We start from the raw sequence: 57,671 nt of genomic DNA on the forward strand, positions 1-57,671 counted from the left end.
TTCGGAGCGGCGGGCGGAACCTACTCGAAAATCGTTTCAGGTCAATATCTTTTGGCCACAAAATCACACTTTTTTGACAACAAGGCCACAACCCATTGTTTTACAAGGGTTCCAAGAATCCATTTTTTTGAGCCTCCAAGAGGGAATGGTGGTGAATTACGTCTATCTATTCAACTCAGATGCAGTTTTGTGTCGTTTTGGTCATTTGGAATGCCATTTAAGCACTCTCTATTACGCGGACAACTGCCATATGAGCTTCTGAGTCTTACTCCAACGCTTGCAGATAGCGTGCCACTTATTGATTAATATGGGGTTAGCTATATGAAAGTGTGATTGAACGCCTCCACCAAGAGGGAATCGCCCTAGATCCATTGCCACTGGTTTTTCCTAGACAGCAAGCCAGTTCCCGTATGGTTTAAGGGCGGTTTAAGAACCACCTATACTACTACATATGAAACGAGAACGTATCCTCAAAGGTGCCGGTCTGGCATCTCTCATCATCGGCGCAGTGGCATTCAGCAGCTGCGGTAAGACAGAAAACAGCGACAGCTCAGCGGACGAATCCGCCAAGGTGCTGCGCTTTTCAGCCATTCCCGACCAAGACACCACGGCCCAGTCCGAGCGATACGGCCCTGCAGCCAAGTGGCTCGCCGAGCAACTGGACATTGAAGTCGAGTTCGTGCCATCCAGCGATTACGATGCCTCGGTCACCAAATTTGAAAACGGCGACATCCAACTGGCCTGGTTCGGTGGAGTTTCCGGAGTGAAAGCTCGCAATGCGGTCGAAGGATCCCGCGCTCTGGTTTCAGGAGCAAAAGACCTCAAGTTCAAGTCCTACTTTGTTGCCCACCCATCGACTGGACTGACCAAGTCCGACGAATTTCCCACTGCGATGAAAGGCAAGACCTTCACTTTCGGAAGTGCGGGTTCCACTTCCGGCTGCATCATGCCGGCTCACTTCATCGTCAAAAACACCGATACCGGCCCTCTCGACTTCTTCAGCAAGGTCGGTTTCTCCGGCGCACATGACAAAACAGCCCTGCAGGTGCAAGCTGGCACCTTTGAAGTAGGCGCGATGAACTTCAGCACATATGAGCGTATGGTAAAGGAAGGCACCATCGCCCCCGAAAAGTGCCCCGTCATCTGGGAAACGCCCACCTACGCCGACTACAACTTCACCGCCAGTGGTGAACTGGACAAGACCTTTGGCGAAGGCTTCACCGACAAGCTTCAAGAACTGCTTGTGAACTGCAAGGACCCCGCTGTCCTGAAGGCTTTTGATCGCGACGGATTCGTTCAGGTCGACAATGCCACCTTCCAAGGCATCGCCGATGTGATGAAAAGTGTGAAGTTGAAATAACTTCGCGTCTCGAGACTCCAATCAAGACCGAGGTGGCCAGCTGCCTCGGTCTTCCTTTTCTCTTTTAAGCGAACCCAAACGACACTGCAGCATGTCTGTCCACCTTAAACAGCTTGGCCACCGTTACGGCGAGCACCGTGCGCTGCACGACATCTCACTGGATATCAAGGCCGGTGAACAAGTCGCCCTAATCGGCCCTTCCGGCTGCGGCAAAACCACCCTGCTGCGGCTCATCGGCACGCAGATGATTCCAACAGAAGGCAGCGTTGAAGTCCTGTCCCAGCACCCGGCCGAACTGAATACTCACACGCTGCGGCAGCTTCGACACCAAATAGCCACCATCCCCCAACATCTTGGGCTGGTTCCCAATGTGCGAGTAATTCGCAATGTCCTCAACGGAGGACTCGGCAAGCTGGGGCTGATGGATACGGTGCGGCAGAGCCTGACACCGAGTCGACAAGAACGGCAGATGGCTCATGAATTGTTAGACCGCGCCGGTATTGGCGAAAAACTTTACGATCGCACCGACAGCCTGTCCGGAGGCCAGCAGCAGCGGGTAGCCGTGGCTCGCGCACTCTATCAAAAACCATCCATCATTCTCGCCGACGAGCCGGTTTCCGCCGTCGATCCCATGAGGGCACGTGACATGATCCGCCTGCTGATCGATCTCTCGAAGCAGGAAGAGATCACCTTAATTGTCTCCATTCACAATCTTGAGCTCGCACGTGAATTCTTCCCTCGATTGATCGGGCTCCGTGCCGGACAGCTCGCTTTTGACTCCGCTGTGAGTGAACTCAGCGATGAACAATGCAGGGCCCTCTATCAACTCGACCATGACGCCTGAGCCTCATCGACCACTCGGCAGTTCGTTCAGTGGGCGCAAGCTCACGGTTCTAGGTCTGTTAGTCACACTGCTTCTCTCCAGCTGGTGGCTCGGCCCGCTGCATGAAGATTTGAGCACAGGAAAAAGCGACGGTCTTCTCGAGGCCGCTTTGCACCCGGGCTTCAGCGACCAGAGCCGGAGCCTACCAGACGATGCCACTCCCTTCATGGAGCGCATCCTCGGAGAGCTCGGCAGCACGATTCGCTACGCCATCATCGCGATGAGCATGGCAGTGCCGACAGGTATTCTGTTAGGACTAGCAGCATCGACATCCTGGTGGCCAGACCGCGGACGCATCCGGCTTATACTCCGCCCGATCTACCTCTTCACCCGAACCTTCATCACGCTGATGCGTTCGATTCACGAGTTGATCTGGGCCTTGCTTTTTGTCTCCGCCATCGGCAGTGAACCGATCACCGCCTGTGTGGCTTTGACGCTCCCCTTCGGTGGCACACTCGCCAAAGTTTTTTCAGAAATCATCGACGAGCAACACAAAGCTGCGCGCGAGCAGCTAGTCACTTCTGGTGCCAGACCTATGCAGGCGTTTTTTGCCAGCATCCTGCCCCAAGCCGTGCCGGACATGACCACTTACACACTTTATCGCTTCGAGTGTGCATTGCGATCCTCAGCCGTGTTAGGCTTCATCGGTATCGAAACGATTGGCCTCTCCATCAAGCGATCTTTTGAAAACAACTTTTACAACGAGCTATGGACCGAGCTCTACCTTTTGATCATCGTGATCATTGCAGTCGATCTGTTAGGTTCCTTGCTACGTTATCGTCTCAACACCATCCCCTCACGCACGAAGGCACTCAGCCAATCGCCCGACATCGATGAACTGAAGAAAAAAGCTCCCCGCTGGCAGCTCACGCGCATCCTTGGCTGGGCCACCATTCTACTGATTACCCTCTCCTGGTTTCCCAACTTGGCCGGGATTCAAGCGGAAGAGCTGACCAAGGCCCCAATTGGAAAGTCCCGCTCCGAACGAATGGAGACCTTTGGCAAGCGTCTCACTCCAGCTCCGGTGCGTGAGAGTGGCGACTGGGCAGATGCGATCCCCTGGGCGCAAGAACTTTGGACAACCAGTGGCAAGGCCGCTCTGCTGAATACCGTCGCGATGGCAACAGCCGCCATCATCCTCTCAGGCTTCGCGGCCTGGATCATGATCCCCTGGGCTAGCAGAGCTCTGGCCACCGCTCATCCTCTCGGCCTTTTCAATGGAAAGTTCAGTTGGCTCAAATCCACGGTGTGGAAATCCACAGGTTTTCTAACAAGGTCGCTATTCATCATCAGCCGAGCCATTCCGGAATACATTTATGCCTACCTGCTGATTGGCATTCTCGGTATCAGCGCGTGGCCACTGGTCATTGCGCTCGCCTTACACAACTTTGGCATCCTTGGCCGACTTTGGGGTGAGGTGATGGAAAACCAGCCAGCAGCCAGGGCGCAGCATGTGATCTTACACGGTGGCAGTCGCTGGCAGAGCTACCTCGCGAGCTACATGCCGGAAAGTTTCAACCGCTTCCTCATGTATCTCTTCTACCGCTGGGAAACCTGTGTGCGAGAAGCCACCATCCTCGGCATGTTAGGGGTGGCCTCACTCGGCTATGAAATTCAAATTGCACGCAACTTCTCACGCGCTTACGACGAGATGTTCTTCTTCGTCCTGTTAGGAGCGGCGATCGTCTTTGTTGGCGACCTTGTGTCCCTCGCACTGCGATACAAACTCCGCAATGACTAGCCCCCTGCCCCAAATGAACGGCTCAGCGCCAGTCGGGGTTATCCTCTTTCTCAAGGTCAATCCGGTCGGCGAGATTGCGGGCTTTCACACGGTGATCGCGCTTGGCACGTCGTTCGGATAGCTGGCGCAACTTTTTCTGACGCTTCTCCAGCTTTTCAATTTCCTCATCGAGTTTGAGATAGCTTTCGTAGCGACCTTCATCCAGTTCGCCCGATTCCACGGCGGCGCGGATGGCGCAGCCTTTGTCGTTGCCATGTTTACAATCGTGAAACTTGCACTGGGCGGTCAGTGCCTCGACATCGGCAAAGCTTTCTCGCAGCGTTTGCTCATCGGTCCACATCTGGATCTCGCGCATCCCAGGGTTATCGATCAAAATCCCACCGTCATCCAACAAGATCAACTCGCGTGCGGTGGTAGTGTGGCGCCCTTTGCCGGTGGCTTCATTGACATCACCAGTCCACTGAAACTCTTCACCTAACAACTGGTTCACCAAGGTTGATTTGCCCACTCCACTGGATCCGACCATCGTGATTGAGACTCCGGGTTGGAGGTAATTCTTAAGCACTTCCAAGCCCTCATCCCTGACGGCGGAAGTGACAAAAACATCGGCCTCATCGTCGAGCTCGCGAATGATCTCGGCGGCCTCCTCGCTTTGCTCCGCAGGGAACATATCCGATTTATTGACCAGAACCACGGCCTTGGAGCCACTGCGGCGAATGAGCATGAAGTAGCGTTCCATGCGGCGCGGGTTAAAATCCGATCCGGCATCGGTGACCACCACCACCACGTTGACATTGGCGGCAATCACCTGCTCCATGGTGCTTTTCCCAGGGAGTTTCCGGGAAAAGCAGGTTTGCCGCGGCAGGCGCGCGCGGATCATGTTCTCGCCATCTTCGTTTTTGGCAAGCTCCAGGGCCACCCAGTCTCCGACGGCCGGCAGTTCGGCATCGGACGAGGCATCATGATACACCTTACCGCTCATCACCACTTCACGTTCGCAAACGTCCTCCTCATCATCGATGAAGAGTGCCCCGTAGGTGATTTTATTATCGCGGATGAGGCGTGCCGGCACGCATTTCTTCAGAGAAAGCTTATCAAAGTCTTTCTGAAATTCTGTGTTCCAGCCGAGGTCGTTGAGAGTCACTCGAGTTTTTTAGACAGGATTCACACGATTGGGCAGGCTTTTTTTACTGCCGTCCTTCATCGACGTCGATGAAATCGAAGAAGGTGATGATATCGTCTCGGTCGTTCCACCCGGCCTCGTCCTTGCGGAATGCGAGGCGATCGGTCATGTCGTCACGATAGCCACGGCTCTGCATGTAGCTGTTCCACCAAGTGAGTTCGAGCTCGCCGCGCGGGTTTCCATTTTCCCGGCACCATGCCAGAGCCTCTTCATCAGAGGCTCCGCCTAACACCTTGTCCCGAAGGTCGGTGTAGTCCACGCCCAGGAACTGACAGGTCCACAGGTCCATGCCCCCGCCCAGATTCTCGATGTAATCACTTTCGAGCTTTCCTTCCGAGTGCAGACGGATCTTGTCACACAATCGGGGGAAATAGAGCATTCCATTGATTTCATCGCGCGGGCTTCTTGGGGCTTGGTAGTCAGACATGTCAGATCTCCGGTGTTCGGGTGGATGGTGATGACCGAGGGATGACTACTCGGAGTAGGCTTCCATGCCTGCGCAGGAGCAGACCAGGTTGCGGTCGCCGTGCACATTATCAATCCGACCGACTGCTGGCCAGAATTTATGATCGCGCTGAGCGGGCATTGGATAGGCGGCTTGCTCACGACCGTAGGAGTGCGTCCAGCTATCGCTGATGACCATCTCGGCGGTGTGCGGTGCATTTTTCAGCACGTTGTCCTCTTTATCGCTGCGACCATCGATCACGGCCTGGATTTCATCGCGGATGGAAATCATCGCATCGCAGAACTTATCAAGCTCGGCTTTAGACTCGGACTCGGTGGGCTCAATCATCAGAGTGCCGCCGACCGGCCAACTCATGGTGGGTGAATGGTAGCCGTAATCCATCAGACGCTTGGCGACATCCTCCACCGTGATTCCGCTCGCATCGGAGACAGGGCGAAGATCGATAATGCACTCGTGCGCGACCAGGCCTTTGTTGCCGGTGTAGAGCACAGGGAAGGAATCGTCCAGACGCTTGGCCACGTAGTTCGCATTGAGAATGGCCATCTTGGTGGCTTCGGTGAGGCCATCGGCACCCATCATGGCGATGTACATCCACGAAATGGTGTTGATACTCGCACTACCATAAGCGGCGGAGCAAACCGGATCGGCTTCATTTTCCATCATCTGGTGCCCGGGAAGATAAGGAACCAGCTGCTCGGCCACACCAATCGGGCCAACGCCTGGTCCACCACCGCCGTGAGGGATGCAGAAGGTTTTATGCAAATTCAAGTGGCACACATCCGCGCCGATTTGGCCGGGGCTGGTGAGTCCCACCTGCGCATTCATGTTTGCGCCATCCATGTAAACCTGACCGCCGTTCGCGTGGATCGCCTCGCAGATTTCCACGATCGTTTCCTCGTAAACTCCGTGAGTCGAAGGATAGGTAATCATCAGGGCTCCCAAGTTATCTGCGTATTTTTCCGCCTTGGCCTTCAGATCGGTAACATCGATGTTGCCGGCTTCGTCACAGGCAACGGGAACCACCTTGAAGCCCACCATCACCGCTGAGGCCGGGTTGGTTCCGTGTGCGGATGTTGGGATGATGCAGATGTTCCGTTCTTCATCACCATTGGCCATGTGGTAACGGCGGATAGCTAACAGACCTGCGTATTCCCCTTGAGATCCAGCATTTGGCTGGAGGGAAACGGCGGCAAATCCGGTGATCCGAGCCAACCAGTCAGAAAGTTCATCAAGCATCGCGCGGTAGCCCACGGTCTGGTCGTCTGGAGCGAAGGGGTGAATGTTCCCCACCTCAGGCCAGCTCAGCGGCATCATTTCAGCTGTGGCGTTGAGTTTCATGGTGCAGGAACCAAGCGCGATCATGGATTCGTTCAGCGCCAGATCCTTTTTCTCAAGCCGTGCCACGTAGCGCAGCATTTCGGTCTCGGAGTGGTAAAGGTTGAACACGGGAGCGGTGCAGAAATCCGATTCACGGTTGTGAACTTCATTCCAGTTAGGTCCGTCCGCCAGTTCACTGTCGGCTTTCTCAATGCCAAAGACCTGCAGCAGGCTCTTGCCGTCTTCGCAAGTGAAGGTTTCATCGCAGGCGATGCTGACGTGATCAGCATCGACACGGCGCAGGTTGTATCCCAGCTCCACAGCTGCAGCCAAATACTCATCAGCTTTAGCTGGCACCTTGATAGTGATGGTATCGAAGAATTGATCGCTCACGAGTTCGAAGCCACCTTGGGTCAACGAAGCAGCGAGAATACGTGCGCAGGTGTTGGCTTTGTTAGCGATGCGCTTCAGTCCGTCAGGTCCGTGATAAACGGCATACATAGAAGCCATCACTGCCAACAGAACTTGAGCGGTGCAGATGTTAGAGGTCGCTTTATCGCGGCGGATATGCTGCTCACGAGTCTGCAATGCCAGACGGTATCCCGGTTTCCCTTGGGCATCGACCGAGACACCAATGAGGCGGCCGGGCATCTTACGTTTCAGTTTGTCCGTGCAGGACATGAACGCAGCGTGTGGACCGCCAAAGCCGAATGGCACGCCGAAGCGCTGGCTGTTACCCACGCAGATATCGGCACCAAATTCGCCAGGAGCGCGCAGGACGGTGAGAGCTAACAGATCAGCAGCCACAATGGCCAAGGCCCCGGCAGCGTGTGCTTTCTCGACAAACTCACTGTAGTCCTCGATGGTTCCGAGGGTGTCTGGGTATTGCACCAGAACGGCAAAAAGTCCCTCACAAGCTGCGGGGTCGAAGCTTTTCCAATCGCCCACCTCGATTTGAATTCCCAAAGGCTCTGCCCGGGTTTTTACCACATCGATGGTTTGCGGATGACAGCTATCAGCCACAAACATCGTGGTGCCTTTACGATTACCTGACTTGGCCAGTGCCATGGCTTCGGCAGCGGCGGTGCCTTCGTCTAACAAAGAAGCTCCGGCAACATCAAGACCTGTGAGATCCGAGATCAATGTCTGGAAATTCAGCAGAGCTTCGAGACGACCTTGGGCAATCTCGGCCTGATAAGGGGTGTAGGCGGTGTACCAACCTGGATTTTCCAGAATGTTCCGCTGGATCACGGGAGGCACGATGGTGCCGCTGTATCCTTGACCGATGAAACTCTTGAGAACTTTATTTTCCCCCATGATCCCGCGCAAGCGATCGAGTGCTCCAGTTTCACTGAGTGCGTCAGGAAGTTCGAGAGGTGCCCCGCCGCGGATGTTGGCCGGCACAGCGTCTTCGATCAGATCGACGATGCGATCATAACCGAGTTCTTTAATCATCGACTCACGGGTGTCACCTACGCTGCCTACATGGCGGCTACAGAAATTATTATACATGGGAAATTAGTTAGATTGAGAAAGTGTTAAATGAATACAGGCGTGCCGAAGCACGCCTGATAGTAAATATTTAGTGGGACATGGCAGAAATCAGCCAATAAGACCTTTGTAGCCTTCGGCATCCATTAGAGCCTCGACGGTGGCGACATCGTTGACACGCACTTTGAAGATCCAGCCGGCACCATAAGGATCGGTGTTCACCAGAGCTGGGTCAGCTTCCAGATCGGCGTTGCCTCCGACGATTTCACCGGCGATTGGGCAGTAGATATCACTGGCAGCTTTCACGGACTCGACCACAGCGACCGGGTCTCCCGCATCGCAGCTACGGCCATCATCAGGGAGTTCGACAAAAACAACATCGGTCAGTTCCTCTTGGGCGTGATCGGTAATGCCGACTGTGGCGATACCGTCTTCAAGGAGGATCCACTCGTGATCGGAGGTGTAGCGAAGATTATCTGGGACGTTCATAATATAAAAGGTGTCTGATTGTTTGGTTATTTATTTCTGCACTGGATTAGCCCTTCTTGTAAAAGGGTTTTTTTACGACTTTAGCTTCAAATTTTCGGCCTCGGACATCGATATCGACCAAGGTTCCCAGCTTGGCGCTGGCGACGGGGAGATAGGCCATACCGATCCCCTCGCGCAGGCTTGGGGAGAGCACCCCACTGGTGAGTTCGGACAGCAGCTCGCCGTCCTTAGAGTAGACCTCGTAATGGGCACGAGGTGGCGCCCCCTTGCCGGTGTATTTGAGAGCGACCAAGCGCTCTTTCAAGCCATCCTCCTTCTGTTTCACCAGGACATCGCGACCAATGAAGTCTCCTTTTTCCAAGGCGCAAAAGAAGCCGAGGCCGGCTTCGATCGGGGTGCGGGTCGGCGCGAGATCCGAGCCATTGAGTGGGTAACAAACCTCCAGACGCAGGGAATCGCGAGCGCCCAGGCCACAGGGTTTGGCACCAGCGTCGATGTATTTCTGGAACCAGGCGCTACCATTGGCAGCCGAGCTGAAAAATTCATAGCCGTCCTCGCCGGTGTAGCCGGTGCGGCAAACGACGAGTGACTCGCCATCCTGCTCCCAGATGTCCATGCCATTGCGGGCCGGCAGTTCACGTCCGGGGAAGAGCTTGGCAAATAGTGCGGTCGAGTTCGGTCCCTGCACCGCCATCCCTGCCCAAGCATCACTCTCGTTGGTGAGCGTCAAGCCACCTGCGAGGTGCTTATCGAGCCATGCGTAATCGACATCGATCATGGAGGCATTCACCACTAGGAAGATTTTGCCTTCGGCCTGGCGGTAGATGATCAAGTCATCGATCACACCACCGTCTTCATTCAACATGAAAGTGTATTGCCCCTGACCGACTTCGAGTTTTGAAACGTCGTTGGCCAGAATGGTATTGAGCCATGCCTCGGCGCCTTCGCCTTCGAGGAAAAACTGACCCATGTGGGAAATATCGAAAATTCCGACATCCTCTCGCACCGCGGTGTGTTCATCAATGATGCTGGTGTATTGAACGGGCATATTCCAGCCAGCGAAAGGAATCATTTTCCCACCCAGTTCAACGTGAAGGGCGGCCAATGGTGTCTCTTGGATATTTTCACTCACGCGGCGGAGAATGTGTGTCATACCTTCACTTGTCAAATCAAGATAGCTGGCTAATTTCGACTTATGCCAAATCCAAAGCAATCTCTAAGAGAGCTACCCGCCGTAGAAATCTTGGTTAAAGCCCTCTGTTTGCAATGCCCCCTGCCCCGCGCCCTAGTCACGACCTTCGTCCAACGGGAGCTCTATCAGTGGCGACAAAAAATTCTATCAGGCGCCACACCGAGTCGGGTGGAGATTGAAAAAGAGATCGCAGCATCGTTAAAAACCTTTGCCGCGAGCCGACTGCAACCCGTCATCAATGCCACAGGCGTTATCATTCACACCAACTTGGGCCGATCCCCTTTGGGCCGTGAAGCTGCGAACACCCTCACGGAGATAGCAACCGGCTACTGCAACCTCGAATTCAACCTGCCAGACGGAGCTCGGGGGAAGAGGGCCGGCTATTTGGAAACCGCCCTGGCATCATTGTTAGAAGCCGAAGCAGCCACCGCAGTGAACAACTGTGCAGCTGCCTTGGTGCTAACACTGCGGCACCTCTGCGTGGGTGATAAAAACGAAGTGATCGTCTCGCGCAGTGAGCTGGTGGAAATTGGTGGAGGGTTCCGAATCCCTGAAATTCTGGAAACATCGGGAGCCAAACTCGTGGAAGTGGGAGCCACCAACAAAACCAACCTCAACGACTACGCCAAAGCGATCACAGCGAACACCGCGATGATCCTCAAGGTTCACCGATCCAACTTCTACATCGGTGGCTTTACCGAAGAACCCGAGGTCAGTGATCTCGCCAAGCTCGCGCATGAGCACCAATTACCACTGGTCGAAGACATCGGCTCCGGAGCCATGATGAATACGGATGAGCTAGCCCCCATCGATCATGAACCGACCCCACAACAAGCACTCCGTAATGGCATCGACCTCGTCTGTTTCTCCGGTGACAAATTGTTAGGCGGCCCTCAATCCGGCATTATTGCAGGCAACAAAGAACTGGTGGCCGGCATCAAAAAAGAGCCCTTTTTCCGCGCTGTCCGCTGTGACAAACTGATCCTCACCGTGCTGCAGGAATGCATCGATACCTACTTGGCAAACAAATCCTCCGGAGGAACCTTCGGAGTGCCCGCCTTGGAATTCATCTCGGAAAATGTGGCAACACTTCGCGAACGGGCCGAGCAAATCATCTCCCGCCTGCCGGGCAGCGCACAGAGCTGCTGCGAAGTGGTCGAAACCATCGCCCGCACCGGTGGAGGCACCATGCCGAAATCGGAAATCCCATCTGTAGCGATCGCGATCTCCCCAACTAAGATTTCAGTCAACCGACTGGCTACCCTCCTGCGAACCGGCGATCGCGCCATCGTTGGTGTGGTCGTCGAAAGCCAACTGCGTCTGGACCTACGCACTGTCTTCGCCCATCAAGATGATTGCTTAGTCGAAGCCCTGGAACAAGTCCTCTAAGCCCTACCCTCTTTTCTATTCCATCACCCAAGAAAAAAGCGGAGCAGTCGATGACTGCTCCGCTGGATTGATCTTGATACGTGATGAAGTTGCCTAAGCTTAACCCTCCTTACGCTCAGGAGCGTATTTGGTGAACTTCTTGTGATCGGCATTCAGTGGCTTCACTTTATCGAAGCCAGCTTGCAGATAGAGCTGCACCAGAGCACCCGCTTCAGTGAGGCGCTGATAGCCCACACCGTTCTGGTTTTCATCATCGGTGCCCCAGTTCCGGATAGCGAGCTGCACCTCCGGGTCTTTGTGGTAAATACCGAGACAGTTACTCGCGGCTGCGACCACCAACTCCACCGAAGCGGTGAAATCAGCGGTGAGGGTGACGTTGTATGAATTCAGAGCATCGGTGATCAGCTTGGGATTCTTCTTAGCGAGGTTCTCGAGAGCGAGACCGTGGCAGTAGGCGATCTGAGCGCGTTGGCTACCAGTCACCTTGCGCTCGCGCCAATCTTTGGCGAGACGATCCAAACGATCCCAGTCCTTCAGGCGGACGGCTTCCCAGAAAGCATTCACTTCCAGCTGCTGCAAGTGATGCTCGCGAGTCAGACCCTCTTTGCGGAACTTCTCCATCGCGGAGCTCAGGCCGCTGAGATCGAAGGTTCTGCGCATGCACTCCATGGCATAGAAACCAGAGAGAGTTGCGAAGTTGTTCGGTGCTGTATCGACGTTCTTATACGCCTCTTGGCACTCGAGGAACTTGGCCTTGGCCTCATCATATTTCCGTCCCTCGTAGAGAGCCATTGCCTCTTCGAAAAGTGGCACTTTGTAGAAGTAGATGGAGGTCACCGCGTCCGGTCCTTTACGAGCGCGGTTCAAATCGCGCTCGTTGAGTTTGTAGGTGACGTATCCACGTTTGTAATCGACGACCAATACATCGTCGTGTGAGCCGTCTTTATACATAAGACGGGCGGGCGCTTCCAGGGCGGAGGCGATGGGCGCGACTGCGAGCAGCAGCGCTGAGGTGATCATAGAGCGAATATTCATAGCTAGTTTGATTAGTTCGACGTTAATTGATTAATGAGTATGAAATAGCAGACGCTGCGATTAGTCGTTACTGCGACCACGGCGACGGTTTTCCGCCTGCTCTTTCTTGATTTCCTCCATGGTTTTCACCTGGCCGGTTGACTCAAACTCCTTGACCAAAGCAGCCATATCATCCCAGACAGCCTTCTCGGCGTCGGTCATGTTTTTGTTCGTCTCGCGGATGCGACGGGTGGAGTTGATGTATTTGCTACCGATGGTTTCGTAGGCGGACTGACGATCTGATTTTGTCAGGGTGATCGCTTTCGCACCATCGCCCACAGTGGCACCGACTTCCAAGTTCCGTTCCCACATCAGTTCCATCACACGCTTAACAGCAGGTGCAGAGATGGCGATGAAGCCTGTGTAGCGGGAATAAACCATCCCATACTGGAACAGAGCGTCGTTGACCATGTTACGCTTATCGAATGACTGAGCGTAAAGGAAACTAACCTCGGCCACTTTCTTGGTGTGTTTCTCATCGAGATACTGACGGGCCGTTTTACCCACAGCCTCCCAATCGTCCAACTTGGCATTGATCTCGACCATGCGGAAGAGTGCCTTTTCTTGAGTTGTTGGATCATCGTTGGCTGAGGAGTGCACACGCTCGAGGCTCACCAAGGCCTTCTTATTATCCGATGGAGCATCGGAAGCGCCCATGACATCGGCGATACCCAAGAGGGCTTTGAACTCCATGCCGGTCTTGTCCTTACGACCCAGAAGCTCTTCGTAGTATGGCAGCGACTGCTTGGGCGCGGATGTTTTCTCACGCAGGTAGTCGCCCACACGGATGAGCACGAAGTTGGTCAGGTCTTTAGGTTGGAACTGGCTGCGCAGATCGGTGAAGAGAGCTTTGATACCGGCTTCATAGCGCAGCAGCTGATCTTCCTTCTTATCCTTGGCGGCTGTCTTCAGCTGCTCTTCGAAGACGCCGATGAGGGCGATACGAAGCAAGGCCAAAGTCCGCTTGTCACTGAGGTCAATGCCAGGGAAGTTGTAGTATTTTTCCTTCAGCTTCTCGGGAGTATTGCCTTTAACAGCGAGGAAAGCATCGGAGTAAGCGTTAACAACCTCTTCGAGGAAGGCTTGGCGTTTCTTGCCAGCCAACTCGGTGATCATTGCCTGAAGGTTATCGAGACCTTCTTGTTCACGACCAGCAGCGCGCAGTGCGGGCATTCCGTAAACCACAACCTGTGGTTTGTAAGGAGAGTCGCTGTATTCCTTGATGAATTTATCGTAGAACGGAATCGCGTCCTTGATGCGTGGATTCGGCTTCTTGTCGATCTTCTCAGTGCCGAGCATACCAACGAGGTAGCTGAGTGCCTCACCAGCGACGATTTCATTGTCGCGTTTCTCGGCTGTTTCCAGAGCGAGATTGTAGTATTTCTCAGCTTCGTCACGATTGCCGGTGCTCTCGAAAATGTTGCCTTTCATGTTGTAGGCCATGTCGATCACAACACTTTGTGAGAACTCACTCTCCAGGCGGTTCAACAGCGCCATGGCTGGATCATACTCGCTTTCGGAGAAGTGGCAGTTGGCGCGATCGTAGAGCGCGTTGGGCATGTAGATGTTTTTGTTCGGGTCCTTATATTTGGCCAAGAACTCGTCCAGCAACTTCGCCGCCTTGTCCCAGTATTGCAGGCGAGTCAGGTTCGAACCTTGGAAATACTCGGAGTGCATGATGAAGTTACTCTTTGGATAGTCCTTCACATGCTGCTCAAGGAACGGCTGAGCTTTTTCAAAGTTGCCGAGGTAGAAGTGGCTACCACCGAGGACGAAAAGACAGATGTCGTGCTGCTCGGAAGGCTTGGGAACCTTGTCGATCAGGACTTCTGCCACTTCGAGACTCTTCTTATACTCACCGCCGAAGAAGAGGCTGGAAAGCATCAGCTGGCGGACGGCTTCCACCTTGTCGCTGTCAGGGAAGTCTCTGAGGAAAATGCTGCCGTAGTGCTCCGTGGTGAGGTTCTCACCGATGAGGGAGGACACGCGCACCAGGTTAAACAGGTTTTGCTCACGCTTGCTGCTTTTCTTGTAGTAAAGCTCAAGCTGCTCGAGCGATCCGAAGACACCGCGTTGGTTGCTGGCTTGATCGTGCAGATAGGTCATGGCGGAGAGCACCTTGACGTCGTCAGGATCGCCGGAGCGAAGTTTCTCACGCAGTTTTTCGAGTCCCTTGCTCAGGCGGTCGGCATCGATGATGGCCTGACCGTCGACAATGCCGCGGCGCTCACCCAACTGGTCGAGACGCACCTTGATGTCCTGGATGGCTTCCTCGGTTCCGGGAACCAGAGCGTAGAGGTTGAAGGCGGCGACAAACATGTCGGCTTCGAGTGCGTTGCCCGCCAGCTTCAGGAAGACTGGGGTGAACTCATACATTTGGTAGGGTGACAGAGTGATGTCGGCGCGGTTTTTGTTGAGGAAATCAACCATCGCAGCCTCGTCTTTCTCCTTGATCACGGCTTGGGAAAGCGAGAGGAATCCGGCGACGATGCCTGCATCCTGAGTTCTCATCTTCTCCTTGTTCTTCAGTGCCGTCTCAAAGTGGCGGATCCCCTGGGGAATCTGAGGTTTTTCCATCAGGAAGTGGCAGATTGCCAGGTTGATGTAGAAACCTCCGGGAGTAGGAAGGATTTTATCGCGCCCCTTGTCGCGCTCGTTGAGGAACTTCTGGTAGAGCTTGATGGCCTCTTTGTATTCCTGTTTTCCCATGCTGGCCTCAGCCCAACGCTGCAGAGCGGCTTTGTGCGAGGTGTTGGTGGTTTTCGGCATACCGGACGCACCGTTAGGGTATTTCTTGTAGCAAGTTTCGAAAGATTTGGCGGCTGCATCGAACCATTTTTTCGCCTCTTCCTTCTTATTGCCCCGCTTGGCGATGTCCGCGAGCTTCAGCTCACAGAGGCCCTTGCGGTAGTAGATGACACCAAATTTCGGCCCGTAAAGTAAGGGAGCGCGTGCCGCGTAGCTGGTGACGATACGCGTGAAGATGGCTTGGCATTTGTCGTATTGCTTTTCTTTCCACGCCTGGTTTGCCTGGGTCATCTGAGTGTTCAGATCCTGAGCCTTGGCGGTGGAGAAACTAGCAACCCACGCGACCGCGCACATTACCAGTAATCGGCTGATAGAACTATGGCTAAACTTCGTATTCATGAGTGATTCGTTGTGTGTAATTTAGATGGGAGGGAGAGATAGGATAAAAATGGGAGAAGTAAGTGAGGGTAAGATAGAAATAAAAATACTCCAGCGGATATTCAGCGAAAGCCCGCCGGAAGATTCTTTTTTTGTAATGAACAGACACGCTTCACCTTGATGCGCGATCGTCAGAGTGACGCCCGACGCTTGAGGAAAAGCGATTATCTGTGACGTTGATTACAACGCAGACCCTCGAATGTTTCTTAGATTAAACGGAAGAACTCCCCACTGCCGTGAGGCAAGTGGAGAGTTCGAAATTCAACCTAAGGGGTGTCGACGAGGTCGGTGAATGTAACACTCTGCACCTTCGCACTTGCGAGGCAGTTGAGCACATCGACCACCCGTTGCTGCATCGCTTCCGGGTCAGCCCAGATTTGCACCATAGGCTGCTTACCGCCCGCCTTGGCAGCTCCGGCATAAGTGTCCAGACGCTCCTTGAGCATGGGCAACTTGCGCACATTAGGGTCAGAGTCCAGAGCTTCTTGGGATGGACCGGTGTTGATGTAGATGGTTCCGCTTTTGTCCACCTTGATGAACATTGGCTGAAGTTCCGGTGTATCAGTCGATGGAGCCGCAGCAGGAAGCTGCATTTTCAAATCCTGTTCACGCGGTTGAATGGTAGTGGTCACCAAGAAGTAAATCAGGAGCAGGAAACAAACATCAATCAATGATGAAATGTCCAAGCCTGGTTCATCTTCTTCGAGATTATCAGATGTCTTTTTACGAGCCATGGGAAATTATGTGTTAAATGAGCGGTTGAATGGGTTAGTTTTTCTCAAATCCGTAGACTGAGAAGACCACGTTATCGACACCGGCGTTGGCGGATGCACGGATGACGGTGCGAACGTATTTGAAGGAAACTCCCTGGTCACCACGAAGGTGGATGATCGGTTTGAGTCCTTTCCCCTCTTCAACCAGTTTCTTTTCCTTCACATACTCGGTGATTGCCTCCTCGTCGTCAAACTTCGTGGTGGCGGTCTCGGCATAGAACGAGCCGTCCTTACGAACGTTGATAACGATGCGGCCTTTGCCGTCCTTGGGTTTTTTAGAGCTGTCTGCGACCGGTGGGTCGACGTTCGGGTCCTGCTTCACCACGATCACCGTAGAGGCGACAATGAAGAAAATCAGGAGCAAGAACACCATATCGATCATTGGCGACATGTCCACCTGCAGCTCATCGTCTGAGCCGTTGGCGCTGTTGCGTAATTTACTAGATGCCATAGTTTGATTCCTTTCGTATTGGGCTGTTTGGTTCTTCGCCAGTCAATCAGGAGGATCGACTCTGAAGGCGAAGAGGTTTAAAAATCGCGCAACATGTCTCCATTTTGCGCGATGAGATCAGATGGGAGACGGCAATTGCCACCTCCCTATCCGGATTAAACGGCAATACCTTCAGGAATCTTAGCCAGATGTGCGTCTCCGTTGACGGTCTGGATGGATGCGTTAAGCAGTTCCTCGGCAGTGTGGTGACACTCGGCGACGAGGTTGTTGAGTTTGTTTTTGAAGAAGAAGTAAGCAGTCAGGGATGGGATGGCAGTCACCAGGCCCCAAAGGGTGGTCAACAGAGCCACGGAGATGTCACCGGCCAGTGAGGCTGGGTCAGCAGATCCGTCACCGCTAGCCAGTGTGCCGAACGCACCCACCATACCAAGAACGGTTCCGAACAGTCCCATCATCGGAGCTGCCTGAGCGATCAGGGAGATGTAGTTGATCAGAGTCATGCTCTTGCGGTTTTCGTTGATGGTGAAATCAGCGATGGCATCTTCGACGTAGTCGCGGCCGAGATCTTCAGGGCGGCGGGCATCGACGTTAGGGAGAGCGTAAGCCATCATGCGACCGAGGTAGCTTGGGTGGGAAGCACCCAGCTCAATGGCGGAACGAACACGGCAGTTCAGCATGTGATCCATCAGACCAGCCTTCAGGTCTTCCGGGCAGAACTTGGCCTTGGTCAGGTTCATGAAGTTGAACACGCAAAGAGCGATCAGAGCGAGGATCAACAGACCAATCAAAATCATTGGCCAACCACCATCGGTCACATACTTCGTTAACAAACTGGTTTCCTCAGCTGCAAACAGAGAGGAAGAGGATAGCAGCACGGTAGCTGCAGTGATAGCCACAGATTTGATAGGGCGGGATGGTGTGTTCATTCTAATGGTTTATAGGTTGTATTTGTAGGAGCTTGGAGGCTACCAATTTGGTAACCGTTGATTAAGACGATTCTGCGAATCTTATACTTAGAGTAAAGGAGGAAATTGAGAAATTAAGTAATCGCTTTTCTTTTCAAACTGACGGCTTGACTCCCCTAGTATCGGGCATTAGTGATCTTTCGCGCTGGTGCATCGACGTGTCATTGTGTCAGCAAATTACGGGTCCATAGTACAATGGATAGTATAACGGCCTCCGAAGCCGTAGATCCAGGTTCGACTCCTGGTGGACCTACCACTTTTCTTTTATCTCACCCCGTGGAGACGATCTTGATTCCGTCCCCAAGCGCCACTTGAAAGCCTAACTCATTGGCATCCAACAACGGGAAACTGAAACCGCAATAGCCGTCATTGCCGCAGGGTCACAGTGAGCGGTTCCGAACGCAGCTTTCCGATCCATATTTTCCTCCGCTCCCCCTCCTTGCTGGGGTCAATCTGATAGTGCACCACGAGCTGAAACGGCTCCTCGGGCAGCTGCTTCACCCCCTGCCACAATTGGCCACCCAGATGAACCTCCAACACATGGGATTTCCCCGCCGCCACCGTGAAAACATCCGGGTAATTTTTGTCCCATTCCTTGGCTCGCTTGCTAAGCTGCACCACTTGGCCATCAGCCAAGGTCGCCTCTAACCGTAGATTATCGTAGCCCCAGGAGCACCAATCACGCCACAGACGCAGGTCTTTTCCGGAGGTATTGTGCAGGATGATGTAGAAGGTATCCAGAGGCTTGGTGGCATAAAGCACTGCACCCTTGCCGGTTGAATATCGACTGGGAACAAGCTCGATCCGCCAATCGGCCGCCGGCTTAGCCTCCTCGGCTGCGAGCGCCGACAGCAACAGGGCCCAGACAGAGAAACACACGATAGACATTGGGGTTTTCATCCCCCAAGCCTACCATAAACCACTGATCGAGAGCGATCGAAAAAGCGCCCCCCTACTCCGCCTCAGCCATTTTGGCATCGAAGGCCTGCCAGCATTCGATGAAGCCGCTGGCAAAATCCTGCGGCCGAAGTGCGATCCACTCCCGCACATCATCCATGGAGAACCACTCACCGGACTCCACTTCGCTACAAGGGAAGCGCATGGCGCCATCGTGACGACATAGATACAGGCGGATGTGTTCCCAACCGGTCTGCTCACTCGGAGCAATGCGGGCCACCTCCTGCACCTCGGCATCTTGGATACCGAGCTCCTCTTCGAGCTCCCTAACAGCAGTCGGCTCGTAGTCCTCACCGGCGTTGAGATGTCCGGCGGCACTGGAGTCCCAGACTCCGGGATGCACGTCTTTCAGGCGGGAGCGTTTTTGTAGGAACAGCTCTTTGCGCTTGTTGAAAACAAACATGTGCACGGCGCGGTGCAGCAAATTCTCACGGTGAACAGTGTCGCGAGTCTCCTGCTTGAGCACCTCGTCATGTTCATCCACCACATCGAAGAGTTCGTCCCCTTTCTGTGGGTTGTCCTTGAGCGGATGGTCGTCGTAAATGCGCGTCAGCACCGCCCACTGCTCGAGCGAAATTTCTTCGGCACGTGCTGTAACTCCCACGCCAATCTGCGCAGCCGCCTGTTCCCAGTCGGCGGTGTCTGGCATTTGTTTTTTGATCTGCTTGCGGCGCTGGGAGAAGCCGCGGCGGATGATTTCATCGAATAAACGAGCGTCGTAAACCGGCAGATCATCGGGGCGAGGTTCACAGACCATGACGGTGGAATCGATCAGTGGTCGGGGGAAAAATGCCTGCGGCGGAATGGTCTTCACCGGCTTGCTTACCCACTCGCTCTGCATGCGCAGCGAGAGCACGCCGTAGGCTTTGGTCTTGGGTTTGGCGATGATCCGATCGATAAACTCCTTCTGCAGCATCAGCACAGCCTTACAGACGGGCGACGGTCGTTTCATGAAGTTCCGCATGATCGCACCACCGGCGGAATACGGCAGATTACCCAGCAGCTTTACCGGTTGATGTTTGAAAAGCACCCGGGTATCGAACCTGGCGCCATCGAAATGATGCACCTCCACCTTGTCGTTGTCGGCAAAGCGCAGTTTCAGCCCCTCGGCCAAGCGCGCATCGAATTCGACCAGGATCACCTTGTCCGCCAGCTCGACCACGTGTTCGGTCAGCGCACCGGTGCCAGGGCCCACTTCCACCACGGTATCACCGGGCTTCACCTCCAATTGATCGACAATCCAACGGGCGACATTTTCATCGACCAAAAAATTCTGCCCCAGCTTCTTCGATGGAGTCACCCCCATCGCATTCAGCCGACTGATGATTTCCGTCTGGTTCATGATTTTTTCAGCACTTCTAACAATTGGTCAAGGTGCGCACCGGGCTTCACCTTTTCCAGCACCGCCATGATCTTGCCATCTTCTCCGATGACAAAGCTACTGCGCTCGATGCCCATGTATTTTTTCCCGAACATACTTTTCTCCACCCAGACACCGTAGTCCTGGACGATCTTCTTGTCGGTATCGGCGAGCAGCGGATACGGCAGTTCTTTTTTATCGATGAATTTGCGGTGGCTCTTGGCGTCGTCCACACTGACACCGAAGACGTAGGCGATGCTCTCCAGCGCGTCCCAGCTGTCGCGGATGGCGCAGGCCTGGATGGTGCAGCCCGGCGTGTTGTCCTTCGGGTAAAAGACCAGCACCACGGGCTTCCCACGCAAGTGCTTCAGCGAGACCTCGGCCCCGTCCTGATAGGCACCCCCAACGACGTCTGCGGTAAAATCCGGCGCATCTTCGCCAACTTTTGGTTTCATGCCCCTAGCTCTAGTCGGCGAGCTACGAATTGCAATCGCACACATTAAAAACTTCTATGTTCACCTGCCTTCCTGCAAACTACCGCCGTGACTCTGGCATCGAAAATCACCCTAACCCGACTCTTCATGGCGCCGGTGTTTGCCGCGCTGGCGGTGTATTACGGGGAAACGGTGAAGGCTGGAAACCCGAATGAAACCTTCCGCTGGTGGGCCGTCGGCGTGTTTATTTTCGCCTCGGTGACCGACGCCCTCGATGGCTACATCGCGCGTCATTACAACCAGCGCTCGAAGTTCGGAGCCTTCATGGATCCCTTTGCCGATAAGACATTGCTGCTCACCGGCATCGTCTTTCTCACCTTCGTTCCCTGGGGCGAGGGATGGAGTATCCCGATCTGGTTCACCGCACTAATGATCGCCCGCGACATCATTATTATTGGCGGCATCTGGATTCTGCACTATTTCAACTCGCAGGTGCCGATCCGTCCCCACTGGACGGGGAAAGTCTGCACCGTCACCCAGATGACCTTACTCGGATGGGTGATGCTGAAAATCATCCCCCTCGATCCGATCTACCCCACCGTTCTCGCTGCCATTTTCACCGTTTGGTCCGGCATCGAATACTTCCGCGAAGGCCTGCGCCAACTCAAAGATCACCACGCGGTGGAATAATCATCCCTTTTACCCATCATTCACTCTTTCATTTAACATGCCTACCGTAGCCATCGTCGGCCGACCCAATGTCGGCAAATCCGCCCTATTTAACCGACTCGCAGGGCGCCGCATCGCCATTGTTCACGATCAACCGGGCGTGACGCGCGACCGCATCTCCGCCCCCTGCCATATCTCAGAGCAGCCCTGCACCATCATCGATACCGGCGGCATTGGTGCCACCCTCGACGATGGCTTTGGCGCTGCCGTGACCACCGAGGCGGACATCGCCATGCAGACCGCCGATTTAATCCTGTTCATCGTCGATGCCAAGGACGGCATCACCGTGATCGATGAGGACCTCGCCAAGCGCTTGCGCAAGTCCAAGGCTCCGGTCCAGCTCATCATCAACAAGGCGGACAACGAGAAACAAGACCTTCTCACCGGCGACTTCGCCACCCTTGGCTACGGCGAAGGCATTCCCGTCTCTGCGGAGCTGGGAAAAAACATGCACATGATCGCCGATGCCATCGACAAGGTGGTGGAACCGCTGAACCGCGACATCGAAGAAGCCGAGCAGGTGGTGAAAAAGGAAGGCCTGAAGATCGCCATCGTCGGTAAACCCAACGCCGGCAAATCCTCCCTGATCAATGCCATCCTCAAGGACGATCGCACTATCGTTTCTGACGTCTCAGGAACCACTCGCGATGCCATCGATGTGCCCTACGAATTTCTTGGCGAGCAGCACACGCTCATCGATACCGCCGGTATCCGCCGCCGCACCAAGATGGATTCTTCCGTGGAAGTGTTCTCCTCGATGCGTGCCGAGCGCTCGATCCGCCGGGCAGACATCTGCCTGTTAGTGATCGACTGCGCCGAGGGCGTCTCCGCCCAGGACCGCAAAATCGCCCGCATCATCCAGGACGAGAAAAAACCCTGCCTGATCGTGCTCAATAAGTTCGATCTCTTCCACCCGAATGCCCAGAAGAGCGCCCGCTTGGAAGAAGCCACCGAGCACGTGCGCACCGAGCTGTTCTTCCTCGCCTACGCCCCCTACGTCTGCGTTTCCGCCCTGAAGAAACAATCAATCGGACTGGTCTTCAGCAAGCTCGCCGAGATCCGCAAGGCCGCTCAAAACCCGATCACCACCGGCAAACTCAACCGATTCCTCGGTGAGGCATTTGCCAAGAAACCACCGCAGGCGAAGAAAGGAACGAAGCGTCTGAAACTGCTCTACGCCACCGCCGCAGTGAACGATCGCTACACCGCCATCCCGGTGCCAACGTATATTCTCTTCGTCAACGACAAGCGCCTGATGCAGGAGCACTACGAGCAGTATCTCACTAACCGACTGCGCGAGGATCATCCGTCCCCCGGCATTCCGATCACTTTCTCCGTGCGCTCCAGAAACGCCACGGACGAGAAAAAACGCCGCTAGCTGTCGATGAAACATTGGCTTCCACTCACCCTTGCCTGTGTCGTCTGTGCCGCGCTGACTGGCTGCGGAGTGACCTCATCCGGCTCTGGCATGAGCCGAGGGTCGTCGATGGCCACCGGCAGCATGGCGGTGCCTTATCAGTCGCCTAACATCTTCAAAAAATACAACGCCAAAGGCCATGCCCAGCTCAACGACGGTTGGACGGCCAAATTCGATGCCTCCGGTATTTCCTTCAACAGCAAACGCACCTGCACCCTGATCACTCCGAGGCATGTGATCATGGCGAAGCACTACACCCGTCCGGTTTTGACACCGGTGGTCTTTCATGACCGCCAGGGCAAACGGCAGGTGCGCCAGATCGTGACCATCAAGAACCTCTCCGGTGGCGATTACTCGGTGGGCCTGCTCGATCAGCCTCTGCCAGCGAACTACACACCCTACCCGCTACTCAGACCGAGCGCGGACTACCCCACGCGACTCCCCGGCGAGTATGTTCTCGTCACCGATCAAAACCGCCGCCTCTTTGTCCACCAAATTGCCGCCATCCGTGGTGGCTCCATTGCATTCAAGTTCGATCCCTCTCATAAAAACGGCTACCGTAAGAAACTCGTCACCGGCGACAGCGGCAATCCAAGTTTTGTCATGCGGCGCGGTCGGCCGGTGCTCATCGAAACCCACACCGGTGGAGGTCCAGGCGTTGGCCCCTTCTATGGCGATGCCCGGGTGCAGGCGGAGATTTCCAAGGCCATCGAGGAAACCGACCGCCGCTACGCCTTGCGCACGGTGGCCTGGTGAGGTGATCCTCAGGCCAAGCTCCAGCCGATCTGCCGTTAGAGCGGATTACTTTTTGCGTTTCCCATGATGCTCGTTTATCTGAGAATATCATGAGCCAAAGCAATCAAATCAACGCCTACGCCGCCCTTGAAGCCGGTGGAACCCTGCAGCCCTACAGCTACGATGTCGGAGAGCTCGCCGCGGATGAAGTGGAAATCGAAGTCCTGCACTGCGGCATCTGCCACAGCGATGTCAGCATGATCGATAACGAATGGGAAATCTCGGAATACCCGCTGGTAGGTGGGCACGAGGTGATTGGCAAAGTCGTCGCCACCGGCAGCAATGTGCAGAATTTGGAAAAAGGAACCGTGGTCGGTGTCGGCTGGCACAGCGGCTATTGTGGCCACTGTCACTCGTGTAAAAACGGCGATCAGAATCTCTGCCGTGATGCCCAAGGAACCATCGTCGCCCACCACGGCGGTTTTGCCGAAAAGTTACGGGCCGATGCCGCCAGCGTGGTGGTCATCCCCGAGGGCATCGACCTCAAGTCCGCCGGCCCCCTGCTCTGCGCCGGCATCACCGTGTTCAATCCGCTGGTACAGTTCGATGTCAAGTCCACCGACAAAGTGGCCGTCATCGGCATCGGTGGGCTCGGCCACATCGCGCTGCAATTTCTCAACGCCTGGGGCTGCGAAGTCACCGCCTTCACCTCCAGCGAGTCGAAACGACAAGAAGCCTTGGAACTCGGTGCCCACAAAACGCTCAACTCACGTGACAAGGAGGAAATCAAATCCGCTTATGGCTCGTTTGACTTCATCCTCTCCACCGTCAATGTGAAGCTCGACTGGAACACCTACGTCAACACCCTCAAGGCCAAAGGAAGGCTCCACTTTGTCGGAGCCACCTTGGAACCGCTCGATCTCGGCGTCTTCCCACTCATCGGCGGCCAGAAATCGGTCTCCGGCTCGCCGGTAGGCAGCCCGGCCACCATGGAAAGCATGCTGGAATTCGCCAAACTCCACGACATCAAACCACAGATCGAAAGCTACCCGATGGAGCAAATCAACGAGGCTCTCGATCACATGAAATCCGGCAAAGCCCGCTACCGCGTAGTGCTCTCGAATGGGTAGACCTCGCATCGGGAGACATTCTTTGTGCAGCAAGCATGTACGGAGGATTCAAGCCCACTGCGACAGAAGCAAAGAAACCTGTTAGATCATAACCAAACACGAGCTACCGTCTACGGCGTCGACCGAACATAGCCAGGGATCCCAGCATGACCAACGCAACGCTGCTTAATTCCGGAACGACCACCACAGCGAAGGTCAAATCTCAATCGGTTTTCGCCGCTCCCCCTCGCCCTCTTCCCGCAAAGCTGGCACTGTGAATGTGTGATCGTGTTGGAGCAATGGGCTGCGTTGAAAATCGGCCTGTTTGAGATCCATCTACTTAAGAGGATCTGGATTCTCATCATCTGTGATTTCTCTTTCACGAGAATAAAGCCTTCAGCCACTAAAAACATCCAGACAATCAATCTTGCTTCGTCTTTATTTCTCTTGCCGCCCCTAGACCTAACAGACTAGAGTCCATTCAATCAAATCGGGTATTCGCTCTGTGTTGAATAATTCTACATGATCAAACATCTGTAAGCCCCTACTACCTGAGTTCACTAATAACACTGTTCACCGAAGAAATGCCTGCCAACCGCCCAGCTATTCCCGCTGAACTCGCGCGAAGCGTTAAGATCGAGGCAGGTCACAAATGCGCTGTTCCCACTTGCGGACAAACACCTGTTGAGCTTGCCCACATTGAACCGTGGGCGAAAGTCAAGAAGCATGAGTTTCATAACTTGATCGCACTCTGCCCTACCTGTCACACCCGTTTTGATAGCGGCGTGATTGACCGTAAAGCGATGAAAATTTACAAAGCCAATCTTTCGAAGGGCGCTGACTTCGGTGAAAAGCTCGATCGGCGAGTAGAGAGGTTAGAAGCTCAGGCTAAGAATCCCCACCATGACCCTCAGCGCGGGTTCGCCCAGGCTTCGTCACTATACTACAACCGAGCTTGCGAGATCGGCTTCGTCGACCGGGAGCGATTCGTAAAGGTCGGAACATGTACGTTCGTTAAGCCACGGATCGCAGTCGTTCCCGGTTCAGTGCTCGACATGATCGATAGCCTTCTCGAGTTGAGGGGCGACCATCCATCGGTGTTTGAACCGATTGGGATGACGAAATTCAAAGTAATTGACGCTCCGAGGAAGCATGGAGATTTGCGATTGATTGAACTTGATCCAGTTGACGAATCATACCGAGAGAGCGTTCTCGCTGAGCATTTCGGAGATGAGCTAAAGCAGATGCAATCAAATTTTGCCGCGAACGAATCTCCGATTCGGTGCGAACTAAGCATCTACATTGGTGAGCACGTCGGATACCTTAGCACGCCGGACAACACAGAGGATTTACGCGGGGCGATGGAATTTCAGTTTCAGGATGCCTATGTGTCCTTTCGAGGATCTCCGATTGAAGGAGGCATTCACACTGGCTATCTGACGCCCGTTCCTAGCGCTTTGAATCATTCTGGTGCACCATTGTTTAGGCCAGACGGCACGCTAGTAGGGCTGGTAACAGATATCGTGTTTCCTGAATCAGAAATGGCAGGACGACCCGTGTTCACAACTCTTCTGTCACTTCCAGACTTGTGGAAGCCTTACATGAAAACAACGGCTAATCGGGTCCCCGTGACTGACTAGCGTCAGCCACGAGTCCCACACCACCGGACATACGGCTCCGTATCCGGCGGTTCCAATCAGACTTCCTGAACGCTTCTTTGTTCAGGGTAGTGAAGAGAGATCCAGATCCCCCTCATGTTAGGAACTCCTTGTTCCTCCAGCCAGCAGTTGTTAAGCGCCAGCCTAACCAGTGAGTTGTTACTCATTCTCCAGTAGCCTTTACGGCTCCTGCTCGCCATATGAATCCGCTCTGGAAAGACTCCCAACGCGAGTAGGTTACGGCGGCGTGTGCGGGGCTGTTTCCACTGCTTCCAGTAGTAGAGCCTCACACTTCGCCTGACCCATTCACTTAACTCTAACACCTCGGCGTAGGTGCAGCTGAGTTTATAGTAGTTAAGCCAGCCACGAGTGTAGAGGCACAGTTCATCAATGACGTCCTGCACCTTGTGTCCGCGGTTGCGACGGGTGATTCCCCGCACGTGTTGCTTGAACCGTAACAGGGCTTTGTCCGTCCACATCAGCTTGCCTCGGTGCCCTATCTGGCATCCCAGAAAGGTGCACGATTCCAGTAACGTGGCTCGGCTCTTGACCCTGTTGACTACCAGTTTGAGTCGTCCTTCGCAGAACCTGACAACACTTTCCATCACCCTTTGTGCCGCTTTTGCACTTTTCACCAGTATGATAAAGTCATCGGCGTAGCGGGCCAAATGATGTCCGCGCGTTTCGAGTTCCTTGTCAAGTGGGTCGAGTACGATGTTGGCTAACAGCAAGAGAGTGGTCCGCCTTGTGGCACTCCTTGAGTGCGTGGCCTCGCGGGTGCCATCCGGCAACCTCACTCCCGCCATCAGGTAGCGGCGAATGAGCCCCAGAGTCTTGCGGCACCGGATCTTTTCGCGCAACGATGTCATGAGCTTGTCATGGTTCACGGTGTCGAAGAACGACTTGAAGTAACAATCGACGGCATGCCGCCGACCTTCCTTCCAGCCGGTTTCCATCGTCTCCACGGCTTGATGAGCCGATCGGTTCGGACGGAATCCGTAGCTTCTTGAACTAAAGTCCGCATCAAGAAGCGGACTGATCACTTGTGCAACGGCTTGCTGGATCATGCGATCCTGCACCGTCGGTATTCCCAGCGGACGTTTCGATCCGTCGGGTTTTGGAACAAACACCCTGCGCACGAGCGCGGAGTGGTAGTTCCCTTCCATAAGATCCGCACTTATCCTCGGCCAGTGCTTCCGGCAGAAGTCCGGAAAGTCACCCACCGACATACCGTCGATTCCGGCCGAACCTTAGTTTGTCTTCACTCGTTTCCAAGCTTCGGCAAGGTTCGCGGAACCGAGAATTTGCCCGATCATGGTTCGTTCCTGAGGAGATTCATTCTTCTCTCCATGACGGCGCTCAAGTTCACCGCGCCGACTGGCGTTAGTGGCTGGGTTGTCCGTCACGGGATCAATCTCCTACTCATTGGTTCGGCCCTTCGTCGGGTAGTGGCTCCACGGCTCTCATTGTTTAACTCGGGCATTCTTCGCCCCCCGACTCGTTTTATCCCGACTACTATGGCTTCGGCTGACTCCTCACCTCCCTTTGGCGATGAGGCCTCCCAGGTAATTGCACGTTGCTCCACTGCACTACCGCCGTATTTACCTCCGCAGGCATACCTGATGCCTTCGCTGTGTTGTGCCAGCTCGGCGCGCTACGTCGGCCTTCTATACAGTTCTTATTCATCGGCTCGCAGCTTTCTCTTAGCCTTCATTCCCATGGTCGGTCACCCTTCCATAGTTGGCTTCGGATAGTAGTTTCTTCATTTTCATGTTTGGTATTTCTACAAGGGACTTGAACCCCATTTACAACGTGCCCATGCTGGGCACACACAAGGCAGTGGACTCAACGCGCTACCGCGCGTGAGTCACTTTTGACGTTCGATTACTCAACAGGCTCGACGAATCGATTGTCGAAGGTGTAATTTCGAAGTTCTTTGCACATGAAACAGCATAACTCTAACAAAGATCAATTGGGGCAATTGCTCAATGAGATCGTTGACTTTGACCCCGCCGGAGAGTGGGGATTTCGCGAAGCCTTGGCATCAATCAGCAAGATCAGTAGAGTTGGCTCTGGCGAGGATTTGCGGGTGCACGTTTACGTCAGAGGGCTAAAGATACCGCATGCAGCCGCTCAGGTGAGTATCGAGGTAAAGGGCGCACGGGTTATTTTCTATGCCATTGACCAACGAAGCCCTTCCGAGTCCCGATGGGTGGTCCATCCAAACCACGAATGGATCCGGCATTACCAGCTATGGCTAGAGAGGGACGCTAACCTATAGGGCTGCTGTTGGGTTCTTCGATAAACCGCTAAAACCATAGAACATATCATGACAGCCTCCCCTCTAGCCGCTGAGCAGCCCAGTTGTGTTTAAACCATATCATCACCCCATTCATCATCACTCGCCGTCGGAAGATGATTGGCTATGCTGGGGTCCACTCCACTTGCGATCAGCCCCATAATCCAACTCACGATCTAATTCATAAGAGTAAAAAAGAGCCGCAGGTCTCCCCGCGGCTCTCACATCTAGTTCTGGAGACCTTTAAAACTTCAGTCCAAACCATGCACCGAGCACGACGGCATCGTCAATGTCACCGGTTCCGCCTGGGTTCTGGATGTATTGAACCGATGGCTGAAGGTAGCAGGACGGCGTGACTTGGAAGCGGTGGCCGAGCTCGTAAACCAACTCGGAAGTCACGCTCTCACCGATGGAATCGCCATACTCATCGCTGAGCTGACCGTAGGTGGCGAAGAAGAAGGTGTGATCGTCTTCACGCCCAGAGATCAGCCCCTTGTAATTCACGCCAGCACTGATCTGCAGCGGTGTTTTGGCCACCTTGTCCTCATCGGAGTAACTGGCCATACCGAAGACTTTCACTCCGTCTGCCACTTCCACTTCGGCGTGGGCGTAGGCGCGGAATAAGAAGTTGGTGGTGCCGCCGTTGAAGTTGTCAAAGTCGCGGAAGGAGTTGATGGCGCCCACGAAGATGCGGGCGTCACGACCGCAGATCTGCGGTGTCCAATCGTATTGCATCAGCACGGAAACGCCGTCCTCATCGCGGATGCTGAAGTCCAGACCGTTCTTGGTGAAGTCCCACTGGTCTGGGCCAGTTTGGTAGACACCGAGTTGGAACTGGTGTTCTTCATTGTGGTTATACTTCAAGCGTCCACCCCACACTGCGTATGGGAAGGAGGTGATGGAGTTTTCTAACAATGTGGCACGAATCGGTCCGTTGATCGCGGTGCTCAGGGAGTAGCCGTAGAGTGAGGACTTGGCAAAATCGGTGTCCGCGGAAACCCGACCCAATTTCAACGACCATTGATCGTTGATTTGTGTCTCAAGAAAAAGCTGATAGAGGTAAGTCACCTGACCACCGTAAATGGTCATCGGATCATAGATGCCGCCAACCGAGCCGCTGATGGTATTTCCGTGGCGATTCACCGTGGAGATCTTCATGGTGGTGCCTTCCCAACCGAAGAGCTTTTCAAGATCGAGATCCACGCCGGCATAGACCTGCCCGGCAAAGTCCTCGTCCCTGGCAATGCCGCCGGAAACGTTGGCTCCGAAAATAGAATCGTAATAGAGGAAGGGGGTGATCCCCTTATCGATGAGGTCCGGACGGAGACCTCCCCAGTCGCCCGTCAGGTAATCGCCCGCGTTAAAGCTCGCGTCGTCCTCAGTAGCTGCCGTGGTCGCCAAGGGCGGAGCAATGGGTGTGACGTCTTCTGCGTGTGCCGACAGCATGCCGGCAGAGAAGACCGACAAGGCGACTTGTGTGTATTTTTTGGTGTTGTTCATGGTTGTTTTGGGTTGTTTTTTGCGAAACGGCCTAATCTTAGGCACAGGGGTAGCGTGACACTTACCGAGGCAAGCGTTTGAGATAGGTGGGGGTTTACTCGCGAGGAGTGTGCGTTTACTCGCGGCCGAAAAGAAGAGCCTGCATCAGCTTGGAAATGTCCGGGTTCTCATAGAGTTCATCGACCATCGACGCATACTCTTGGGTGAAGACCTGATTTTTTGCCAAGTTACCAAAGACAGGTGTGAGTTTGAGAAATGAGAGTTTGTCCTGCGAAGTGCCGGCTGCCGCGTTATGCAGCTCAGCCTTCATCTCATCGACGATTTCGAGCTTGTTGCCATGCCGGTCGACACCCTTGTCCGAATAATAACACCAGGCGGCAATGACCAGAGCGGCGTATTCGGTGCTGCCCCCCTGCTCCAGGTTATCAAGGATAGTGGGGATCAGGAACTTGGGCAGCTTCGATGAACTTTCCAGGCAGATCCGTGCGAGATTGTCTTTGATGTTCGGATTCCCAAAGCGCTCGATCAGCGAGCTCTTGTAGTCGTCCAAATCGATCCCCTTGATGGTGCCGAGCACCGGTGTGGCCTCGGTGTCCATGAAACGGCGGAGATAGGTCTCGAACAACGGGTCGGCGACGCAGCTGTCAATGGTCTCGTGGCCATGGATTGATCCTAACAGCCCGAGCACCGAGTGCCCTGCGTTGAGCAAGCGGATCTTCATCGTCTCGTAAGGAGTGACGTCAGGGACAAACTGGGCGCCGACATTCTCCCACTCCGGGCGGTCGTTGCTGAATTTATCTTCGATGACCCACTGAGAAAACGGCTCACAGGTCACCGGCCACTCGTCGCGGATGCCGTAGTCATTTTCTAACATACTGATGTCTTCCGGCGTGGTTACTGGCGTAATCCGATCGACCATGGCATTGGGAAAACTAACTTCCTCGGCAATCCACTGCGCCAGGGCGGCGTCTTGGGCATGGGCAAATGCCAGTAGCATCTTGCGGGTCATATCCCCATTGTGCTGAATGTTATCGCAGGACTGCACGGTGAACGCAGGCAGATCGACCACACGCCGCTTCCGCAAGGCTTCAGTGAGATAGCCAAACACGGTGCGCGGGTTTTCCGGATGCTCGAGATCGTGTTTCACATCGGGGTTTTCAAAATCGAACTCGCCGGTGGCGGGATTGAAGTTGTAGCCGCCTTCGGTGATGGTCAGGGAAACAATTTTGGTTTGCTCACTGGCCATACGATCGATCACCGCCGTCGGGTTTTCGCAGCCCAACATGAAATCAACAATCGAGCCGATCACGCGGTTTTCAATTTTCCCGTCCGGATGTTTCACGATCAGGGTGTAGAGGTAGTCCTGGCGCTTGAGCACATCGGCAATTTTGCGGTCGGCCTCACGCAGCCCCACACCGCAGATCCCCCAGTTGTCGACGCCTGTCTTTTCCAACAAGTCATCGGTGTAACAGGCCTCGTGGGAACGGTGAAAGCCACCCACGCCGATGTGCATGATGCCGGCAGTCAGCTTCTCGCGGTCATAGCTCGGGCGTTGCACCGACTCTGGCAGGTCGGCGAGGTGACGTTGGTTCAGGGGAAAGATCGTTTTCATAGTCTCAATGGGGATTGGTGTTAGGCTTCTTTACGGTGTTGCAGGCAATCGAGCGCCACAGCGATCATCAGCACGGAGCCCTTGATCACCATCTGGACGAACTGGCTGATATCCATGAGCACCAGGCCATTGCTGAGCACCCCGAGAATGAGCACCCCGGCGAGCACATTGGAGATTTTACCAAAGCCACCGGTGACACTGACACCACCGAGCACACAGGCGGTGAGCACATCGAACTCGAAACCTTTTCCTGACAGCACCTGACCGGAGTTGGTTCTGGAAAGGATCACCACACCAGCAACTCCGGCGAAGAATCCGGACAGGGTGTAGACGAGGTATTTGACTTTTTTAACATCGATTCCGGAAAGCTTGGCAGCCTCCTCATTGCCACCCACGGCGTAGAAATAGCGACCGAAAAAGGTCTTGTTCAGGATGAATCCACCGAGGCCCATGATGGCCACCATGATGATCACGGGGATCGGAATGGGTCCGACGTATCCCTGACCGATCACCGAGAAGGACTCAACAAAACCGTAGATGGGAAGACCTCCGCAAATCAGATACGCCACGCCCTCGATGATGATCATCATCGCCAAAGTCACGATGATGGAAGGCATTTTCAGCGTCGCAATGATCCAGCCGTTGGTGAAACCGATGGCAGCGGAAAGCACCAGCACCGCACCCACAGCCATCGCCGGATGCCAGCCGGACTCCACCATCAGCCACGCGCAGACGATGTTGACCAATGTGATCACCGAGCCCACCGAGAGATCAATGCCACCCAGCAGAAGCACAAAAGCAAAACCCACCGCACAGATTCCTAACATAGAAACCTGACGTGCCACGTTGAGCAGGTTATTACTGACCAGGAAATTTTCCGAAGCGATGGTGAAGAGAATGATGAGAGCGAGAAGCACCATCCAGATGCCAAATCGTTTGGCGATGTCGATGGCCTTCGCCATCGTGCTGCTCGACTGTGTTGCGTTGTCAATTGTGTTCATGGTTCGTAAAGAGGTTGTAAGGTTCGGTTAGTTGCGTGAGGCGTAGCTCATGATTTTTTCTTGGTTAAATTCGGATCGATCCAGCTCTCCGGTGATTTTCCCTTCGTGCAGGACGAGAATGCGATCGGACATGCCCATAACCTCCTCCATCTCGGAGGAAATCATGAGAACGGCCTTCCCTGACTCAACCAGACTATTGACCAGGGCATAAATTTCAGATTTGGCACCGACGTCGATGCCGCGAGTGGGTTCATCAAAAATGACCAGTGATGGTTCCGTGGCGAGCCACTTGGCGATGATCACCTTCTGCTGGTTTCCGCCACTGAGGTTCTTGATCTTCTGCTCGAGGTTGGGCGTTTTGATCCGGATGGCATCGCGGTAGTGATCGGCAATGCGGCGCTCCTCCTTCTGATCGATGGTGAAGAATTTGGAAATACGATCGAGGATGGAGATGCTGATGTTGCCGCGGATATCGACATCTAACAAAGCACCCAATTTTTTCCGATCCTCAGGCACCAGAGCGATGCCGTCTTTGATGGCGTCCTTGGGGATCGATGGATTCACCTCCTGGCCTTCCAGGATGACACGGCCGCCGGTCTTGTGTTTGACGCCGAAGAGCAGCTCGGCGAGCTCGGTGCGCCCAGCGCCAATCAGGCCGGCCAATCCGAGCACCTCGCCTTTGCGGATCTCGAGGTTGATGTTTTCCACGCCATTGCCGGATAGGTTTTCCACCTTCAGCAGCACCTCGTCAGAGATGCACTTGTTGCGGCTTGGATAGGTGGCGGTCAGCTCACGGCCGACCATCAGAGTGACCAGGTCATCGAGATTGGTGTCCGAGGTATTCATCGTCTTCACCTTCTCGCCGTCACGCAGCACGGTGATGCGATCCGAAAGTCGGAAAATCTCATCCATGCGGTGGGAAATGTAAACGATGGTGACCCCGGCAGCCTTGAGCTTTTCCACCATCACATAGAGGGCTTCCACCTCGGTCTGGGTCAGCGGCGCAGAGGGCTCGTCCATGATCAGCATCTTGGCATCTTGGGAAACCGCCTTGGCAATTTCTACCAGCTGCTGATAGCCCACGGTGAGATTCCCCACCAGTTCAGCGGGGTCGATTTTGATATCGAACTGCTTGAAAATCTCAGCCGCCTTGTTCTCCATGGCTTTCCGATCGATCACCAGGCCCTTGCGGATGGCGCGACCGAGAAAGATGTTCTCCGCCACGGAGAGTTCATCGACCAAGTTGAATTCCTGATAGATCACCGAGACTCCCATCTGCTCTGACACTTTCGGTGTCAGTGACGTAAACTCCTGCCCCTGAATCACAACACTTCCCTCGTTCGGCGTGATGGCACCGGTGCAGGTCTTGATGAGTGTCGATTTGCCGGCGCCGTTTTCTCCGACGAGTGCGTGGACTTCACCTTCGATGACATCCAGGCTGACATCGTTGAGAGCGACGACGCCCGGGTAGCGTTTTGTGATGTTTTTCAGTTGCAGGAACATGGTGACAAGGAGGTTTTATTTGGAGTATTGATCGACGTTGTCTTTGGTGACAGGAATCAGTTTGCGGAAGATCTTAGCAGGCAATTCTTCGCCGGCGGCAAGCTTCTGGACAAATCCGAAAACAGTCGTGGCCACATCCTGATCGGTGCCAGTAACGATCACGCTCATCCGAACGCCTTCGTTGTTTTTGATGGCGGAGAGTTCAGGTTTAGTTGCGTCCACAGCGAAGATGCCGAAGTCATCAGTGATCTTGCCAGCAGCCTTGGCAGCCTCGTTAGCCCCCACGGATCCGCCTCCGCCGATGGCGGTCACGACCTTGACGTTGGGGTGCGATTGGAAAATGGTCTCCATTTTGGAAATCCCCTCCTTCGGGTTGATGGCGCTGGTTTCAGCGACGATGGTAGCATCGGGAGCCAGCTTGGTGATGGCATCGCGGATGCCTTTACCACGAGCTAACAGAACGGGAAGCTGTGGGTAGTTGAGGATCGCCACTTCGGTTTTGCCACCGTGTTTTTCCTTGATGAAATCAGCGGCTTCCTTGCCGACCTGGTAACCGAGGTCGTAGTTATCGATCAGCCAGCGGACGTCGGCATTTTTCAGATCGTCATCCCAGGCGATGACCTTGACGCCGGCGGCGCGGGCTTCTTTACAGGCGGCCTCAATGCCTTCCGGATCGGCTGGGTGAACAATGATCACATCCATGCCACGAGAGACAAAGTTCTCGATCTGCATGATCTGTTTGGAGACATTACTCTCGCATGCCACGTAGTTCATCTTGGCGCCATTGGCTTCCGCTTCTTTTTGGATCGCTTGGCAGTATCCTGACCAGGTGGGGTTACTCAAATCCTGAACAGTCATGCCGATCTTGATTTGATCGCCATCTTGGTTCCGGTTACAGCCAACGCTCACAAGCATAGCGGCGATGGCCAACAGTCCGATTAGTTTCTTTTTCATAGGTTCGTTTGGGTTGTTAGTTGTTGTATTTGGGGGGGCGGGGTTTTTTGTGTTTTGGTGTGTGTGTGGAATAAATGGTTCGTTTTTGAATAAGCCGAGCGTTATGCGTGCACTTCTTCGTGGATGAGTTCTTGTGGCAACTTAGGAGTCGCGCCATAGCGAGAGCACACATATGCAGCTACCCTGTTAGCAAAAATGTTGGTTTCATGCAATGAACGTTTCTGCAGCAGCCCAGTGCAGATTGCCGCAGTGAATGAATCGCCAGCACCCACAGTATCAACCGGTTGCACCTTGACACCCTTGGTCTCGACCACTTCATCCTCTGCCATCAGCACGCTGCCGTCCGCGCCGCGGGTGTAAACAACCAGCTGCAGGGCAAAACCTCTCCGAAGGGTTTCCAGCTGCGTGTAGACATCGCCACTGAAGGAAAAATAATCAGCCAGCACCGGCAGTTCCTCGTCGCTTAGCTTCACAATGTTTGCCAGGCCGAGTGAGTTCTGCACCAGCTCCCGCGAGAAATACGGAGCACGCAGATTCACATCGAGGATTTTCAAGGTGGAGTGACGCATTTGCAGCAGAAAGTCATGGATGGTTTCCCGCGTTTTCTCACAACGCTGAGCTAGCACGCCAAAGCAAACGGCATCGGTCGACCGAGCCAAGGAATCCAATGCATCGGTGTAGCGGAGATGGTCCCAAGCGACGTCCTCAAGAATCTGGTAGTGTGGTTTTCCTGTTTCATCGAGATCCACCAGAACGCGTCCTGTTGGGTAATCTTTGGTGACCTGCACGTAGCTGGTATCGAGCCCCAGTTCATTGAGCTGAGAAGTGGCCTCCATACCCAATTCGTCAAAGCCTACGCTGCTAACGGGCACAGCATTCAGACCCAGCTGGCGGCAGTGGCATGCAAAATTAGCAGGAGCCCCTCCGAGGCGCTTGCCATGTGGAAAAACATCCCAAAGCAGCTCGCCTAAGCCAGCAACTTTCATTTGGGACCATTTGTAAGTATTTGTATTATTCATGTTTTGCATGCGCTTGGTTCTATTTCCAAACAATCAGAAAACAGGGAAATGTAAACGTAAAAGAGTCACATTTGACTTTACATGGAATTACATTTAGGTAACATTTCGTCCATATGAGCGACTCAAAACCCAGATACCTACAGATTTACGACGAAATCCTGCTAAAAATCCGCGAACGTAAATACTTACCTGGAGACCTACTACCCACTGAAAGTGAGATGTGTAAGCAGTACAATGTATCTCGCCCGACCATCGCCAAAGCCCTCAAAATGCTGAGCGACGAAAGGCTAGTAAAACGTAAGGCTGGCTTCGGCACACAGGTCATGGCACCGGGAAAATCGAAGCAAAAAGTCGGCTTTTTAATCCCCCGTTTACAGGAGACTGAAATTTTCGAGCCTATTTGCATCAGCATTGCTGAAATGGCAGCTGAAGCTGGTGTGAAAATGATGCTCCCCGCTGAAGTGACTGCTTCTGATGATTTAAAAGTGCAAACCGAAGCTATGGCAAAACAACTCATCGAGGCCAAGGTCAATGGTGTCTTCTTCGCCCCTGCCGAGCATGTCGTGGAACCTCAGGCATTCAATCACATGATCCTCAAGCGACTGAAGGACCACGGCATACACGTTGTTTTGTTAGATCGAGATATCTTCCGCTGGCCTCGACAAACACGCTGCGATCTCATTGGCATTGATAACATCGAAGCCGGCTACGTGGTGGCCACACACCTCCTGGAGGGTGGCTGTCAGCGGCTGGCATTTGTCACTCGAGGGAATCCCGCCATGACCGTGCAACTGCGTCGTATGGGCTGCCGTGAGGCCCTCGTCCAGAAGGGATTGCTAGCCACCAGCCTTTACACACTCGATTACCACACCGCCGAACCGGGTGAAAGCATCGATGAGATGTTAGAAAATGGGGTGGATGGAATCATCTGCGCCAACGACAGTACGGCAGCGACGCTCATGCGGAACCTGTTAGACCGAAATGTTGATATCCCCGGACGAGTCAAAGTCTGCGGGTTCGACGATGTCAAATACGCTTCATTACTAAGCGTGCCACTGACCAGTTACCAGCAGCCGTGTAAGGAGATCGGCAAGGTGGCAGCCGATATTATGATCAACCGGATCAAGCATCCTGAGACGCCGATCAAACGCGTCACCATCCAAGGCCAACTCATCGAACGAGCATCCTCGGTTTCCCCCACCAGTTAAATACACATCTCCTTGCCTCGACCGATGATTCCCGCTTGGGTAGCATCATCAGCGGTTTTTTGAACTCGCCGCAGGACCTTATCATGTCTTTTGAACTCAACCCACAACTGGCCGCTGGCGGCTTCGACTTTGGCACCCTTGGCAGATGCCGTGTTCTCCTGAAGGACAATGCCGTTTTCCCCTGGTTCATCTTGGTGCCTGAAGTGGATGCTTCGATCACCGAGCTCCATCAACTAGAGGCCACAGACTTCGCTTCCGTGATGTTTACTACACGGCAGTTGTCCGAGTTTGTGGAACAGCACTTCTCGCCAGACACGCTGAATGTTGCCACAATCGGAAATATTGTCAGCCAACTGCACATCCACATCGTCGCACGCAACGAAGGTGATCCTGTCTGGCCCGGCGTCGTCTGGGGCTCTGATGTCGAGCAACCATACGATAAGGAATCGGCTCTTAGCATCCACGCTGCCTACCAGCGCCAGCTGGGCTGAGTCGATACCGCCCCAGACAGCTGTCTCGTTTTTTCATAAGCTATCCGAGACAGCGGACTCCATCCGCGATTCCCCACGGGGCTTGACGAAAAAGTGAGCGATCGCTGGGAAAAATCCATCTCATCGATCAGAGCGGAGATTAATTCTGTCCATTCTCAAATTTCGGGCTAGAAAAATGCGCATGCCACTGCTCGAAGTTTCCAACCTGACCACCCGATTCCACACCCGCAACGGTATTGTGCGCGCCGTGGAGGACGTTTCCTTTTCTGTCGATAAAGGACAAACCGTCGGCATCGTCGGCGAATCCGGCTCAGGGAAATCAGTTACCTGTTACTCACTGATCGGTCTCATCCCCCAGCCTCCCGGCAAGATTCACGCGGGCAGCGCGATGTTCGATGGCATCGATCTTCTGAATACCCCAGAGCGCAAACTTCGCTCGATCCGCGGCAAGCGCATCTCGATGATCTTCCAAGATCCGATGACCTCGCTCAACCCCTACCTTAAGATCTCCGAGCAGCTGACCGAGCCACTGGAGATCCACGAGGGCATCAAAGGGAAAGCCGCCCTGCACCGCGCCATCGATGCGCTGGCGGAAGTCGGCATCCCCGATCCGGAAAAGCGGATCCAGTCCTACCCTCACGAATTTTCCGGCGGCATGCGCCAGCGTGTGATGATTGCCATGGCATTGATCACACGTCCAGAACTGCTGATCTGTGACGAGCCAACGACCGCGCTCGATGTCACCGTGCAAAAGCAGGTGCTCGATTTGATCAAGGATCGTCAAGAAAAGCTCGGCACCGCCGTGATCCTCATCACCCACGACCTCGCCGTGGTTCACCAGACCTGCGATGATGTCAATGTGATGTATGCCGGCCGCATCGTGGAGCGCGCCCAATGCCAGGACCTCTTTGCTCATCCCAAACACGCCTACACCCGCGCGCTGATGAAGAGCATCCCCGCCACCCACGCGAAGGGTGAACGACTCTACACTATCCCCGGCGTGCCTCCCGACCTTTCCGATCCGCCTCCAGGCTGCGCCTTCCACGCAAGGAACACGCTGGGAGATGCATCGCTGTGCAATGTCACCTCCCCGCCGCCCTTGGTGGAAATCTCACCCAAGCATTTCGCCCAGGACTGCCCTGGCTGCTTGGCCTGCTAGGCGCCGAGCGCCTGATCGAGATCGGCGAGGATGTCATCGATGTGCTCGATACCGACGGAAAGACGGACCAGCTCCGGCGGGATTCCCCCTGCCGCCTGTTGCTCCGCGCTGAGCTGCGAGTGGGTCGTGGTTGCCGGATGGATCGCCAATGATTTGGCATCGCCGAGGTTGGCCACGTGAGAGAACATCTTGAGCGCGTTGATAAACTCGCTGCCAGCGGCCGCGCCTCCTTTGATGCCAAAGACCACGACGGCACCGCCTTTGCCATCGAGATACTTCTGGTTGTTGGCAAATTCCGGATCGTCCTCCAGGCCGGGGAATCGCACCCATTCGACTTTCGCGTGCTCCTTGAGATGCTTCGCCACAGCCAACGCATTTTCACAATGACGCTCCATGCGCAGTGGAAGTGTTTCCACGCCCTGCATGATTTGCCATGAGTTGTCCGGCCCGATGCAGGCGCCGAGGTTGCGCAGTGGCACCGTGCGCATCCGCAAAATAAAGGCCAAAGGTGCCAGAGGCTCGGGAAGATCATGGCCCCAGCGCAGCCCGTGGTAGGATGCGTCTGGCTCATCAAACAAGGGATGCTTGCCACCTTTCCAATCAAATTTACCGGCATCAATCGCGATGCCACCCAGTCCGGCGCCGTGACCGCCCAGCCATTTGGTAAGGGAGTGGATCACCACATCGGCACCGTGCTCGATGGGTCGGCTCAGATAAGGCGTGGTGCAGGTGCTATCCACCATGAGCGGCAAACCATGCGCCTTGGCCACATCCGCGACCGCTGCCAGATCCGTGATATCCAGGGCCGGATTGGAAATCGTCTCGCAGAACAAGGCTCGCGTTTTACCATCGATCGCCTTGGCAAAGTTATCCGGGTCTCTGGAATCGACAAAGCGCACCTCAATCCCCATAGCCGGCAAAATACTGGCGAACTGGGTGTAGGTGCCACCGTAGAGGTTCTGAGCCGAAACAATATTATCGCCCGCCGAGGCCACGTTGATGATCGAGTTGAAAATTGCCGCCGTCCCTGAGGCATGGCCGAGCCCACCCAGCTCGTGAGCCCCTTCGAGAAGTGCCAAGCGCTTTTCCATCACCCCGGTTGTGGGATTGGTGAGACGACTATAAATATTGCCCAGCTCTCGCAGCGCAAAAAGGTTCGCCGCGTGCTCCGTGTTATTAAAAGTGAAGGCCGTGCTTCGGTAGACCGGAACCGTGCAGGAATGGGTATCATTGTCAGGCGTATATCCACCGTGGATGCAGAGTGTTTCTTGTTTCATGATGATGCGTTCAACAATAGGTTCAAATATTGACGATTCCCCATCTCACCCAGCCCCATCCTGAACTTCAACGTTAAGCTCTGTCATGCCAGGATACGTAGCTTTCCTCAACCGGTTCCCTATGCATACCAATCCTAACGAATGAGGATGGCTAGCGGCGGGCTTGGAGCCATTCCAATCCTGCTAGACACTTAGAGCACAACCAACTTGCTCCCAAGCCCTTAACAGCCCACTGCTGCCAAAGCGCCCCACCCCAACATGAAGACATATCATCATGGTGAATCAATTAACTCATACGATACCAATTCACTACTCTCGACTCCACAAACACCACAAAACTCGATATTTGTTCGATTGTGCGCTTAGACCAAGCCCCCTACATTGAATGCATAGCTAAGAATGAAACTCACTACTTCTCAGCTCGCATCGATTAAGAACACCACACACTATGAAACTAAAACATCTTACCATGCTCGCAGGCATCATGCTCCCTGCCGTAGCATCAGCAGCCACCATCAACGTCGATTTCGGTAGAACGATCTCAACAGGCAACATCAATAACATCGCCACCGCTGATATCTTAGAAAACACCACCGACAGCATTGCCGATTTGATCGATACCACCGGAGCTTCGACTGGCATTACTGTCACAGTCGACCCTGGCACCGGCAACGTAGGAACTTACGAGAACACTATTGGTAACGCTCACAATGGACCTTACGCATCTGCAGTCACCACCGCCTTAGGAGTCAGCGATGCAGACATCCTTGGAGATGGCATCAATGTGATCTTCGCCAACTCACCGACGATTACCCTCTCCAACCTCGATGCAAACTTCACCTATGAGGTCACCATCTATAATGCTCGTGGAGCTGGCACAACCGGGTCTTGGAATTACGACGTAACCGACGCTTCAGGTTCTCAAGATATCACCGATGCTGAGATCCTTGACAATGATGAAGTCACCACCTTCTCCAACCTCACCGCAGACGTTAACGGAGAAATCAGCTTGGTGCTGAGCAAAGTCGGAGAGGCCAGAGGTGGCATCAACTTTATGCAAATTACCAGCACTCCAGTGCCAGAGCCATCTTCAGCTCTGCTCATCGGCCTGGCCGGAGGTTTGAGCCTGCTTCGCCGCAAGCGTATTTAATGGCAAATCGCCTTTCGGGTTAAAACCCACTTCTCTCCCCATGCTCCACCGTGAGCATGGGGATTTTTTTCGCTTGGGGTTCAGGCCGCAACGAATCTCGAGCCAGCGCCCTTTGCCCCCACAAATCACCTATGCCGATTCTCTGGTCTGCACTGATCAGAACAGCAATCATTTTTGTGATAATTTGGTAATATTTGAGCTTAAATTTTAAGGATTAAGTCCCCATCACCCCTAGCGACCACAAAATCACTATGAAACACACATCCGCCTTTCTAATCCTCGGAACACTCATGCCCTCCGTGGCTTCTGCCGCATTCATTTTATCCACCGACTTCTCAGGCTCTAGCGAAGCTGGAACCACACTGAACAACATCTCCTGGACAAGCAGTGGCATTACCGCTCCGGGCAGCTCGCTCAGCGTGACCAACGGCATCATTTCCCCCGGCAACACCACGATCACGCCAGCTGGGGATTTATGGACAACGGCCGAAACCAACGGTTATTTCGCGCCCCACAACAACACTGGCAGCGGCGGTGACTGGAACACCCAGATCAACTTCACCACGCTGAGCTCCGGCATCGCATTGGGCGACCTCGACCTTCTCTGGACCAACGTGAACAACCAGGGTGTGATTCAGCCAGCAGCCCGTGACAATACCTTTCAAGTTCAGCTCATTGATATCGATAATGCGAACAACGTCATTTATGACAGCGGCGCCATTGATACGCCCGCGGTGAACACCGCCTCAGAAGGCTCGCAAACCCTGACCTTCGACTTAAGCTCTTTGACGCTTGATGCGAATACCAATTACGGCTTGTACATCGCGGCTCTTGACGCCCCCATCGCAGGCAGCCACACCGCCATTGACAGCCTGACTCTCAATGGAGCCGTTGTGCCCGAGCCATCTTCAGCCCTGCTCGTCGGCCTGGCCGGAGGCTTGAGCCTGCTTCGCCGCAAGCGTGCTTAATGGCAAATCGCCTTTCGGGTTAAAACCCAATTCTCTTCCCATGCTCCACTGTGAGCACGGGGAGTGGGCTGCTTAAGCGATCATCAACCCAAATTGCATCGATCTCATTTGTAGCCAACACGCTTTGGCAAAGATAACAGCCCATACAGATTATCCAGTAAACATTCCCAATTCTCACAATCCATTCAGTCGATCCAATTGAAATTGGCATCTCAACTGCTCTGAAGTCGATGTATCGCTTTCGCTTTAGCAGCGATTAATATCCATTCACTATCAGACTACGCATAGAACACACATCATGAAACTACTACACACGCTCACAGCAGCCGCCACGTCATTACTCCTCGCGAGTCAATCGTCTCAAGCAGCACTCACCCTTTATGAAGGTTTTGAATACACTTCTGGTGACGATTTAGACGGTAACGGCTCGGGAATCGGCTTTGGTTCCAACCTCTGGACAGGGCTCAACTCTAGCGGAACCAATCCTCACTCGGTTGGCTCCGGACTCAGCTTCGGAAGCCTTGAAGTCACTGGAGGGTCTGCAGAGAGGGACATCAGAAATGGAAGATCAACAGCGACACGCTTGATCGCAGCGAGCTCGGTCACCGATCTTACCGCTGATAACACCACCATCTGGTTCAGCGTTCTGATGGACCCCACGATCAACACGGCGACAACAGGCGGACAGCCAGCCAACACATATGGCACACTGATTTTTGGTAACGCTGGCCTGACTGATTCCAGCTCGGGCACTCAAAATGGAGCAGGAACCACCATTGCCAATAGCGGAGACGCCGTCGGTGTTGGCTTTTTTGGTAATACCACCTTTGCGGGTGTCGGCATCCAAGGGGTAACTTTCTCGGACGGCACCATCGATCAAGGTAACGGCGCATCGAATGCTATCACAACCGGAGATTCCCTCTCACTGATTGTCGGTCGGATTGATTGGGCCGCAGACGGCTCTAACGATACGATTACTCTCTATGATGTCACCGATCCGGCGGCAGGTCTCCCCGGCACAGCCTTCTCCACAATGACATTGGATGTCGATCAGACCACCTTCGACACAATTTCCATATCTGGAGGCCAAACCGAAGCCTTTGACGAAATCCGTTTTGGCACCGAATTGGCCGATGTCATCCCAGTCCCCGAGCCCAGCTCATCCCTGCTTCTCGGACTTGGATCCGCCGCCCTCCTGCTGCGCCGCAAACGCGCTTAATGGTAATCGCCATTCTTAGGTAAAACTTACCTCTTCCCCATGCTCCACTGTGAGCATGGGGATTTTTTGTGCCCGGAAGATATCATGCGTCCATCATTGGCCATTTCTCCGATTCATCTCTGCTCACTTTTTCAGGTGCCGATAACACACCAGACACTGAAAATTCAGACCAAACAGGAATCCATGCTTGCCCACTCTCGCCCATGATCAGCTAGATTCCATGGTCTCTTATCAGTGTCTATCCTAGACAACTAAAGAGCATCACAAAGAACATCAAAATTCGTTATGACAACAAACAGAATTAACAAATACTTACTCAGCGCTGCCGCTCTGATGACATCATCGAGCCTGATCTCAGCTGCCACTCTCATCTTTGATGGCGGAGCTGGAAACAACGATTTTTTCGCCGAAGCCAACTGGGCCGATAGCGTCACAGGCAATGACCCAGCAGCCGATACCATCAACCCTGCGAACCCAGGATCTTTTGAGATCGCTGCCGATCTCATAGTGGGTGGCACCTTCAATGTGTTATCCGACAATACCAACATCCGCCTCGACCAAGGATACACGCTCACTGTGCAGGATAACGCTGTATTAACCTCCTTAGTTTACTCCGCAGGAACATCCCAAACGATCAACATCGTCGTGACGGATAACGCCGATATGATTATTACCCAGAACATCGCACGAACCATTTTTGATGTTTCAGGTAATGCCGACCTCGTTTTCACCGGTGATGCGCCAGAATTCACCACCGATAGTCTCAACCTGTCCTCTGACTGGACCGGCAGCATCACCTTAAGCCAGGTGACCAACCGCGAGATCGTCGGGGCCTCAACCGTCGGCTTGTTTGATACCTTCACCATCGATGGCGTCACCGCCACTGCCGCCGATATTCTCAGAGAAGATATTACAGATCAGTCGGGAGCTGTTGTCGGCACCACATTCCGTCTGGTTCCTGAGCCGTCCTCACTTAGCCTCCTTGGTTTGGGTGCCCTGGCGATGGCCTTCCGTCGTCGTAAATAATCAACTTGCTGCACACGCGTCCATAGCCTGGCGGCAAACATGGTGAACGGTCCACCATGTTTACCGCTATGCCGGGCACGCACATCGCTGGAAAAACATTGCACAGCGCCACCTGCCGAATTACCAACGGGTGTGACTCTTCTCGTAACGATCGTTCACGTCATTTCGTGGATTATTTTTCTCGGCCTGATTCCTCTAACCCTGGCGGCGCTGTGGATTAAAAACCGAAGCTCGGTTCAGTGCTGGGTGCGTTTGCACCGGCAAGCGCCACGCTGGCTACTGGTCACTGAGATCCCCGCAGATAGCACACAAGACGACCAGGACCGCGCGCTGCAAACTGTGGTGGAACAAGCCCGCAATTTCGAGTGGGATGCCGCCTGCGCTTACCGCCGCCGCAACCGCCAAAGCGGAACTTGGCTGATCGGCCTCATTTCCAACAAAGAACCAGGCATTACCGAAGGACGTGATGCCTTCATTCAAATACCGGCAGCGACCGTTCTGCGCGCATCCGGCAGCCCGCGCGATGAAGGCGTGACTGTTCTCGAGAAAGTCCAGGCCTGGAGTCGCTCCAAAGCGATCGATCTCAAACCGGAAGTCTACTCGCTCAGAGCGCAGTCGTTTCAATGTTGGGAATGGCCCTTAGCCAGTGAAGTGGAACCACCAGGCCTCGCAGCTCGGATCGTGGAGAAAGTCTTTGAGCTTCGCGATATCGCCTTCTACCCGTTGATCGTCACCCCCCTCACGATTGCGATGCTAGGAACCGGCAACAGCTGGCTGTTTGGTATCGGTATTTTCACCGTGATCTTGCTGTCCGGAGCGCACAAATTCGTCTTCCTGCACCAGCGCGAAGACGCCACGCAGGAGCGCCATTTACAAAATTACTAAAGGCCTGGCCGACTGCTTGACGACTACTTGAGGGGAAATCAGTAAGCATTCCAGATTCCCCCGGGAGCCTAGTTGTGCTATTTAGGAAGCTCAGTGGCCATCTCAAAAAACAGTTCCTACGCCCTTATCGCCAGCACTTTGTTGCTCGGAGTCATTGTGCTCGTTCAAATCCGGCAAGGTGCAGCACTGAGGCAGGAAAACGATCAGCTCAAGGCCGCTGCCGAGCATCGCTCGAGCAGAGTGCACTTGGGTCTCAGGAATGCAGCGGCAGTTCGGAGCGAGAGGGTGCGTGACCGCCGCACGGCAACCAAGGTGCACAGCGTCCAGGAGCTACTCGCCATCCAGAATCCAAGCACCCGCCTCGACGCCTTATCGTCCTACATCAGCACGCTTTCCGCCACTGAGATCCCAGAGGCACTGGCGGAGCTGCGCCGTGTGGTTCCGCACTGGGATCAGGAGGGGAAATTATTCTCCCACATGCTGCTCTCGCACTGGGCGAAACTCGACCCCGAAGCTGCTCTCGCCAGCCTGCAAGAAGTGGACACTAATCGCTATGGCGAAGCTCCGCTCAGCGTGATCGCAGCCATCGCCGCCCAAGACCCCCAACGCGCCATCGCCTGGCTCAACGATCCGGAAAACCCCTTCGCCGGCAGCAAATGGATGAATCAGTTTATTGCCGGCACGATCTCGAAAGAATGGGTGCGCCAAGACCCGGAGGCAGCGCTGACATGGGCACGCAGTGTGCCAACCGATCAACGGCTCGGCGCGCTCACCGGAGTGCTGGGAAGCATCGCCATGACCGATCCCCTACGCGCCGCCACTCTGGCGATGGAAATCGAACCCGGCAAAAGCCGCGAGCACGTGGTGGCGGACATTGCCCAAGCCTGGGCCGCCAAGGACCCGCGTGCGGCACTGGCGTGGGTGGAAGGACTGGAAAATGACGACCGACCGAAGGCACTGAACAACACGCTGGCCATCTGGGCCCAGAGCGAACCTCAGGCAGCGGCGGAATATGTGGCGGAGAACCTCGATGAGGAAAAGCCGCACAAACTCGTCAAATCGGTCGCCGAAGCATGGATCGGCAAAGCTCCCGACGAAGCCGCCAAGTGGCTGGCATCCCTCCCCCTGAACGAAAAAGGTGCCAAAGTCATGAACGATGCCATGTGGCACTGGACCCACAAAAACCCTGAAGCAGCAGCCACCTGGCTGGCCGATCAACCCGCCGGACAAGTGCGCGATCAGGGCATCACCGGACTCGCCAAGGCCTCGTTCGAGTTCGACAAACCGGCCGCGCTTTCATGGAGCCAACAGATCAGCGACGAGAAGCTCCGCAACGTCGCCACCGCCGTGGGGCTCAAGGCATGGATGAAGGAATCACCCCAAGCCGCAGCAACATGGGCGCAAGAAAACGGCGTGTCCCTACCAAACGATGAGAATTAACGGAAGCCTGATCTAACTGACGCCAGCAGACACCGAAGAGCACGCGCACAGCCAAGCACAGTGCTGCTCGAACGCTTCCTACCAGCCTCTATCACTCCTCTTGATTCATGCGATGCAGCTCCTCCAGATACTCGACGCTCGGCAGCGGTTTCACCGCGCGAGCATGGCGGTCCATCATCTCCAAAACCTGATCGTGACTGGTCTGGATCAGCTCCTCGATCACCTCCGCCTCCGGTAAGTTTTTCCAGTATTTTTTCGGCATCTCCGACTGCATCATCTTGATTTTCACCCGGGCCGGATTGAAAATATTGCGGTAGTAGGCCAGCCAATAGCGTTCCAAAGCATCTTCATCCTTCGGCACCTGATCCTTGCTCACGCCTTCACTGAATTCCATCTGCCGACCGTCCCAGTGCGCGCATTCGTCCGGACTCAAGATCGACCACTTCATCCCGGTGAAGCGTTTCCTGAAGAACGGCGCATTCACTCTAACAATACGATGCTCCGGCTCGAACCATGCCACGTAGTGCTCCTCGCCATCGCCTTCGATCAGCTTGAAACGCACGAAGGCTCGCATTTTATGAATGTCGCGGCGGATGGCGGCCTGCATTTTCTGCAAACTCAACATGCGCGCATCGGTTTGATTTTTTAACAGCGACCGATCCCCCTGCACGGTGATCTGCCACAATAGCTCGTATAACAAGCTCCACTGCTGATCAGAGCGATGGCAGGCAACACTTTCCGCAAGCCTAACAAATGCCCGAGGAACCTTGTGATCCGGGGCCTTTTGAGTCGGCAAATACTCTGCCGGATCTTCTTGTGTAATGCTCGGGGTGGAAAAATCGAACTCGTCCGCGGTTTCTGATGTTTTTGTCGACCACAGCACCTCTGCCGGCGAAATTTGCTGCCCCAAGAGCTGACGTGCTTGGCGACGCCAGGCATCAAAGCTAGGTTGGATCATGACGTTTTTCATGTGGTATAAGGGATGCGGTTCATCGCGCAGAGATTAAAATTCTCCATGATGTGCCTCCTTCGCGGTCGATAGGTCACTACTGACTGGTTTGCTTGTCGATGGCGGATCAAAGGACAACTCCAGCTGCTCCGGCGGCGGCGCGAAGTGCGCCCGCAGTCGCTCGCTACTCCACTCCAATCGACTCGGTGAGTGATCGATGCAGATCATGAACGGCAGGCACTTTTTCAAATTCACCCGTAGCTTGATCAGGTCCTGAAGCCGCAGCGCGTGGTGACGGCGCAACCCGACGATCCGCTGCGCATTTCTCACTCCCAGACCGGGGATGCGATACAGCAGTTCGATCGGTGAACGGTTCACATCCACGGGAAACACCTGCCGGTTGCGCAGCGCCCAAGATAATTTTGGGTCGATATCGAGATCCAGATTAGGCGCCTCGGCCGGCATCAGCTCGGCGACATCGTAGCCATAAAAACGCAGCAGCCAATCCGCCTGATAGAGCCGGTGCTCGCGCACCAGCGGCGGTGACTTCAGCGGCAAGATCACCGAGGGCTCGGGGATGGGACTGAAGGCGGAGTAATACACGCGGTTAAGCTTGAAGTTGCCGTAGAGATCTTCGGCCCGAGTGAGAAAGTGGGCATCCGTGGAACCATCTGCTCCGATGATCATCTGGGTGGACTGCCCGGTGGCAAAGGTGCCGACCTGACTGCGCACCTTCTTTTTCCTGAGCTCGCGCTTGATCACCTTCGACTCCTTGATCTTCTCGCCAATGCTACCCATCGCATCGCGGGTGCGGGCGACATTTTTCTCTGGCGCCAGCTTGGCCAGCGTTTCTTGTCGGGGCAGCTCCACGTTGATACTCAGCCGATCCGCGTATTTCCCAGCCAGCTCAATCAACTCTGGCGAGGCTTCGGGGATGGTTTTCAAGTGGATGTATCCGCGAAAATGATGATCATCACGCAGGGTCTTCGCCACCTGGATCAGCTGCTCCATGGTATAGTCCGCGCTGCGAATGATGCCCGAGCTCAAGAACAGGCCCTCGATGTAATTGCGTTTGTAAAAGGAGAGCGTCAGCTCGACCACCTCCTCAGGCGTGAAGCGGGCGCGGCGCACATTGCTGGATCGGCGGTTGATGCAGTAGTGGCAGTCGTAAAGGCAGACATTGGTGAGTAGCAGCTTGAGCAAAGAGATGCACCGACCGTCCGGAGCATACGAGTGACAAATCCCTGCCCCTCCGGTGGATCCGACCCCCTTGCCTTGGCTCGAGTTTTTCTTCGCCGCTCCGGAGCTAGCACAAGAAGCATCATACTTGGCGGCATCCGCCAAAATCTCCAACTTGCTTAAAGTATTCATACGAACACACTAGTCACACGAACAAATTGATCAAGATGAGTTAGATAATACCACGACATAAAACAGCCCCCATGCAAACGCATGGAGGCTGCTGCTGTGTGTGACACCACGAGGTGTGTAAAAAAATGCTGCCTACTTGACCGAAGCCTCATCCCGGTATGCCTTGATGGAATCGACCTCCAGAGCGAAGGCTCCGTCTTTCTTATCATAGAGCATGAAACCGACGCTGCTTACCTTCTGTGTGTTCAGATTCAGGGCTGGAATTTTTTTGCCAAAATACGTGGCGTAAAAAGTATCGAAGGGCACTCGGATAACGGTCCACTCATCCTTGGGTGGCTGGATGGGACTCCAGAAGGCCAACATTCTGCCGCCCCCCGAACGCGCGGTCAGATAATACATCCGACCATCCCCTTTCACTCTCAGCTCGATACCGTGGTAGTCCGAAAGATCCCAGTTCGTTCTGCGTGTGCGAATCGATGAAAAACCGCCGTTGTTTTCGAGAGAAATAGCCCCCTTGAACAGAAGTTTTGATGAAGTGTCAAAACTTGGCTTACCTTGGGATAGCCCACCCATGACGCCATCGTTGACGCTCATCCACCTGTCAGCAGATTGCTTGGTTTGGAAATCGTCCAGGGTCTTGGTCGGTGGCGGATCGGCCTGAGCGAAAAGGTTGCCGGCAGCGAGGAGAAATAGGCTATTGAAGATAATTGTGTTCATGGCGATGAGCTTCATGGAGGACCATTGTCTATATTTTGACTCAATGCAACTATTTTTGTCTCAATTTTGTTTACACCTTAACTTTTTGAGTAAAATCCTCAACAAAACTCCCAATAAACACTCATATATAGGTAGAAAACAGCGAAATACACCCAACACCGCCAAGCTACAAAAAACCTGAAAATCCAAATATTTTTTGACACCGTCTATTTTATGTCTAATTTAAGTCATCAGCCGAGCACAAGGTTCAGCTGCCAAACCCAAAACCAACAAAAACGATGAAAACAACGATTCAATTAGCCTGCATCTCTCTCCTCACTGGTTCATTCACCGGTGCGACAGCACTAGCCAGCGAATGCAGCAGCAAAGCACACAGCAGCGAAAGCGTGATGACCGTTTCCACCGAGGAAGAGGCCAAAACCGTGGTAGCGATCGCAGCTGGCAACAAAGACTTTTCTACCCTGGTCGCTGCGGTCAAAGCAGCAGGTTTGGCCGAAGCTCTTAGCGGTGAAGGCCCTTACACCATCTTCGCCCCCACCAATGCAGCCTTTGAAAAACTTCCAAAGGGCACCGTAGAAGCTTTGCTGAAACCTGAAAATAAAGACAAGCTGGCAAAGCTTCTCAAGTATCACGTCGTGCCAGGAAAAGTAATGGCTGCCGATGTCGCCAGTGGTGAAGTCACATCTCTCGAGGGCTCAACCATCGAAATCAAGGTCGCTGAGGGCAGCGTAACCGTCGACGGAGCTAAAGTCATCAAGACAGACCTTGAGGGATCGAACGGAGTCATCCACGTGATCGACACCGTCATTATGCCCTAATGGGTCGCAATGACTTACCCAACATTCACCCCCTAGTAACAGCGATGCGCCCCCTCGCATCGCTGTTATGCTTTCCCCCCAGCGCATCGAACCTCATCACAAATACTCTATTTCTAGCTGTCACCCCGGCTCCACAAGCGTTACTTTGTCGCTCACTATCCTCACGATGAACACACATGGAATCAAAGCAGCCACGGCACTCACGGGCCTGAGCGCACACGTCATCCGCGTTTGGGAAAAACGTTACGCCGCCGTGACGCCGCAACGCACCGAGACGAATCGGCGTTTATACACGGACGATGACATTGCCCGACTGCAAACCTTAGCCAAACTGGTCCAGCAGGGATACGCGATCAGTAACGTCGCCGGCTTGAAGGATGCCGAACTCGAGGAAATGTTAGAGAGCTTCGAGGAAAATGCCACCGAGCCCAACTTCATCCACACCTCGAAAAAAAGTGAACCCTTTGTCACCGCTGCCTGTGAGGCAATCCGTGATTACGATCAAGAATCGCTCGAAAAAGTTTTCGATGAGGCGACCTTGAGTCTCGGATATTCCGGACTCTTGGAATTTGTTATCATTCCCACGATCAACCGAGTCGGTGACGACTGGAACAAGGGCATACTTACCGTGGCAGGCGAGCATGCCTCCACCAGCTTCATCAAGGACTACCTTGCCCACAGCGTCCGGGCTTTTAATTTGGACGAAAACGCACCTGTGCTTGTGGTCACCACTCCCGCGGGCCAAATCCACGACCTCGGTGCCAGCATTGGTGCCTGCCTGGCACGGATGCATGGCTGGAAAACTATCAATTTAGGGGCTTCTCTGCCAGCTGGCGAGATTGCCAGCGCCTTGGTTCACGCCAAGGCAACGGCCCTACTGCTGAGCATTGTTTACCCGATTGACGACCCCATGTTGGCAGGCGAGTTGCACACTTTGCGCAAGCTTACACCTGACCATTTACCGATCTTGGTCGGTGGCAATTCGCTCGATAATTACGCGAAAGCTCTCGAGCAAATCAACGCCACGCTCGTCCCTTCCATCACAGACTTAACACCAGCGCTGCAAAGCATTCGAGAGAAGCGCTTCATTGCATCCTCGGCATGAATTCTAAACCAACCACCACCCCAGCACCATGAGCTCGAACACCGATCCCCAACCGTCACCGCCTGACATCACCCAGGCCTACTGGCATTTCCTTCTCACCGAGGGCAAGCGCCCCGCCAGCGTCTACGGCTTCACGGAAAAACTCGGCATCAGCGAAGAGGATTTCTATCAGCAGGCATCGAGCTTTGAGTCTCTGGAAAGCCGCTATTGGTTATCGCTGGTGGAGGAAACCATCGCGGTGTTAGATAGCGATGACGATTATCCGGAGTATCCGGCCGAGCAAAAACTGCTGGCTTTTTACTACACCTTCATCGCGCACGCGCAGAAGCATCGCTCGCGATTGGTCGAATTTTTTCCACGGCCGGGCTGTTATCAATCGGTGAAAGCCATGCGCCAACGCTTCGTTGCCTTTGCCTCTGAGATCATCACTCAGGGGCTTGAGGAAGGATCGATCGCCGACCGCAAGAAACTCACCGAGAAATACCCACAACTGATGTTTGAACAGCTGCGCAGCGTCATCGAATTTTACCGCAAAGACCACTCGGAGGAGTTTCAGGACACCGATGCCTTCATCGAAAAGAGTGTCCGTCTCGGCGCCGATCTGTCCCGCAGCGGCAGCCTCGACTCCGCCATCGACCTCGGTCGCTTTCTACTCCGCCGCTTCACCCTCCCCGACGCCTAAGCGCCATGAACGAACAAACAAAAATCCCCAAGCACAAACTCGGTCGGGCCACCCGACTGGCCACCACCGGCGTGCAAGTCGGGGTGAATTATCTCAAGTATCAGACGCGCAAGGCGATCACTGGCAACGACGACAAATCGGAGTTCCATGAAACCACCGCCCGGCAGACCTACGATACCTTTAGCCAGCTCAAAGGTGGCCCGCTGAAACTGGCCCAGATGCTCAGTATGGATCGCAATCTGATCCCGGAGCAATACGTCGATGAATTTTCCAAAGCCCAATACAACGCACCACCGCTGACCTTCCCCCTGGTGGTGAATACCTTCAGGAAAGAAATGGGCAAACACCCGGACGAATTGTTCGAGCAGTTCACACGCAAGGCGGTGTCGGGAGCGTCAATCGGTCAGGTGCACCAGGCAGAAAAAGCCGACCAAAAATACGCCGTGAAGATTCAATATCCGGGGGTGGCGAATAGCTTGAAGTCGGACTTGGCCATCGTCAAACCCCTCGCCATGCGCCTGTTCCAGCTGGATGCCAAATCACTCGATCCTTACATGATGGAGGTTCAGGAGAGATTGTTAGAGGAAACCGACTACTGTCTGGAGCTTGAGCGATCGCTCGATCTGGTGCAGAACTCACAGAACCTACCACTGACTCGTTTCCCCAACTATTTCCCCGAGTTCAGCAGCAAACGCATCCTGACCATGGAATGGGTCGAGGGCATTCACCTGGATCAATACGCGGAGTCGGACGCACCGGCCGATGAAAAACAGCGGATTGCTCAGGCGCTTTGGGACTTTTACCACCACCAGATCCACCAGCTGCGCCTTTTCCATGCCGACCCCCATCCCGGCAATTTCAAGATCCACGAGGGCGAACTCTGGGTGCTCGATTTTGGCTGCACCAAGCAGCTCGGCGAGAGCTTCTACACCGACTACTTCTCGCTAATGAACCCAGAAGTGTTAGGCGATGATCAAGCCTTCCGTGGCGCACTGGAAAAAATCGGATTATTGTTAGGCTCCGATACCCCACAGCAGCGCGACAAGCTGACCTCGGTATTCAAGGAATCGGTCGAGCTCTTATCGAGACCGTTCCTCGAGCAACCATTTGATTTTTCAAACCAAGCCTACTTCGATGAACTCGCCGACTTCGGCGAGCGCACCCGCCTAGACAAAGAGCTCAGCGATCTCAGCACCTCGCGGGGCAATGCCAACGCACTCTATTTAAACCGCACCTACTTCGGCCTCTATCATCTGGTCGGCAGCCTGAATGCCACCATCACCGCGAAGCTTCCGTCCTTCGCTGACTAACATGAAAATCCTAATCACCGGAGCCAACGGCTACATCGGCCTGCGGCTGCTCTCCGCCCTCAGCTCGACCGAGCACGAGGTGGTGGCGGTGGTGCGCAACAAGGATCGGCTCGATCAAAAAACGCTGGAGATGTTCGGCGATCGCTTGGAAATCGTAGAGCATGATTTCCTATCAAAAAGCTCCGATGCCACCTGCCCACCGGACATCGATGCCGCCTATTACCTGATTCACTCCATGGGCTCAGGTCCGGGGTTTGCCGCGAGGGAGGAACAGTGCGCAGAGCAGTTCATCCAGTGGCTGGCGCCCACCTCATGCCGCCAGATCATCTATCTATCCGGCATCATTCCGGATTCAAGAAAACTTTCCACCCACCTCGAGTCGCGGCAGCGGGTCGCGGATTTGCTTTCCCAGAGCAGCATCGCGCTCACCACCCTGCGGGCATCGATCATCGTCGGTTCCGGATCGGCGTCCTTTGAAATCATCCGCGATCTGGTGGAGAAGTTGCCGGTGATGATCACCCCGCGCTGGACACGCACCCGCTGCCAACCGATCGCCATCCGCAATGTCATCGCCTACCTAACAGGTGTCTTGGCCAACGAAAAATGCCTGAATCAAAGCTTCGATATCGGCGGCCCGGACCAGCTGAGCTACCGCGATATGATGAAGCTGTATGCCGACACCCGAGGGCTGGTCCGCCTGATCATCCCGGCGCCACTTTTCTCGCCCCGACTTTCCTCCTACTGGCTCAGCCTGGTCACGGCGACCAATTACCAGCTGGCCAAGGCGCTGGTAGGCAGTCTGCACATGGAAACCGTTTGTCGTGAGCATCAGATTCAGGAAATCATCCCCCAGGAACTGCTCAGCTATCAGCAAGCGATCGAGTTAGCCTTTTCACGCATCGCCCAGAACCGGGTGCCATCGACCTGGTATGGCGCCATGTCCACCGGTAAACTTCGGCCCGACCAAATCCGTAACATCCAGGTTCCGGAGTATGGGATTTTAGGCGATAGCCAAAGCGTGTCTCTAACCAGCAGCAGAAACGATGCTGTGGACGCGGTGTGGTCGATCGGTGGCAAACGCGGCTGGCCGAGTATGACTTGGGCGTGGAAGCTGCGCGGGCTGATGGACAAGATGATCGGCGGCATCGGTATGCGCCGCGGCAGACGCAGCGCCACCGAACTGAAACCTGGCGATGCCCTGGACTTCTGGCGCGTGGTCGTGGCGGATCGGGACGCTGGCCGACTGATGCTCTACGCGGAAATGCGACTACCCGGCGAGGCTTGGTTAGAGTTTCAGGTCGATGGCGAGACACTCAAGCAGACCGCCACCTTCCGTCCGCTCGGCCTGATCGGTCGCGCTTACTGGTATGCCACCTTTCCCCTCCACCTCATCCTCTTTCCCCGCATGGCACGCCAGCTGGCGAGTGGATGGAAACCCCACGACCCAGCATCATGAAAACGACCCTCATCATCGGCGGCAATTCCGGCATCGGAGAGAAGCTGGCGCAGCAGCTACAACGCGACGGCCATCAGGTCCTCACCGCCAGCCGTCAGCCATCGAACTTTGATCATCAAGTCTACGATGCCACCAGCGCAGATAGCCTCGAACTGCCGGAAAAGTTAGACGGCCTGGTATACTGCCCCGGATCCATCACCCTGAAGCCCTTCCACCGATTGAGCCAAGAAGAGATGATGAATGAATGGAAACTCAACGCGCTTGGAGCTGCGCACAGCGTGCAGCAGGCTTTGCCGTCGCTCAAGCAGGCGGAACATGCCTCGGTGGTGATGTTTTCCACCGTGGCAGTGCAGACCGGCTTGCCCTTCCACGCCTCCATCGCCATGGCCAAGGGCGCGGTGGAAGGCCTGACGCGGGCACTCGCCGCCGAGCTCTCACCCGCCATCCGCGTGAATGCCATTGCGCCGTCACTGACCGATACCCAGCTCGCCGAACCCTTGCTCAACTCCGATCAAAAACGCCAAGCGTCCGCAGAGAGGCATCCGCTGAAACGTGTCGGCATGCCCAGCGAGATCGCCAGTCTGGCGGCGTGGTTGTTATCAGACGACGCCCGCTTCATGACCGGCCAGATCCTCCACGCCGATGGCGGCATGAGCAGCGTCAGAACGTTCTAACTTTGCTCCGCAGTGATCGAGCCAAGCCCCCTGCCCATCCGGAAATCGTGCAGGCGTGACCGCAGCGAGTTGGCCACCTCGTTTCCGGCGATTTTCTCGAGCAACTTGCGCTCTCTAGCCGACACCCGACCGTCAATAATCGCGGCCATGGCAAAAACATCCACCGCCACCCGGCGCTCCACTTCATCGAGTCCGTCCAAGCTTTGCTGAAAGCGAGCTCTGTCCTCAGGCTCGTCGGTGACTTTCACGCCGGAACGTTGTCGCATCCATACCAGCATTTGCAGATGGTTCGGGTGCAGGTCCCTGCTGGCGGCGACACAGCAGCCCACCGCACGCTGCGCACTGGCGGCTAGCTCTGGACTGGCATTTTCTAACATCACAGGCAGCGATTCCAAAATGGCCGAGGGCCCAATCGCCCGCACCCGCGCTTCACGCAGCACCCAGAAACAGATCACCGCATTCCAAATGGCGGTCACCGGCACCGCGACAAATTCCAGCCACGCCCGCGCCGCTCCTCGGGCAAAAATCTTCCGGATCAATACCTTCGCCAGCGCATTGGAGACCAGAACCTTCCCCTTATACATCAGCACACCTAACAAGATCTTGAGCTTCGACGCTTCGCGAAATGGATTCACGTAGGGGTCGCTGTCGGGTGGATTCGGCAACTCCATCGCCGCCCGCACCATCACCCCGGCCATCGCCGACCGGTCGTCACCCTCCGGAAAGAGTTCGACGTCGCAGGCATTGGAAATCCGGTGCACCGCACGAAGTGAATCGTAATAAAGAAATCCCACCTCAAGCATCGCCGCCAGCGCAGAAACACCACCAAAGAGCAGCCAGTAGTTGATCTTATTGTCGGGGAACCATTGCTCGGCATAGACCGCCGCGATGGCTGCCGCACAGGCCGAAAGCGCACCGACCAGCCCCGCGCGAAAGACGGTCCAGCGCACGATGTTTCTGAGTTGCAGCTGCTCTTCATCGGTCAACACCCGCTGATCTTCCAGGCTGGTGCCATCCGGACATGTCGGCCCCATCCGCCGCAGCAGAGCATGGCCGGCTTTCTCAAGCGGCCCGGCCTTACTGACCACTTCAACGTCGCTATCCTTCATAAATTTTTCCGAGGCTTCGTCGCCTATGCCACGTTTCAATCGACCTGTTTCCTCAGACCAATCGATGATGACTCGCTGATGCATAGGTCAATCACACGCTCATGCACAGGAACAAATCGCCATTGACATCTTGTGCCAACAGCGAATTCTGATGGCGCTGACTTATTGGCTCTTTCTTATGAAACAACTCATCCTCACTCTCGTCCTCGGCGTGGCATCGGCACTGCCGACCATGGCCAACGTTTCCATGCCCTCATTTTTCTCAGACGGCATGGTCCTGCAACAGCAATCCAACGCCAAGGTATGGGGTTGGGCAAAACCTAACACTCAGGTCAGCGCCAGCTTTGCGGGGAAAAAGTCCACCGCCACCACTGACAAGTCCGGCAAATGGACCATCACCTTCGATGCGC

51 protein-coding genes, 1 tRNA gene and 1 pseudogene (1 of these 53 running past the window's edge) are annotated in these 57,671 nt (G+C 54.6%); 27 read left to right on the forward strand and 26 right to left on the reverse strand.

Annotated elements, in window-relative coordinates; genetic code table 11:
• The 4 genes from JO972_RS15515 to JO972_RS15530 all read left to right on the forward strand — a co-directional run.
• Positions 1-306: hypothetical protein (locus JO972_RS15515; RefSeq protein WP_309491001.1), on the forward strand; the 306-nt coding region annotated here is incomplete at its 5' end.
• Positions 307-451: 145 nt separating this feature from the next.
• Positions 452-1,360 (forward strand): putative selenate ABC transporter substrate-binding protein, encoded by a 909-nt coding sequence (locus JO972_RS15520; RefSeq protein WP_309491002.1) that lies wholly within the window; start codon positions 452-454, stop codon positions 1,358-1,360.
• 91 nt (positions 1,361-1,451) lie between these two features.
• Positions 1,452-2,204 (forward strand): phosphonate ABC transporter ATP-binding protein, encoded by a 753-nt coding sequence (locus JO972_RS15525; protein ID WP_309491003.1) that lies wholly within the window; start codon positions 1,452-1,454, stop codon positions 2,202-2,204.
• On the forward strand, positions 2,194-3,984 hold the full coding sequence (locus JO972_RS15530) for a PhnE/PtxC family ABC transporter permease (protein ID WP_309491004.1): 1,791 nt from the start codon (positions 2,194-2,196) through the stop codon (positions 3,982-3,984). The genes JO972_RS15525 and JO972_RS15530 overlap by 11 nt, the downstream gene beginning before the upstream one ends.
• 22 nt (positions 3,985-4,006) lie before the next feature.
• Here JO972_RS15530 and rsgA read toward each other — a convergent pair whose 3' ends face one another.
• From rsgA to gcvT, 5 genes are all read right to left on the reverse strand, one after another.
• Entirely contained in the window at positions 4,007-5,128 is a 1,122-nt protein-coding gene (gene rsgA / locus JO972_RS15535; protein ID WP_309491005.1) for a ribosome small subunit-dependent GTPase A, read from the reverse strand.
• Positions 5,129-5,171: 43 nt separating this feature from the next.
• Positions 5,172-5,594, reverse strand: coding sequence for a DUF5069 domain-containing protein (locus JO972_RS15540; RefSeq protein WP_309491006.1), 423 nt, complete (start codon positions 5,592-5,594; stop codon positions 5,172-5,174).
• A 45-nt stretch (positions 5,595-5,639) separates the two neighbouring features.
• Entirely contained in the window at positions 5,640-8,462 is a 2,823-nt protein-coding gene (gcvP, locus tag JO972_RS15545; RefSeq protein WP_309491007.1) for an aminomethyl-transferring glycine dehydrogenase, read from the reverse strand.
• A 90-nt stretch (positions 8,463-8,552) separates the two neighbouring features.
• Positions 8,553-8,930 (reverse strand): glycine cleavage system protein GcvH, encoded by a 378-nt coding sequence (gene gcvH, locus JO972_RS15550; protein ID WP_309491008.1) that lies wholly within the window; start codon positions 8,928-8,930, stop codon positions 8,553-8,555.
• Between the two features lie 46 nt (positions 8,931-8,976).
• Positions 8,977-10,083 carry a glycine cleavage system aminomethyltransferase GcvT gene (gene gcvT, locus JO972_RS15555; protein ID WP_309491009.1) on the reverse strand — a complete coding sequence of 369 codons (1,107 nt, stop codon included), beginning with the start codon at positions 10,081-10,083 and terminating at the stop codon, positions 8,977-8,979.
• Between the two features lie 42 nt (positions 10,084-10,125).
• Here gcvT and selA point away from each other — a divergent pair, with 42 nt between their 5' ends.
• Positions 10,126-11,511 (forward strand): L-seryl-tRNA(Sec) selenium transferase, encoded by a 1,386-nt coding sequence (gene selA / locus JO972_RS15560; RefSeq protein ID WP_309491010.1) that lies wholly within the window; start codon positions 10,126-10,128, stop codon positions 11,509-11,511.
• A 99-nt stretch (positions 11,512-11,610) separates the two neighbouring features.
• Here the strand turns inward: selA and JO972_RS15565 are convergent, their stop codons facing one another.
• From JO972_RS15565 to JO972_RS15585, 5 genes are all read right to left on the reverse strand, one after another.
• Complete coding sequence (locus tag JO972_RS15565; RefSeq protein ID WP_309491011.1) at positions 11,611-12,546, reverse strand: Mul1B family putative transporter subunit; 936 nt, start codon at positions 12,544-12,546, stop codon at positions 11,611-11,613.
• 60 nt (positions 12,547-12,606) lie between these two features.
• A complete protein-coding gene (locus JO972_RS15570) occupies positions 12,607-15,732 on the reverse strand; it encodes a tetratricopeptide repeat protein (RefSeq protein ID WP_309491012.1) in 3,126 nt (1,041 codons plus the stop codon).
• Between the two features lie 305 nt (positions 15,733-16,037).
• Entirely contained in the window at positions 16,038-16,505 is a 468-nt protein-coding gene (locus tag JO972_RS15575; protein WP_309491013.1) for an ExbD/TolR family protein, read from the reverse strand.
• A 34-nt stretch (positions 16,506-16,539) separates the two neighbouring features.
• Entirely contained in the window at positions 16,540-16,995 is a 456-nt protein-coding gene (locus JO972_RS15580; RefSeq protein WP_309491014.1) for an ExbD/TolR family protein, read from the reverse strand.
• Positions 16,996-17,150: 155 nt separating this feature from the next.
• Positions 17,151-17,921, reverse strand: a complete 771-nt coding sequence (locus JO972_RS15585) for a MotA/TolQ/ExbB proton channel family protein (RefSeq protein WP_309491015.1) — start codon at positions 17,919-17,921, stop codon at positions 17,151-17,153.
• Positions 17,922-18,141: 220 nt separating this feature from the next.
• On the opposite strand from JO972_RS15585, the gene JO972_RS15590 reads away from it, so the two are divergent.
• Positions 18,142-18,216: transfer RNA gene (locus tag JO972_RS15590), tRNA-Arg, on the forward strand.
• A 110-nt stretch (positions 18,217-18,326) separates the two neighbouring features.
• Here JO972_RS15590 and JO972_RS15595 read toward each other — a convergent pair.
• The 3 genes from JO972_RS15595 to bcp form a co-directional block, all read right to left on the reverse strand.
• Positions 18,327-18,848, reverse strand: a complete 522-nt coding sequence (locus JO972_RS15595) for a hypothetical protein (protein WP_309491016.1) — start codon at positions 18,846-18,848, stop codon at positions 18,327-18,329.
• Positions 18,849-18,912: 64 nt separating this feature from the next.
• On the reverse strand, positions 18,913-20,259 hold the full coding sequence (gene rsmA, locus JO972_RS15600; RefSeq protein WP_309491017.1) for a 16S rRNA (adenine(1518)-N(6)/adenine(1519)-N(6))-dimethyltransferase RsmA: 1,347 nt from the start codon (positions 20,257-20,259) through the stop codon (positions 18,913-18,915).
• A complete protein-coding gene (gene bcp, locus JO972_RS15605) occupies positions 20,256-20,732 on the reverse strand; it encodes a thioredoxin-dependent thiol peroxidase (protein ID WP_309491018.1) in 477 nt (158 codons plus the stop codon). The genes rsmA and bcp overlap by 4 nt, the downstream gene beginning before the upstream one ends.
• An 87-nt stretch (positions 20,733-20,819) precedes the next feature.
• On the opposite strand from bcp, the gene pgsA reads away from it, so the two are divergent.
• From pgsA to ahr, 4 genes are all read left to right on the forward strand, one after another.
• A complete protein-coding gene (gene pgsA / locus JO972_RS15610; protein WP_309491019.1) occupies positions 20,820-21,401 on the forward strand; it encodes a CDP-diacylglycerol--glycerol-3-phosphate 3-phosphatidyltransferase in 582 nt (193 codons plus the stop codon).
• Between the two features lie 37 nt (positions 21,402-21,438).
• The gene (gene der / locus JO972_RS15615) at positions 21,439-22,818 is read left to right on the forward strand and encodes a ribosome biogenesis GTPase Der (protein ID WP_309491020.1); all 1,380 of its coding nucleotides are present in this window, start codon (positions 21,439-21,441) and stop codon (positions 22,816-22,818) included.
• A gap of 6 nt (positions 22,819-22,824) precedes the next feature.
• The gene (locus tag JO972_RS15620) at positions 22,825-23,613 is read left to right on the forward strand and encodes a trypsin-like serine peptidase (protein ID WP_309491021.1); all 789 of its coding nucleotides are present in this window, start codon (positions 22,825-22,827) and stop codon (positions 23,611-23,613) included.
• An 89-nt stretch (positions 23,614-23,702) separates the two neighbouring features.
• Positions 23,703-24,722 (forward strand): NADPH-dependent aldehyde reductase Ahr, encoded by a 1,020-nt coding sequence (ahr, locus tag JO972_RS15625; RefSeq protein WP_309491022.1) that lies wholly within the window; start codon positions 23,703-23,705, stop codon positions 24,720-24,722.
• A gap of 103 nt (positions 24,723-24,825) precedes the next feature.
• Here the strand turns inward: ahr and JO972_RS16860 are convergent, their stop codons facing one another.
• The gene (locus JO972_RS16860; protein ID WP_425498331.1) at positions 24,826-24,909 is read right to left on the reverse strand and encodes a PEP-CTERM sorting domain-containing protein; all 84 of its coding nucleotides are present in this window, start codon (positions 24,907-24,909) and stop codon (positions 24,826-24,828) included.
• Between the two features lie 376 nt (positions 24,910-25,285).
• On the opposite strand from JO972_RS16860, the gene JO972_RS15630 reads away from it, so the two are divergent.
• Positions 25,286-26,341 carry an HNH endonuclease gene (locus JO972_RS15630; protein WP_309491023.1) on the forward strand — a complete coding sequence of 352 codons (1,056 nt, stop codon included), beginning with the start codon at positions 25,286-25,288 and terminating at the stop codon, positions 26,339-26,341.
• A 56-nt stretch (positions 26,342-26,397) separates the two neighbouring features.
• On the opposite strand, the gene JO972_RS15635 is transcribed toward JO972_RS15630, so the two are convergent.
• From JO972_RS15635 to JO972_RS15665, 7 genes are all read right to left on the reverse strand, one after another.
• A complete protein-coding gene (locus tag JO972_RS15635) occupies positions 26,398-27,597 on the reverse strand; it encodes a reverse transcriptase domain-containing protein (RefSeq protein WP_309491071.1) in 1,200 nt (399 codons plus the stop codon).
• A gap of 1,304 nt (positions 27,598-28,901) precedes the next feature.
• Positions 28,902-30,158 (reverse strand): carbohydrate porin, encoded by a 1,257-nt coding sequence (locus JO972_RS15640; protein WP_309491024.1) that lies wholly within the window; start codon positions 30,156-30,158, stop codon positions 28,902-28,904.
• A gap of 115 nt (positions 30,159-30,273) precedes the next feature.
• Positions 30,274-31,770 (reverse strand): mannitol dehydrogenase family protein, encoded by a 1,497-nt coding sequence (locus JO972_RS15645; RefSeq protein WP_309491025.1) that lies wholly within the window; start codon positions 31,768-31,770, stop codon positions 30,274-30,276.
• A gap of 20 nt (positions 31,771-31,790) precedes the next feature.
• Positions 31,791-32,771: an ABC transporter permease gene (locus JO972_RS15650; protein WP_309491026.1), complete on the reverse strand. Its 981-nt coding sequence runs from the start codon at positions 32,769-32,771 to the stop codon at positions 31,791-31,793.
• 27 nt (positions 32,772-32,798) lie between these two features.
• A complete protein-coding gene (locus tag JO972_RS15655; RefSeq protein WP_309491027.1) occupies positions 32,799-34,274 on the reverse strand; it encodes a sugar ABC transporter ATP-binding protein in 1,476 nt (491 codons plus the stop codon).
• A gap of 15 nt (positions 34,275-34,289) precedes the next feature.
• Positions 34,290-35,228: a sugar ABC transporter substrate-binding protein gene (locus JO972_RS15660; protein WP_309491028.1), complete on the reverse strand. Its 939-nt coding sequence runs from the start codon at positions 35,226-35,228 to the stop codon at positions 34,290-34,292.
• A gap of 101 nt (positions 35,229-35,329) precedes the next feature.
• Complete coding sequence (locus JO972_RS15665; RefSeq protein WP_309491029.1) at positions 35,330-36,247, reverse strand: carbohydrate kinase family protein; 918 nt, start codon at positions 36,245-36,247, stop codon at positions 35,330-35,332.
• Between the two features lie 113 nt (positions 36,248-36,360).
• Here JO972_RS15665 and JO972_RS15670 point away from each other — a divergent pair, with 113 nt between their 5' ends.
• The 3 genes from JO972_RS15670 to JO972_RS15680 all read left to right on the forward strand — a co-directional run bounded on the left by JO972_RS15670 (position 36,361) and on the right by JO972_RS15680 (position 39,105).
• Complete coding sequence (locus JO972_RS15670; protein ID WP_309491030.1) at positions 36,361-37,455, forward strand: GntR family transcriptional regulator; 1,095 nt, start codon at positions 36,361-36,363, stop codon at positions 37,453-37,455.
• An 83-nt stretch (positions 37,456-37,538) separates the two neighbouring features.
• Positions 37,539-37,946 carry an HIT domain-containing protein gene (locus JO972_RS15675; RefSeq protein ID WP_309491031.1) on the forward strand — a complete coding sequence of 136 codons (408 nt, stop codon included), beginning with the start codon at positions 37,539-37,541 and terminating at the stop codon, positions 37,944-37,946.
• Between the two features lie 181 nt (positions 37,947-38,127).
• On the forward strand, positions 38,128-39,105 hold the full coding sequence (locus JO972_RS15680) for an ABC transporter ATP-binding protein (RefSeq protein WP_309491032.1): 978 nt from the start codon (positions 38,128-38,130) through the stop codon (positions 39,103-39,105).
• Here JO972_RS15680 and JO972_RS15685 read toward each other — a convergent pair.
• A complete protein-coding gene (locus JO972_RS15685) occupies positions 39,102-40,382 on the reverse strand; it encodes an O-acetylhomoserine aminocarboxypropyltransferase/cysteine synthase family protein (protein WP_309491033.1) in 1,281 nt (426 codons plus the stop codon). The two genes, JO972_RS15680 and JO972_RS15685, sit on opposite strands and share 4 nt — an antisense overlap.
• 448 nt (positions 40,383-40,830) lie before the next feature.
• On the opposite strand from JO972_RS15685, the gene JO972_RS15690 reads away from it, so the two are divergent.
• The 6 genes from JO972_RS15690 (at position 40,831) to JO972_RS15715 (ending at position 47,070) form a co-directional block, all read left to right on the forward strand.
• Positions 40,831-41,532 carry a PEP-CTERM sorting domain-containing protein gene (locus JO972_RS15690; RefSeq protein ID WP_309491034.1) on the forward strand — a complete coding sequence of 234 codons (702 nt, stop codon included), beginning with the start codon at positions 40,831-40,833 and terminating at the stop codon, positions 41,530-41,532.
• 251 nt (positions 41,533-41,783) lie between these two features.
• The gene (locus JO972_RS15695; protein ID WP_309491035.1) at positions 41,784-42,500 is read left to right on the forward strand and encodes a PEP-CTERM sorting domain-containing protein; all 717 of its coding nucleotides are present in this window, start codon (positions 41,784-41,786) and stop codon (positions 42,498-42,500) included.
• 298 nt (positions 42,501-42,798) lie between these two features.
• Entirely contained in the window at positions 42,799-43,719 is a 921-nt protein-coding gene (locus JO972_RS15700) for a PEP-CTERM sorting domain-containing protein (RefSeq protein ID WP_309491036.1), read from the forward strand.
• 285 nt (positions 43,720-44,004) lie between these two features.
• On the forward strand, positions 44,005-44,745 hold the full coding sequence (locus tag JO972_RS15705; RefSeq protein ID WP_309491037.1) for a PEP-CTERM sorting domain-containing protein: 741 nt from the start codon (positions 44,005-44,007) through the stop codon (positions 44,743-44,745).
• A 132-nt stretch (positions 44,746-44,877) separates the two neighbouring features.
• Positions 44,878-45,630, forward strand: a complete 753-nt coding sequence (locus JO972_RS15710) for a hypothetical protein (RefSeq protein WP_309491038.1) — start codon at positions 44,878-44,880, stop codon at positions 45,628-45,630.
• Between the two features lie 93 nt (positions 45,631-45,723).
• Entirely contained in the window at positions 45,724-47,070 is a 1,347-nt protein-coding gene (locus tag JO972_RS15715; protein ID WP_309491039.1) for a hypothetical protein, read from the forward strand.
• 91 nt (positions 47,071-47,161) lie between these two features.
• Here JO972_RS15715 and JO972_RS15720 read toward each other — a convergent pair whose 3' ends face one another.
• The 3 genes and pseudogenes from JO972_RS15720 to JO972_RS15730 all read right to left on the reverse strand — a co-directional run bounded on the left by JO972_RS15720 (position 47,162) and on the right by JO972_RS15730 (position 50,107).
• On the reverse strand, positions 47,162-48,028 hold the full coding sequence (locus JO972_RS15720) for a TIGR03915 family putative DNA repair protein (RefSeq protein WP_309491040.1): 867 nt from the start codon (positions 48,026-48,028) through the stop codon (positions 47,162-47,164).
• A gap of 126 nt (positions 48,029-48,154) precedes the next feature.
• Positions 48,155-49,390, reverse strand: a pseudogene (locus JO972_RS15725) (putative DNA modification/repair radical SAM protein); the annotation flags it as partial.
• A 132-nt stretch (positions 49,391-49,522) separates the two neighbouring features.
• Entirely contained in the window at positions 49,523-50,107 is a 585-nt protein-coding gene (locus JO972_RS15730; protein WP_309491042.1) for a CIA30 family protein, read from the reverse strand.
• Between the two features lie 278 nt (positions 50,108-50,385).
• Between JO972_RS15730 and JO972_RS15735 the strand changes: the two genes are divergently transcribed.
• From JO972_RS15735 to JO972_RS15760, 6 genes are all read left to right on the forward strand, one after another.
• Entirely contained in the window at positions 50,386-50,925 is a 540-nt protein-coding gene (locus tag JO972_RS15735) for a fasciclin domain-containing protein (protein WP_309491043.1), read from the forward strand.
• 166 nt (positions 50,926-51,091) lie between these two features.
• Positions 51,092-52,030 (forward strand): MerR family transcriptional regulator, encoded by a 939-nt coding sequence (locus JO972_RS15740; RefSeq protein ID WP_309491044.1) that lies wholly within the window; start codon positions 51,092-51,094, stop codon positions 52,028-52,030.
• Between the two features lie 28 nt (positions 52,031-52,058).
• Positions 52,059-52,712, forward strand: coding sequence for a TetR family transcriptional regulator C-terminal domain-containing protein (locus tag JO972_RS15745; RefSeq protein ID WP_309491045.1), 654 nt, complete (start codon positions 52,059-52,061; stop codon positions 52,710-52,712).
• A 5-nt stretch (positions 52,713-52,717) separates the two neighbouring features.
• Positions 52,718-54,022: an ABC1 kinase family protein gene (locus JO972_RS15750; RefSeq protein WP_309491046.1), complete on the forward strand. Its 1,305-nt coding sequence runs from the start codon at positions 52,718-52,720 to the stop codon at positions 54,020-54,022.
• A gap of 1 nt (position 54,023) precedes the next feature.
• On the forward strand, positions 54,024-55,478 hold the full coding sequence (locus tag JO972_RS15755; protein ID WP_309491047.1) for an SDR family oxidoreductase: 1,455 nt from the start codon (positions 54,024-54,026) through the stop codon (positions 55,476-55,478).
• Positions 55,475-56,152 (forward strand): SDR family NAD(P)-dependent oxidoreductase, encoded by a 678-nt coding sequence (locus JO972_RS15760; RefSeq protein WP_309491048.1) that lies wholly within the window; start codon positions 55,475-55,477, stop codon positions 56,150-56,152. The genes JO972_RS15755 and JO972_RS15760 overlap by 4 nt, the downstream gene beginning before the upstream one ends.
• On the opposite strand, the gene JO972_RS15765 is transcribed toward JO972_RS15760, so the two are convergent.
• Complete coding sequence (locus JO972_RS15765; RefSeq protein WP_309491049.1) at positions 56,149-57,345, reverse strand: LBF_2804 family protein; 1,197 nt, start codon at positions 57,343-57,345, stop codon at positions 56,149-56,151. The genes JO972_RS15760 and JO972_RS15765 overlap by 4 nt on opposite strands.
• Before the next feature lie 94 nt (positions 57,346-57,439).
• On the opposite strand from JO972_RS15765, the gene JO972_RS15770 reads away from it, so the two are divergent.
• Positions 57,440-57,671, forward strand: the start of a protein-coding gene (locus JO972_RS15770) for a sialate O-acetylesterase (RefSeq protein WP_309491050.1). Its footprint extends 1,298 nt past the window's final position; only the first 232 of its 1,530 coding nucleotides appear in the window; it begins with the start codon at positions 57,440-57,442; its stop codon lies beyond the right edge, outside the window.

The organism is Oceaniferula flava (assembly GCF_016811075.1).
GTDB lineage: Bacteria > Verrucomicrobiota > Verrucomicrobiia > Verrucomicrobiales > Akkermansiaceae > Oceaniferula > Oceaniferula flava.

What these genes read in the sequence shown, in the direction of transcription:
- JO972_RS15690 (WP_309491034.1), top strand. Translation starts at nt 40,831, where the DNA reads ATGAAACTAAAACATCTTACCATGCTCGCAGGCATCATGCTCCCTGCC.
- JO972_RS15665 (WP_309491029.1), bottom strand. Translation starts at nt 36,247, where the DNA reads ATGAATAATACAAATACTTACAAATGGTCCCAAATGAAAGTTGCTGGC.
- bcp (WP_309491018.1), bottom strand. Translation starts at nt 20,732, where the DNA reads ATGAAACCAAAAGTTGGCGAAGATGCGCCGGATTTTACCGCAGACGTC.
- gcvH (WP_309491008.1), bottom strand. Translation starts at nt 8,930, where the DNA reads ATGAACGTCCCAGATAATCTTCGCTACACCTCCGATCACGAGTGGATC.
- selA (WP_309491010.1), top strand. Translation starts at nt 10,126, where the DNA reads ATGCCAAATCCAAAGCAATCTCTAAGAGAGCTACCCGCCGTAGAAATC.
- JO972_RS15575 (WP_309491013.1), bottom strand. Translation starts at nt 16,505, where the DNA reads ATGGCTCGTAAAAAGACATCTGATAATCTCGAAGAAGATGAACCAGGC.
- JO972_RS15700 (WP_309491036.1), top strand. Translation starts at nt 42,799, where the DNA reads ATGAAACTACTACACACGCTCACAGCAGCCGCCACGTCATTACTCCTC.
- JO972_RS15520 (WP_309491002.1), top strand. Translation starts at nt 452, where the DNA reads ATGAAACGAGAACGTATCCTCAAAGGTGCCGGTCTGGCATCTCTCATC.
- JO972_RS15650 (WP_309491026.1), bottom strand. Translation starts at nt 32,771, where the DNA reads ATGAACACAATTGACAACGCAACACAGTCGAGCAGCACGATGGCGAAG.
- JO972_RS15540 (WP_309491006.1), bottom strand. Translation starts at nt 5,594, where the DNA reads ATGTCTGACTACCAAGCCCCAAGAAGCCCGCGCGATGAAATCAATGGA.
- der (WP_309491020.1), top strand. Translation starts at nt 21,439, where the DNA reads ATGCCTACCGTAGCCATCGTCGGCCGACCCAATGTCGGCAAATCCGCC.
- JO972_RS15720 (WP_309491040.1), bottom strand. Translation starts at nt 48,028, where the DNA reads ATGATCCAACCTAGCTTTGATGCCTGGCGTCGCCAAGCACGTCAGCTC.
- JO972_RS15585 (WP_309491015.1), bottom strand. Translation starts at nt 17,921, where the DNA reads ATGAACACACCATCCCGCCCTATCAAATCTGTGGCTATCACTGCAGCT.
- JO972_RS15750 (WP_309491046.1), top strand. Translation starts at nt 52,718, where the DNA reads ATGAACGAACAAACAAAAATCCCCAAGCACAAACTCGGTCGGGCCACC.
- JO972_RS15570 (WP_309491012.1), bottom strand. Translation starts at nt 15,732, where the DNA reads ATGAATACGAAGTTTAGCCATAGTTCTATCAGCCGATTACTGGTAATG.
- rsmA (WP_309491017.1), bottom strand. Translation starts at nt 20,259, where the DNA reads ATGAACCAGACGGAAATCATCAGTCGGCTGAATGCGATGGGGGTGACT.
- JO972_RS15580 (WP_309491014.1), bottom strand. Translation starts at nt 16,995, where the DNA reads ATGGCATCTAGTAAATTACGCAACAGCGCCAACGGCTCAGACGATGAG.
- JO972_RS15530 (WP_309491004.1), top strand. Translation starts at nt 2,194, where the DNA reads ATGACGCCTGAGCCTCATCGACCACTCGGCAGTTCGTTCAGTGGGCGC.
- JO972_RS15595 (WP_309491016.1), bottom strand. Translation starts at nt 18,848, where the DNA reads ATGTCTATCGTGTGTTTCTCTGTCTGGGCCCTGTTGCTGTCGGCGCTC.
- JO972_RS15695 (WP_309491035.1), top strand. Translation starts at nt 41,784, where the DNA reads ATGAAACACACATCCGCCTTTCTAATCCTCGGAACACTCATGCCCTCC.
- JO972_RS15765 (WP_309491049.1), bottom strand. Translation starts at nt 57,345, where the DNA reads ATGCATCAGCGAGTCATCATCGATTGGTCTGAGGAAACAGGTCGATTG.
- JO972_RS15760 (WP_309491048.1), top strand. Translation starts at nt 55,475, where the DNA reads ATGAAAACGACCCTCATCATCGGCGGCAATTCCGGCATCGGAGAGAAG.
- JO972_RS15525 (WP_309491003.1), top strand. Translation starts at nt 1,452, where the DNA reads ATGTCTGTCCACCTTAAACAGCTTGGCCACCGTTACGGCGAGCACCGT.
- JO972_RS15755 (WP_309491047.1), top strand. Translation starts at nt 54,024, where the DNA reads ATGAAAATCCTAATCACCGGAGCCAACGGCTACATCGGCCTGCGGCTG.
- JO972_RS15675 (WP_309491031.1), top strand. Translation starts at nt 37,539, where the DNA reads ATGTCTTTTGAACTCAACCCACAACTGGCCGCTGGCGGCTTCGACTTT.
- JO972_RS15740 (WP_309491044.1), top strand. Translation starts at nt 51,092, where the DNA reads ATGAACACACATGGAATCAAAGCAGCCACGGCACTCACGGGCCTGAGC.
- JO972_RS15660 (WP_309491028.1), bottom strand. Translation starts at nt 35,228, where the DNA reads ATGAAAAAGAAACTAATCGGACTGTTGGCCATCGCCGCTATGCTTGTG.
- JO972_RS15645 (WP_309491025.1), bottom strand. Translation starts at nt 31,770, where the DNA reads ATGAAAACGATCTTTCCCCTGAACCAACGTCACCTCGCCGACCTGCCA.
- gcvT (WP_309491009.1), bottom strand. Translation starts at nt 10,083, where the DNA reads ATGACACACATTCTCCGCCGCGTGAGTGAAAATATCCAAGAGACACCA.
- JO972_RS15680 (WP_309491032.1), top strand. Translation starts at nt 38,128, where the DNA reads ATGCCACTGCTCGAAGTTTCCAACCTGACCACCCGATTCCACACCCGC.
- JO972_RS15735 (WP_309491043.1), top strand. Translation starts at nt 50,386, where the DNA reads ATGAAAACAACGATTCAATTAGCCTGCATCTCTCTCCTCACTGGTTCA.
- JO972_RS15745 (WP_309491045.1), top strand. Translation starts at nt 52,059, where the DNA reads ATGAGCTCGAACACCGATCCCCAACCGTCACCGCCTGACATCACCCAG.
- JO972_RS15730 (WP_309491042.1), bottom strand. Translation starts at nt 50,107, where the DNA reads ATGAACACAATTATCTTCAATAGCCTATTTCTCCTCGCTGCCGGCAAC.
- JO972_RS15705 (WP_309491037.1), top strand. Translation starts at nt 44,005, where the DNA reads ATGACAACAAACAGAATTAACAAATACTTACTCAGCGCTGCCGCTCTG.
- JO972_RS15640 (WP_309491024.1), bottom strand. Translation starts at nt 30,158, where the DNA reads ATGAACAACACCAAAAAATACACACAAGTCGCCTTGTCGGTCTTCTCT.
- JO972_RS15565 (WP_309491011.1), bottom strand. Translation starts at nt 12,546, where the DNA reads ATGAATATTCGCTCTATGATCACCTCAGCGCTGCTGCTCGCAGTCGCG.
- gcvP (WP_309491007.1), bottom strand. Translation starts at nt 8,462, where the DNA reads ATGTATAATAATTTCTGTAGCCGCCATGTAGGCAGCGTAGGTGACACC.
- ahr (WP_309491022.1), top strand. Translation starts at nt 23,703, where the DNA reads ATGAGCCAAAGCAATCAAATCAACGCCTACGCCGCCCTTGAAGCCGGT.
- JO972_RS15670 (WP_309491030.1), top strand. Translation starts at nt 36,361, where the DNA reads ATGAGCGACTCAAAACCCAGATACCTACAGATTTACGACGAAATCCTG.
- JO972_RS15655 (WP_309491027.1), bottom strand. Translation starts at nt 34,274, where the DNA reads ATGTTCCTGCAACTGAAAAACATCACAAAACGCTACCCGGGCGTCGTC.
- JO972_RS15620 (WP_309491021.1), top strand. Translation starts at nt 22,825, where the DNA reads ATGAAACATTGGCTTCCACTCACCCTTGCCTGTGTCGTCTGTGCCGCG.
- JO972_RS15630 (WP_309491023.1), top strand. Translation starts at nt 25,286, where the DNA reads ATGCCTGCCAACCGCCCAGCTATTCCCGCTGAACTCGCGCGAAGCGTT.
- JO972_RS15685 (WP_309491033.1), bottom strand. Translation starts at nt 40,382, where the DNA reads ATGAAACAAGAAACACTCTGCATCCACGGTGGATATACGCCTGACAAT.